This is a genomic window from Mesorhizobium sp. M1399 (assembly GCF_040317735.1).
GTDB lineage: Bacteria > Pseudomonadota > Alphaproteobacteria > Rhizobiales > Rhizobiaceae > Mesorhizobium.
In genome coordinates this window covers 1-56,200 of record NZ_JAMYKZ010000021.1, presented here as the reverse complement: position 1 = coordinate 56,200, position 56,200 = coordinate 1, and the positions used below count along the sequence as shown (strand labels likewise).

At 60.4% G+C, this 56,200-nt stretch carries 53 protein-coding genes and 5 pseudogenes (1 of these 58 cut by a window edge); 23 read left to right on the top strand and 35 right to left on the bottom strand.

Going from position 1 to position 56,200, the window contains the following annotated elements; all coding sequences use genetic code 11:
- The 8 genes in view from sctL to NKH05_RS28030 are tightly spaced (at most 29 nt apart) and all read left to right on the top strand, a layout consistent with a single transcriptional unit that may run on beyond the window.
- On the top strand, positions 1–488 hold the 3' portion of the coding sequence (gene sctL / locus NKH05_RS28065) for a type III secretion system stator protein SctL (protein ID WP_353026593.1). 136 nt of this gene lie to the left of the window's left edge; the window shows 488 of its 624 coding nt (coding positions 137–624); its start codon lies beyond the left edge, outside the window; its stop codon occupies positions 486–488.
- Positions 485–1,843: a type III secretion system ATPase SctN gene (sctN, locus tag NKH05_RS28060; RefSeq protein WP_353026591.1), complete on the top strand. Its 1,359-nt coding sequence runs from the start codon at positions 485–487 to the stop codon at positions 1,841–1,843. Before sctL ends, sctN begins: the two co-directional genes overlap by 4 nt.
- Positions 1,819–2,370, top strand: coding sequence for a hypothetical protein (locus NKH05_RS28055; protein WP_353026589.1), 552 nt, complete (start codon positions 1,819–1,821; stop codon positions 2,368–2,370). Before sctN ends, NKH05_RS28055 begins: the two co-directional genes overlap by 25 nt.
- 29 nt (positions 2,371–2,399) lie before the next feature.
- Positions 2,400–3,461, top strand: coding sequence for a type III secretion system cytoplasmic ring protein SctQ (gene sctQ / locus NKH05_RS28050; RefSeq protein ID WP_353026587.1), 1,062 nt, complete (start codon positions 2,400–2,402; stop codon positions 3,459–3,461).
- The gene (gene sctR, locus NKH05_RS28045) at positions 3,454–4,119 is read left to right on the top strand and encodes a type III secretion system export apparatus subunit SctR (protein WP_353026585.1); all 666 of its coding nucleotides are present in this window, start codon (positions 3,454–3,456) and stop codon (positions 4,117–4,119) included. Before sctQ ends, sctR begins: the two co-directional genes overlap by 8 nt.
- Before the next feature lie 29 nt (positions 4,120–4,148).
- Positions 4,149–4,397: an EscS/YscS/HrcS family type III secretion system export apparatus protein gene (locus tag NKH05_RS28040; RefSeq protein ID WP_353026616.1), complete on the top strand. Its 249-nt coding sequence runs from the start codon at positions 4,149–4,151 to the stop codon at positions 4,395–4,397.
- A gap of 7 nt (positions 4,398–4,404) precedes the next feature.
- On the top strand, positions 4,405–5,223 hold the full coding sequence (gene sctT / locus NKH05_RS28035; RefSeq protein ID WP_353026583.1) for a type III secretion system export apparatus subunit SctT: 819 nt from the start codon (positions 4,405–4,407) through the stop codon (positions 5,221–5,223).
- A complete protein-coding gene (locus tag NKH05_RS28030) occupies positions 5,220–6,257 on the top strand; it encodes an EscU/YscU/HrcU family type III secretion system export apparatus switch protein (protein WP_353026581.1) in 1,038 nt (345 codons plus the stop codon). Before sctT ends, NKH05_RS28030 begins: the two co-directional genes overlap by 4 nt.
- A 237-nt stretch (positions 6,258–6,494) precedes the next feature.
- Here the strand turns inward: NKH05_RS28030 and NKH05_RS33220 are convergent.
- Positions 6,495–7,084 (bottom strand): annotated as a pseudogene (locus tag NKH05_RS33220) (transposase); the annotation flags it as partial.
- A 274-nt stretch (positions 7,085–7,358) separates the two neighbouring features.
- Between NKH05_RS33220 and NKH05_RS28015 the strand changes: the two are divergent.
- Positions 7,359–8,216, top strand: coding sequence for an Effector protein NopP (locus tag NKH05_RS28015; RefSeq protein ID WP_353026579.1), 858 nt, complete (start codon positions 7,359–7,361; stop codon positions 8,214–8,216).
- A 1,082-nt stretch (positions 8,217–9,298) separates the two neighbouring features.
- Positions 9,299–9,446: pseudogene (locus tag NKH05_RS28010) on the top strand (IS256 family transposase); the annotation flags it as partial.
- A 179-nt stretch (positions 9,447–9,625) separates the two neighbouring features.
- On the opposite strand, the gene NKH05_RS28005 reads toward NKH05_RS28010, so the two are convergent.
- A complete protein-coding gene (locus NKH05_RS28005) occupies positions 9,626–9,787 on the bottom strand; it encodes a hypothetical protein (RefSeq protein ID WP_189556919.1) in 162 nt (53 codons plus the stop codon).
- Here NKH05_RS28005 and istA point away from each other — a divergent pair.
- A complete protein-coding gene (gene istA, locus NKH05_RS28000) occupies positions 9,786–11,297 on the top strand; it encodes an IS21 family transposase (RefSeq protein WP_502913279.1) in 1,512 nt (503 codons plus the stop codon). The genes NKH05_RS28005 and istA overlap by 2 nt on opposite strands.
- A gap of 12 nt (positions 11,298–11,309) precedes the next feature.
- Positions 11,310–12,065 carry an IS21-like element helper ATPase IstB gene (gene istB, locus NKH05_RS27995; RefSeq protein ID WP_125007203.1) on the top strand — a complete coding sequence of 252 codons (756 nt, stop codon included), beginning with the start codon at positions 11,310–11,312 and terminating at the stop codon, positions 12,063–12,065.
- Positions 12,066–12,610: 545 nt separating this feature from the next.
- On the opposite strand, the gene NKH05_RS27990 is transcribed toward istB, so the two are convergent.
- The 6 genes from NKH05_RS27990 to NKH05_RS27965 all read right to left on the bottom strand — a co-directional run bounded on the left by NKH05_RS27990 (position 12,611) and on the right by NKH05_RS27965 (position 21,513).
- Entirely contained in the window at positions 12,611–13,159 is a 549-nt protein-coding gene (locus NKH05_RS27990; RefSeq protein WP_353026575.1) for a tetratricopeptide repeat protein, read from the bottom strand.
- A 15-nt stretch (positions 13,160–13,174) separates the two neighbouring features.
- On the bottom strand, positions 13,175–15,289 hold the full coding sequence (sctV, locus tag NKH05_RS27985) for a type III secretion system export apparatus subunit SctV (protein ID WP_353026573.1): 2,115 nt from the start codon (positions 15,287–15,289) through the stop codon (positions 13,175–13,177).
- A 242-nt stretch (positions 15,290–15,531) separates the two neighbouring features.
- Complete coding sequence (locus NKH05_RS27980; protein ID WP_353026571.1) at positions 15,532–15,720, bottom strand: hypothetical protein; 189 nt, start codon at positions 15,718–15,720, stop codon at positions 15,532–15,534.
- A 38-nt stretch (positions 15,721–15,758) separates the two neighbouring features.
- A complete protein-coding gene (locus NKH05_RS27975; protein ID WP_353026569.1) occupies positions 15,759–16,649 on the bottom strand; it encodes a SctD/MshK family protein in 891 nt (296 codons plus the stop codon).
- Positions 16,650–18,143: 1,494 nt separating this feature from the next.
- Positions 18,144–18,839: a Ulp1 family isopeptidase gene (locus NKH05_RS27970; protein ID WP_502913278.1), complete on the bottom strand. Its 696-nt coding sequence runs from the start codon at positions 18,837–18,839 to the stop codon at positions 18,144–18,146.
- 238 nt (positions 18,840–19,077) lie between these two features.
- Entirely contained in the window at positions 19,078–21,513 is a 2,436-nt protein-coding gene (locus tag NKH05_RS27965) for a T3SS effector XopP-like protein (protein WP_502913277.1), read from the bottom strand.
- Positions 21,514–22,213: 700 nt separating this feature from the next.
- Between NKH05_RS27965 and NKH05_RS27960 the strand changes: the two are divergent.
- The 4 genes and pseudogenes from NKH05_RS27960 to NKH05_RS27945 all read left to right on the top strand — a co-directional run.
- Positions 22,214–22,414 (top strand): annotated as a pseudogene (locus NKH05_RS27960) (TrbI/VirB10 family protein); the annotation flags it as partial.
- A 408-nt stretch (positions 22,415–22,822) separates the two neighbouring features.
- Complete coding sequence (locus NKH05_RS27955; protein ID WP_353026568.1) at positions 22,823–23,101, top strand: hypothetical protein; 279 nt, start codon at positions 22,823–22,825, stop codon at positions 23,099–23,101.
- Positions 23,085–23,300 (top strand): hypothetical protein, encoded by a 216-nt coding sequence (locus NKH05_RS27950; RefSeq protein ID WP_353026567.1) that lies wholly within the window; start codon positions 23,085–23,087, stop codon positions 23,298–23,300. Before NKH05_RS27955 ends, NKH05_RS27950 begins: the two co-directional genes overlap by 17 nt.
- Positions 23,301–23,317: 17 nt before the next feature.
- Positions 23,318–24,001: a type IV secretory system conjugative DNA transfer family protein gene (locus tag NKH05_RS27945; RefSeq protein WP_502913276.1), complete on the top strand. Its 684-nt coding sequence runs from the start codon at positions 23,318–23,320 to the stop codon at positions 23,999–24,001.
- 67 nt (positions 24,002–24,068) lie between these two features.
- On the opposite strand, the pseudogene NKH05_RS27935 reads toward NKH05_RS27945, so the two are convergent.
- A pseudogene (locus NKH05_RS27935) lies at positions 24,069–24,990 on the bottom strand (acyltransferase family protein).
- 405 nt (positions 24,991–25,395) lie between these two features.
- On the opposite strand from NKH05_RS27935, the gene NKH05_RS27930 reads away from it, so the two are divergent.
- Positions 25,396–25,518: a hypothetical protein gene (locus NKH05_RS27930; protein WP_353026565.1), complete on the top strand. Its 123-nt coding sequence runs from the start codon at positions 25,396–25,398 to the stop codon at positions 25,516–25,518.
- A gap of 27 nt (positions 25,519–25,545) precedes the next feature.
- On the opposite strand, the gene NKH05_RS27925 is transcribed toward NKH05_RS27930, so the two are convergent.
- The 10 genes and pseudogenes from NKH05_RS27925 to NKH05_RS27880 all read right to left on the bottom strand — a co-directional run bounded on the left by NKH05_RS27925 (position 25,546) and on the right by NKH05_RS27880 (position 35,274).
- Positions 25,546–25,746, bottom strand: coding sequence for a hypothetical protein (locus tag NKH05_RS27925; RefSeq protein WP_353026564.1), 201 nt, complete (start codon positions 25,744–25,746; stop codon positions 25,546–25,548).
- A gap of 366 nt (positions 25,747–26,112) precedes the next feature.
- Positions 26,113–26,226, bottom strand: a pseudogene (locus NKH05_RS27920) (SMC-Scp complex subunit ScpB); the annotation flags it as partial.
- A gap of 989 nt (positions 26,227–27,215) precedes the next feature.
- Complete coding sequence (gene rlxS / locus NKH05_RS27915; protein ID WP_353026563.1) at positions 27,216–29,186, bottom strand: relaxase/mobilization nuclease RlxS; 1,971 nt, start codon at positions 29,184–29,186, stop codon at positions 27,216–27,218.
- A gap of 185 nt (positions 29,187–29,371) precedes the next feature.
- Entirely contained in the window at positions 29,372–30,058 is a 687-nt protein-coding gene (locus NKH05_RS27910; protein ID WP_353026561.1) for a lytic transglycosylase domain-containing protein, read from the bottom strand.
- The gene (lepB, locus tag NKH05_RS27905) at positions 30,046–30,594 is read right to left on the bottom strand and encodes a signal peptidase I (RefSeq protein WP_353026559.1); all 549 of its coding nucleotides are present in this window, start codon (positions 30,592–30,594) and stop codon (positions 30,046–30,048) included. Before lepB ends, NKH05_RS27910 begins: the two co-directional genes overlap by 13 nt.
- Positions 30,591–30,860: a helix-turn-helix transcriptional regulator gene (locus NKH05_RS27900; RefSeq protein WP_352474127.1), complete on the bottom strand. Its 270-nt coding sequence runs from the start codon at positions 30,858–30,860 to the stop codon at positions 30,591–30,593. The genes lepB and NKH05_RS27900 overlap by 4 nt, the downstream gene beginning before the upstream one ends.
- A 150-nt stretch (positions 30,861–31,010) precedes the next feature.
- Positions 31,011–31,334: a DUF736 domain-containing protein gene (locus tag NKH05_RS27895; RefSeq protein WP_023672372.1), complete on the bottom strand. Its 324-nt coding sequence runs from the start codon at positions 31,332–31,334 to the stop codon at positions 31,011–31,013.
- Between the two features lie 545 nt (positions 31,335–31,879).
- Positions 31,880–33,601, bottom strand: a complete 1,722-nt coding sequence (locus tag NKH05_RS27890; RefSeq protein ID WP_353026557.1) for a ParB/RepB/Spo0J family partition protein — start codon at positions 33,599–33,601, stop codon at positions 31,880–31,882.
- A 77-nt stretch (positions 33,602–33,678) separates the two neighbouring features.
- Positions 33,679–34,098: a DUF2958 domain-containing protein gene (locus NKH05_RS27885; protein WP_353026556.1), complete on the bottom strand. Its 420-nt coding sequence runs from the start codon at positions 34,096–34,098 to the stop codon at positions 33,679–33,681.
- A gap of 213 nt (positions 34,099–34,311) precedes the next feature.
- The gene (locus NKH05_RS27880) at positions 34,312–35,274 is read right to left on the bottom strand and encodes an ArdC family protein (protein ID WP_353026554.1); all 963 of its coding nucleotides are present in this window, start codon (positions 35,272–35,274) and stop codon (positions 34,312–34,314) included.
- A 345-nt stretch (positions 35,275–35,619) separates the two neighbouring features.
- On the opposite strand from NKH05_RS27880, the gene NKH05_RS27875 reads away from it, so the two are divergent.
- The gene (locus NKH05_RS27875) at positions 35,620–35,790 is read left to right on the top strand and encodes a hypothetical protein (protein ID WP_352974880.1); all 171 of its coding nucleotides are present in this window, start codon (positions 35,620–35,622) and stop codon (positions 35,788–35,790) included.
- Positions 35,791–35,988: 198 nt separating this feature from the next.
- Here the strand turns inward: NKH05_RS27875 and NKH05_RS27870 are convergent, their stop codons facing one another.
- Positions 35,989–36,216, bottom strand: coding sequence for a hypothetical protein (locus NKH05_RS27870; protein WP_023679647.1), 228 nt, complete (start codon positions 36,214–36,216; stop codon positions 35,989–35,991).
- Positions 36,217–36,351: 135 nt separating this feature from the next.
- Positions 36,352–36,603 carry a helix-turn-helix domain-containing protein gene (locus tag NKH05_RS27865; protein WP_023722035.1) on the bottom strand — a complete coding sequence of 84 codons (252 nt, stop codon included), beginning with the start codon at positions 36,601–36,603 and terminating at the stop codon, positions 36,352–36,354.
- Between the two features lie 105 nt (positions 36,604–36,708).
- Here NKH05_RS27865 and NKH05_RS27860 point away from each other — a divergent pair, with 105 nt between their 5' ends.
- Positions 36,709–36,990, top strand: coding sequence for a DNA -binding domain-containing protein (locus NKH05_RS27860; RefSeq protein WP_084643020.1), 282 nt, complete (start codon positions 36,709–36,711; stop codon positions 36,988–36,990).
- 95 nt (positions 36,991–37,085) lie between these two features.
- On the opposite strand, the gene NKH05_RS27855 is transcribed toward NKH05_RS27860, so the two are convergent.
- From NKH05_RS27855 to NKH05_RS27805, 11 genes are all read right to left on the bottom strand, one after another.
- Positions 37,086–38,993 carry a putative bifunctional diguanylate cyclase/phosphodiesterase gene (locus NKH05_RS27855; protein WP_353026551.1) on the bottom strand — a complete coding sequence of 636 codons (1,908 nt, stop codon included), beginning with the start codon at positions 38,991–38,993 and terminating at the stop codon, positions 37,086–37,088.
- A gap of 303 nt (positions 38,994–39,296) precedes the next feature.
- Positions 39,297–40,478 carry a 5-demethoxyubiquinol-8 5-hydroxylase UbiM gene (gene ubiM / locus NKH05_RS27850; protein ID WP_353026613.1) on the bottom strand — a complete coding sequence of 394 codons (1,182 nt, stop codon included), beginning with the start codon at positions 40,476–40,478 and terminating at the stop codon, positions 39,297–39,299.
- A gap of 423 nt (positions 40,479–40,901) precedes the next feature.
- A complete protein-coding gene (gene ccoS, locus NKH05_RS27845) occupies positions 40,902–41,054 on the bottom strand; it encodes a cbb3-type cytochrome oxidase assembly protein CcoS (RefSeq protein ID WP_023679633.1) in 153 nt (50 codons plus the stop codon).
- Positions 41,051–43,339 carry a cation-translocating P-type ATPase gene (locus tag NKH05_RS27840; RefSeq protein ID WP_353026549.1) on the bottom strand — a complete coding sequence of 763 codons (2,289 nt, stop codon included), beginning with the start codon at positions 43,337–43,339 and terminating at the stop codon, positions 41,051–41,053. The genes ccoS and NKH05_RS27840 overlap by 4 nt, the downstream gene beginning before the upstream one ends.
- Complete coding sequence (locus NKH05_RS27835; protein WP_353026548.1) at positions 43,336–43,833, bottom strand: FixH family protein; 498 nt, start codon at positions 43,831–43,833, stop codon at positions 43,336–43,338. The genes NKH05_RS27840 and NKH05_RS27835 overlap by 4 nt, the downstream gene beginning before the upstream one ends.
- Positions 43,830–45,389: a cytochrome c oxidase accessory protein CcoG gene (gene ccoG / locus NKH05_RS27830; RefSeq protein ID WP_353026546.1), complete on the bottom strand. Its 1,560-nt coding sequence runs from the start codon at positions 45,387–45,389 to the stop codon at positions 43,830–43,832. The genes NKH05_RS27835 and ccoG overlap by 4 nt, the downstream gene beginning before the upstream one ends.
- Positions 45,390–45,521: 132 nt before the next feature.
- Positions 45,522–46,385 carry a cytochrome-c oxidase, cbb3-type subunit III gene (ccoP, locus tag NKH05_RS27825; protein WP_353026545.1) on the bottom strand — a complete coding sequence of 288 codons (864 nt, stop codon included), beginning with the start codon at positions 46,383–46,385 and terminating at the stop codon, positions 45,522–45,524.
- Positions 46,386–46,387: 2 nt separating this feature from the next.
- On the bottom strand, positions 46,388–46,537 hold the full coding sequence (locus NKH05_RS27820; protein ID WP_023679629.1) for a cbb3-type cytochrome c oxidase subunit 3: 150 nt from the start codon (positions 46,535–46,537) through the stop codon (positions 46,388–46,390).
- Between the two features lie 11 nt (positions 46,538–46,548).
- Positions 46,549–47,280, bottom strand: coding sequence for a cytochrome-c oxidase, cbb3-type subunit II (gene ccoO / locus NKH05_RS27815; protein ID WP_352541541.1), 732 nt, complete (start codon positions 47,278–47,280; stop codon positions 46,549–46,551).
- Positions 47,271–48,902, bottom strand: a complete 1,632-nt coding sequence (ccoN, locus tag NKH05_RS27810) for a cytochrome-c oxidase, cbb3-type subunit I (RefSeq protein WP_353026543.1) — start codon at positions 48,900–48,902, stop codon at positions 47,271–47,273. The genes ccoO and ccoN overlap by 10 nt, the downstream gene beginning before the upstream one ends.
- A gap of 607 nt (positions 48,903–49,509) precedes the next feature.
- Positions 49,510–50,256: a Crp/Fnr family transcriptional regulator gene (locus tag NKH05_RS27805; protein ID WP_352906282.1), complete on the bottom strand. Its 747-nt coding sequence runs from the start codon at positions 50,254–50,256 to the stop codon at positions 49,510–49,512.
- Positions 50,257–50,410: 154 nt separating this feature from the next.
- Here NKH05_RS27805 and hemN point away from each other — a divergent pair, with 154 nt between their 5' ends.
- Positions 50,411–51,760, top strand: coding sequence for an oxygen-independent coproporphyrinogen III oxidase (gene hemN, locus NKH05_RS27800; protein ID WP_353026541.1), 1,350 nt, complete (start codon positions 50,411–50,413; stop codon positions 51,758–51,760).
- A gap of 558 nt (positions 51,761–52,318) precedes the next feature.
- Here the strand turns inward: hemN and queE are convergent.
- The 3 genes from queE to queC are packed head-to-tail and all read right to left on the bottom strand — an operon-like array spanning position 52,319 to position 54,104.
- Positions 52,319–53,053 (bottom strand): 7-carboxy-7-deazaguanine synthase QueE, encoded by a 735-nt coding sequence (queE, locus tag NKH05_RS27795; RefSeq protein ID WP_353026539.1) that lies wholly within the window; start codon positions 53,051–53,053, stop codon positions 52,319–52,321.
- A complete protein-coding gene (gene queD / locus NKH05_RS27790) occupies positions 53,050–53,406 on the bottom strand; it encodes a 6-carboxytetrahydropterin synthase QueD (RefSeq protein WP_352876171.1) in 357 nt (118 codons plus the stop codon). Before queD ends, queE begins: the two co-directional genes overlap by 4 nt.
- Positions 53,406–54,104: a 7-cyano-7-deazaguanine synthase QueC gene (gene queC, locus NKH05_RS27785; protein ID WP_023679622.1), complete on the bottom strand. Its 699-nt coding sequence runs from the start codon at positions 54,102–54,104 to the stop codon at positions 53,406–53,408. Before queC ends, queD begins: the two co-directional genes overlap by 1 nt.
- A 612-nt stretch (positions 54,105–54,716) precedes the next feature.
- Between queC and NKH05_RS27780 the strand changes: the two genes are divergently transcribed.
- The 3 genes from NKH05_RS27780 to NKH05_RS27770 all read left to right on the top strand — a co-directional run.
- Complete coding sequence (locus NKH05_RS27780; protein WP_352516156.1) at positions 54,717–55,106, top strand: hypothetical protein; 390 nt, start codon at positions 54,717–54,719, stop codon at positions 55,104–55,106.
- 33 nt (positions 55,107–55,139) lie between these two features.
- A complete protein-coding gene (locus NKH05_RS27775) occupies positions 55,140–55,268 on the top strand; it encodes a hypothetical protein (protein ID WP_352516155.1) in 129 nt (42 codons plus the stop codon).
- A gap of 513 nt (positions 55,269–55,781) precedes the next feature.
- A partial coding sequence (locus NKH05_RS27770; RefSeq protein WP_352741139.1) for a transposase occupies positions 55,782–56,200 on the top strand: 419 nt, incomplete at its 3' end.

Genomic DNA, 56,200 nt, shown 5'->3' with positions numbered 1-56,200 from the left:
TTCGCAGCTGGGTACGCGCCGCTTATCAGCGTGAACGGGCGCGCGGCCATACCGAGGGCTTGAATGCAGGCGCCGAGGAAATGGCACGGCTGATTGCACGCGCAGTCTCCGAAGTTGCGCGACGAAAGGCGGTTCTGGAGCAGGAATTGCCACAGCTCGTGATAGAGATCCTAAGCGATCTTTTGGGTGCCTTCGATCCGGGCGAGCTGTTGGTGAGGGCTGTTCGTCACGCGATTGAGCGCAAATATAGCGGCGCGGAAGTTTGCCTGCATGTGTGTCCGACGCAAGTCAATATGCTCGCACGCGAGTTTGCTGGCTGCGACGGACGGGAGGGTCGGCCAAGGGTTCGGATTGATCCGGATCCGACGTTGTCGCCGCAACAGTGCGTGCTGTGGAGCGAGTACGGCAATGTCGATCTTGGACTTGATGCACAGATGCGCGCGCTGCGCCTCGGCTTCGGGTCGCATTCTGAAGAAGGCGAACAGTGATCACCCCGGTACCACAGCATAATAATCTCGCTGGCAGCCGGGCTCCCGATCCGGCGATCTCGTCGTTGAGGTCCACAGCAAAGCGAGTCGACACGCGGGTCGTGCGCGGACGGATCACGCGGGCTGTCGGTACACTGGTCCATGCCATCTTGCCAGATGCTCGGATTGGGGAACTTTGTCTGCTGCAGGATACGCGAACCGGCCTGTCGCTCGAAGCCGAGGTGATCGGTTTGTTGGACAATGGCGTGTTGCTCACGCCGATCGGCGACTTGGTTGGCCTGTCCAGCCGCGCAGAAGTCGTGTCCACTGGACGAATGCGTGAAGTGCCAGTCGGCCCGGATTTGCTCGGCCGTGTGATTGACAGCCGTTGCCGCCCACTCGACGGCAAAGGCGAAGTCAAAACCGCCGAAACTCGTCCGCTGCACGGCCGGGCGCCCAACCCAATGACAAGGCGCATTGTTGAGCTGCCATTCCCGCTCGGGGTCCGTGCCCTGGATGGTCTCCTCACATGCGGTGAGGGCCAGCGGATCGGGATTTATGGCGAGCCTGGTTGTGGCAAGTCGACGTTATTGTCGCAGATCGTAAAAGGTGTCGCCGCCGACGTTATCATAGTCGCGCTCATAGGCGAGCGTGGACGTGAAGTTCGTGAATTCATCGAGCGGCATCTTGGGGAGGAGGGCCTGCGCCGTACGGTCGTTGTCGTTGAAACCTCCGACCGCTCGGCAGTGGAGCGGGCGCAATGTGCTCCTATGGCGACCGCGCTCGCGGAATACTTTCGCGAACAAGGGCTACGCGTCGCACTCATGTTGGACTCGCTGACGCGCTTCTGCCGCGCCATGCGCGAAATTGGTCTTGCTGCGGGCGAGCCGCCGACCCGGCGGGGCTTTCCTCCTTCCGTTTTTGCCATGCTGCCAGGCCTGCTGGAACGTGCCGGCATGGGTGAGCGCGGCTCAATCACGGCCTTCTATACTGTCCTTGTCGAAGGTGATGGGACAGGCGACCCAATCGCCGAGGAATCGCGCGGCATTCTCGACGGCCATGTAGTCCTCTCACGCGCTAACGCGGCGCGATCGCATTTCCCCGCTATCGATGTGCTGCAGAGTCGCAGCCGCGTAATGGATGCGGTCGTTTCTGGGACACATCGCAAGGCAGCATCCTTCTTCCGTGATCTCCTCTCGCGCTATGCCGAGTCCGAGTTTTTGATCAATGTCGGCGAATACAAGCAAGGCGGCGATCCCCTAACTGACCGGGCTGTCGCCTCGATTGGCGACCTGAGGGAATTTTTGTGCCAGAGCGAAGGCGAGGCATCGGATTTTGAGGAAACGGTCGCATGGATGTCGCGTCTGACCGCGTGAATCGTGTTCACGCTTCGAGGTTACGGCTTCTGAAGGAAATGCAAGAGCGTAGTGCCCTTAGGGAGCTGTCCGAGAAGGAAGCCCAGTGCCATATGGCCACCTTAACCGTACAGAATGCCTCGCAGGGGCTTGCAATCGCACAGCAACACTGCGCAGGGGCCGAAACGGCGCTCTACCAAGAGCTGATGTCGCTCGACACCTTGTCTAGCGCAGCACTCGACCATCACCACCTTCGCATTGAGCGGCTTGCGGCTGAGGTCACTTCCAGACGCCAGATGCTTGATGATGCACGCATCGCTCAAGAAAAGGCCGAGACAGCGGCGTCTGAGACGAGGGCCCTATGGGTCATACGTTCGGCGGCAAGACACAAATGGCAACAAATCGAGGACGACGTCCGGCGCGCCGTCGATATTTATGCGGAGGCCGCAGGCGAAATTGAGGCTGATGATGAGATATTGCTTCGGTATGGGAGGGTTTCGCTCGCCCTGATGTCGGACAGCCAGATCCGAAAACCGCAGGTTCTCTGAATGACGCGATCGTGCAGCTTAGAGCCGCCTTGGTAACCACTGTGGTCACACCCGCTTTATTCGAACCAGCGCTAACACTGTCCCACGTGGTTGTCTCGTGGCTCAATGATATAGCGACTTCCCGCAGGCCGTTTCAAAGCCGGATCAGCGGCAAGCCGCTATCGGTGCGGATGGAACGGCTTGTCTGGCATCAGGAACCTTCTGCCATTCCGATGCTTGACTGCGTTTGGCGCGTGGGAGCTGAAACGATCGTCTTGTCGCTGTCACGACGGTTTGTCGAGGCGCTCGTCTCGACAGTGCAGAGCGGCCTTGCTTTCCCTTCCGAGCCAACTGCTTCGCTCATTCTCGAACTTGCACTAGAGCCGGTTATCGCTCGACTGGAGGATAAGGCGCAGCTGAACGTGCAGCTTCTGCACGTGCGTGAAGCCATGACAGCAGCTCCTTATCTAGAACTTGATATCGTCTTCGGCCCAGTCAATGGCAAGGGCCGTCTGTTCCTGTTCTCGCCTCTTGATGGCTTGGTGCCGTCTGCCTTCCGCGCGTTAGGCGAACTGCTTAGCCAGTTGCCGCGACAGCCGCGCGAGCTATCCCCAGAGCTGCCGATCATGGTTGCAGGAGAGATCGGCACGCTTTGCGTTCCGGCAGCGCTTCTTCGCAAAGCATGTGTCGGCGATGCTCTGTTGCCAGATATATTGCCGTTCGGCCGCGGCCAGATCACCCTATCCGTGGGCCGGTTATGGGCCGGGGCAGATATTGAGCTTGACCACCTAATCCTGCGGGGGCCTTTCCGCCCGCGATCGTGCCCCTTGGAGATTTTGCATATGACGATACAAGCCGAATCGCAGCAAGAGCCGTCGGAAGCCGATCTCGACGATCTCGAGATCGTGCTTGTCTTTGAATGCGGCCGCTGGCCTATGCCTTTAGCGGAATTGAGGAGTGCCGGCGAAGGGCATGTTTTCGAACTTGGTCGGCCGATCGCCGGTCCGGTCGACATACTTGCCAATGGTCGGCGTATCGGGCGTGGCGACATCGTGCGGATCGGAGATGAGCTGGGCATCAGACTCCGCGGCAGCTTGGCATGCAATGACTGAGATTCAGCCGGCAATTCTGTCGCTTCTTGCGGTTACAGCCGGACTCGGCCTACTGGTTTTGGCAGTCGTCACATGCACGGCGTTTATAAAGGTCTCAATTGTTCTATTCCTCGTCCGCAATGCGCTCGGGACCCAGACGATACCGCCGAACATAGTGCTGTACGCTGCGGCATTGATCCTCACTATTTTCGTTAGCGCGCCTGTTATTGAACAAACCTATGATAGGATGACCGATCCGAAGCTCCGATATGAAACGTTGGATGATTGGGTAAGCGCCGCTAAAGAGGGGGGTGAGCCCCTGCACGGTTATCTCAAGAAGTTCACAAATGAAGAGCAGCGCCGTTTTTTCCTATCCTCGACCGAAAAACTCTGGCCAGAGGAAATGCGCGCCAGAACCACACCTGATGATTTTGCCATTCTCGTACCATCTTTTCTAATTTCAGAACTCAAGCGTGCATTCGAAATAGGCTTCCTTCTCTATCTTCCCTTTATCGTCATCGATCTTATTGTAACGACGATTTTGATGGCGATGGGCATGTCTATGGTATCACCTACAGTCATATCTGTCCCTTTCAAGCTATTTTTGTTTGTCGCTATTGATGGTTGGTCGAGATTGATGCACGGACTTGTGTTGAGTTACACCCAACCAGGAGGTTGACTATTACTCAGTCCAGTATTGTCACTCTTATGGGCCAGTCGTTGGTGGTTTTCATGATCTGGATTCTGCCACCGCTCATCGCATCGGTCATTGTTGGCCTAGTCATTGGTATCATCCAGGCGGCAACGCAGATCCAGGATGAAAGCTTGCCCCTCACCGTGAAGCTTCTGGTCATTGTGGCGGTGATTGGCCTGTTTGCCCCTGTCCTGAGCGCCCCGCTCATTGGGCTGGCCGACCAGATCTTTACGGAGTTTCCAGCAATGACACCTAGCTACTAGCCTCCAAATGGATGCGTCATCGACCGAGATTCAAATCCTGTTCCATTCGGCTATTGAACTCGTCGTTGCAGCCGGCCTCGGCGCGGCCCGCGCGATAGGCATTATGATGGTCCTTCCTGTGTTTACGCGGGCTCAGATTGGCGGGCTGATTCGCAGCTGCCTGGCTGTTGCCTTTGGACTACCATGCTTGGCACACGTCAGTGACGGGTTGCAGGCGCTGGATCCTGAAACACGTCTGATCCAGATAACTCTGCTCGGATTGAAGGAGGTTTTTGTCGGCCTGCTACTTGGCGCTTTTCTCGGCATCCCGTTATGGAGTCTTCAGGCGGCCGGCGAGTTTATCGACAACCAACGCGGCATCACCAGCCCGTCCGCTGCGTCCGACCCCGCGACGAACAGTCAGGCTTCCGCTATGGGGGTTTTTCTCGGGATCACTGCAATTACTATCTTCGTAGCATCAGGAGGCCTGGAGGCTGTGATCAGCGCCCTTTATGGCAGCTTCCAGATCTGGCCCGTGTATCGGTTCCACCCCACATTGACGGCGCAAGGAGCAATGGAGTTATTAAGGCTCCTCGACCACATCATGTACACGACATTGTTGGTCTCCGGGCCTGTAGTGTCCTTCCTGGTGCTGGTTGACATCTCAATGATGATACTGCGGCGCTTTGCGCCCCAATTCAAGTCGAGCCAACTGTCCCCGACGATCAAGAATATCGGGTTTCCGATTATCATGGTTACCTACACTGCCTATCTCATCGAGGGTATGAACCTGGAGATCACACAAGCGACTGGCGCGCTTGAGTGGCTCGACAAGCTGCTGAAATGAGCAACACGAGTGAAGAGAAGAACCACGCCGCCACCCCCAAGAAGCTAAATGACGCGCGCAAAAAAGGCCAGATTGCGCGCAGCTCCGACTTCGTCCGCGCGGCTGGCACTTGCGCTGGGCTCGGCTATCTTTGGCTAAGAGGGAGCGTGATATTAGACAGATGTCACGAAGCGCTACTATTAACCGACAAGCTGCAGAACCTGCCTTTCAATATCGCTGTCCAGCAGGCGCTGGTCCTGCTAATCGAACTCGCCCTGGCAACCGTTGGCCCGCTGGTTGGAATTGTCGTTGCCGCGGTCATTTTGGCCGGGTTAATAGCCAATGGTGGATTTATCTTCTCTCTTGAGCCGATGAAGCCCAACGTTGAGAAAATAGACCCCTTTCAAGGGCTGAAGCGCATGGCGTCTGCGCGCTCTTTAGTCGAGGTTGGGAAGACGCTGCTTAAAGTAATGGTCCTCAGCTCAACGTTTCTCCTTTTCCTTCTCGGTACGTGGAAGACGATGGTCCAGATGCCGGTCTGCGGCATGGGCTGTATCGGCCTCGTCTTTACGGAGATAAAACTGCTGAGCGCGATCGGCGCCGGAGCGCTTCTGGTCGGCGGACTGATCGATCTCCTGGTGCAGCGTGCGTTATTTCTGCGCGGAATGCGCATGACTAAGACCGAAGTGACGCGCGAGTTGAAGGAACAGCAAGGTACGCCGGAGTTGAAGAGCGAACGACGTCGCCTCCGCAACGAGTCTGCTGGTGAGCCTCCGCTTGGGGTGCACCGCGCCACGTTGGTCTTTAGAGGAAGGGCGCTACTGGTCGGTCTGCGTTTCGTTCGTGACGAGATCGGGGTACCGGTCTTGGTTTGCCGCGCCGAGGGCCCGGCTGCTTCAGCCATGTTAATTGAGGCGCAGGCGCTACGTGTCCACATTGTCGATGATCATGTGCTTGCGCATCAGCTCATCCGCACAACGAAGCTGGGCAACGCCGTTCCTGCGCAACATTTCGAGCCAGTCGCGAGAGCACTCTTCGCCGCAGGCTTAGCCTAATTGTGGAGCCTTCTGTGGTTGCCACCCGCTAGTGCACGCGGCTTCCGGCCCTTTTCGACGTGTGATCGAGACGGTCTTCTGTCAGGCCTTCACGTGCGGCATTTCCAGAAGCAGCTGGCCGGTATGGTGATCTGCAGATCAGGTCCAAATCTCAACACCAGCGCAGTGGCTCTTGGGCTCCAACTGGTTTTCCTGATCCAGATCTGTCCTATGGTTGCGCCCATTCGGTTCGTCGCCTCGCGCCATCTTGTTCGCCAGGGCGATCGCCACGAGCATTCGCGGCTTTCCCGCCAGCGTATGCGCCGCCAAGATCCCCTGGAGATCGATCTGCGACCTCCCAGTTCAAACGTGACATGGCCCCGATGATGAGCAATTGGGGAAGGTCGGCTTGTCCCTGCTTCGAACGCCGCCCTAGGCGTTCCCTACCTCCCGAGGAATGCTGCCGTGGGACAAGGCCTAGCCAAGCCGCGAAGTCCCGGCCGCGTTCAAGCTGGCCATGTCGGGTGCGAATGCTTCAACCGCCACCGCGGTCAGCGGGCCAACTCCCATGGTCTGCAGCCGCCGCACTGTTTCGCTCTCTGTCGCTAGCTTCGTGAGCTGCACCGTCTTGGCCTCGATCCGCTCCGTCTTCCATGCAATCTGGCCGATAAGGTCCTCGCATTCGTGGCTAGCTCGGGCAGATTGCTCTTGATTCTCGACGGTCCTCTTAATGCGAGTGAGGTGGTGGATGCCTTGCGCGACGACGTGGCCGTATCGTAGAGAATGGCACGCCATGCATTCACCAGATCGGTGTGCTGATTGACGAGGCGCTGGCGAGCTCGGAACAAGCACTGCCATGGCCTGCTTCTATGCAACTGTTCCCTTGGAGCCAAAAGTGCTGGCAAGACCCCGCAAGTTCAAACGGCCTGTCCCGCGGCTTTGCCGGCCGGTGTAGTCCGCAGCCCGAGTTCATCAATCGCTGACGCTCAAACCAGTTCGGGTTTTCTTTTGTGAGTCCGGGAGAACGTCTTCGTCAGCTAATCGTCAGCCAGGTGGTCCATCTAGGCCTGCTGCGCCTAACCAGCCTGAGCTCAAATGCGAAACCCAGGAGTGCGAATTATCATGTATGGTCGAATTGGTGGCTCGTCCGATATCCACTACACGCGCAGTGGCGAAGTTAACGAAACGAATCAGTCGGGAGCCGCTGGGCAAACGGATGCAGGAAGCGAAAGGTTCGCGAACCTGTTTGCCCGGATGCACTTAGCCGGCGGAGGTTCCACCGGCAGCTCATCTTCGGCGGCAACAGCGGCGTATTCCCTCCGCTCCAGACCTCCGGTGGTGGAGATCGACAGGTCTACTTTCAGGAGGGAGGTGAGGCAATTTCATGGCGATAAAATCATGCACATCGCCGACAATCCACAAGAGTACTCGGAATTCGTATCCTCACGAGCCAGACGCACTGCGGACGTTGCTAAGCAATACGGCATGCGTCGAGATACGGAGCACGCGCGTTATTTCAGCTACCAATTAGGAGACCAGAGTGCCGGAGTAATGAGAACGGAAGGCGGATTCAGCATGACTGAGTTCGAATCCGAAAGTTGGCGGCAACAATTTCCTGGTCGAACTGAGATCACCTCCATAGTGGATCTACAGGTCGCTCATCCGCTCGTCGAGAATGCAGGCGATATTCTGCTGGAGCATCAACTTCGGATGGACGGCGAAAGACCGTTGCTGAATTGGCGTGCGGCTAATCCAGAAGCACAAGCCCGCGCAGTAACGATGGGGTTTGTTGAAGTGGATCATTGCGACATGGTCCTTGACCCTACCCAGCATCCCGAAAAGTGGACGAACAGTGCCGGTGAATGGCAGCGTGCAGACAAACCGCCGCTTTATCTCTGCAAAACTGAGGATAGCGAGAGCAGTGATGCCGGGAGCGCACCAACTTCACCCAGATACTCGTACGAGGATGACTTTATGTGACCGGACTCTCGTGGGAGATTGTCGCGAAGATGCGGGCCGCGAAAGGGCTCGTCGGAAACGGTAGTGCACGCAACGAGCAGCATCCATTCGGCGCAGCCTCAGGCGGAGCAGCTACCGCCTGAGCAGCGCAAGGGTTTTCCCTACGAACTGCCTAGACTCGATCAGTTTTTGATGCCGGAGTCAGTGAACGCTTTGACGCTTTGACGCGTCGTCGCCAAAGACCCAGATCGAGCCGATCGAGACGTGCAAGCTGATGCCGAGTCGCTCGGCTACCTAGCCGACGTGTTCGCAAGGATGGTCAACCGCCACCCGAACAGCCAGATCGACACCCCCCCTGCTCTGGGCGGGTCTACATTACCAAGCAGGACCTCAAGGCTGTGGCCTGAGACGCTCTGATGTCAGCATTCAAGATTTGGGCCGCAGGTGGTCGCCCGATCGGCGGATCGGCGTGCTCATCTTGATGGTCGCACATGCGTGGAGGCGGAACTGAAAGACGTCGGTGATCGAGCTTCTCTGATCCGCAGGTTGGCTACCACGTTCCCGATTGTGCGTCTGGTTGCTCCTATGTTGCTGCGGGCGTCGGTTAACTGCCGAGCAGCCGGTGCTGGATCTCGGACGCGAGGCCGCCGACTGGTGGGAGGCGGTAACGCCCCGGGCAGGTGACGCGGACCGGAACGCTGATCGTGGCCGCGCCGCGCGATGCGAGCGAGCTCAACCGGTTCGCCAGCCGCACCTGTCGGGGTGTCGAGAAAGACGAAATCGCGCTGCTGGAGCCCGACCTCGCCGGCCTTCCGCCGCGGCTCGCTCTTGCGCAGCGAAGCCCATCTCGACCCGCGCCAGGCAATGGCTGCGCTTCATGACAGGCTTTCGGCCATGGGCGTGGAATTTCGCTTCGGCGTCGCCTTGGCCTCCCCTCACGCTGCTGGGCTTACGGGGCAGATGGCGGAAGCCCCGATCCGATCCCTCGAGCGGATTGGTCATACCGCAATGGTTCCCCGTCGCCGCAACCGGATCATCCGCTGGCAAAGCTGGGTCGCCCCCCGGGGATGTCCAGGTCAATCTGAAGGAGCGGCGTTGCCCGCCTCGAGCGGTGGCGCAATGGCAAGATGGCCCTCAGATGGGTCGCAGCCGGCATGGTCGAGACAGCCAAGGGGTTCCGCAAGCTCAAGGCTCACAAGCAGTTGCCGATCCTGCGGGGCTGCACTGATCGCCCATCAGGACAGCCCAGCCGCAAAGATCGTTGCCCCGGCATCGAGGGCTGCGCAATATGATATATCGCGCAACGTCGCTCCTTCAGATTTTGAACAAGCTTCGGGAGATCCCCTCGCCCACTATGTCCGGCCGATGTGCGAGACACAACTTATTGTCTATGACTGCGGATTCCGACGTGAAGCCGGCCGCCATTCCGATCAAAGACCGGCCACCATTCCGATTTGAAGCCGGCCACCATTCCAATCAAAAGTCGGCCAGTTTTCGGCACTGAACATTACCTCCTGGGTCAGCAACTTTGGCATCAAATGCCCCGCGATGAACGGGGAGATTTTGATGCCGGCAAAGAGAAGGCTGACCATGAGACAGTTACGACAAATGCTGCGGCTTGCCGGAAGCGGGACCAGCTCCCGCGAGATTGCCGTCGTCTTGGGAATAGCGCGCAGCACGGTGCAGGATAATCTGCAGCGCGCAGCGGCGGTTGGATTGAGCTGGCCCTTGCCGGGCGAACTGACCGACGATGCGCTCGAGAACAAACTCTTCACTCGCAACGGCGTCAAACAGGGCACGAGAAGACGCACAGAACCAAACTGGGCCGATCTTGCCGTCGAGCTCAAGAAGCCCGGTGTCACCTTGCTCATCCTCTGGGAGGAGTATCGTGGGTCGCATCCCGAAGGATACGGCTACAGTCGCTTCTGCGAACTCTTTCGCAGTTTCGAGCAGCGGCTTTCGCCGACGATGCGCCAGGAGCATGCGGCCGGCGACAAGGTCTTCGTCGACTATTCCGGCAAGAAGATCCCGATTGTTGATCGCAAGACCGGTGAGATCCGCGAGGCAGAGATCTTCGTGGCAGTGCTCGGCGCATCCAGCTTCACCTATGCTGAAGCAACATGGACACAAACACTTCCCGACTGGATCGGCTCGCATGTTCGGATGTTTCGTTTCTTCGGAGGCGTTCCCCGGTTGGTCGTTCCCGACAATTTGAAGTCTGGCGTCAGCCGCGCCAGTTTCTACGATCCCGAGATCAACCGCAGCTACGGCATGATGGCATCCCACTATGGTGTCGGTGTCCTGCCGGCACGGCCGCGACGGCCGAAGGACAAATCCAAAGTCGAGAACGGCGTCCGCTTCGCCCAATCATGCATTCTGGGGCGGATGCGCAATCAGACCTTCTTCTCGCTGGCCGAGGCCAATGCCGCCATTCGCCAGGCACTCGATCGCATCAATGATCACGTCATGCGCCGGCTGGGCGTCAGTCGCCGGCAGCTGTTCGAGAGTGTCGAGCGCCCGGCTTTGGCCAGTCTTCCACTGGAGGATTACGAGTTTGCCGAATGGCGTTTGGCCCGCGTCTCGACGGATTACCACGTCGAGTTCAAGACCTTCTTTTATTCCGTGCCGCACAGCCTCATTCGCCAGCAGGTCGATCTGAGAGCAACGGCACGCACCATCGAGATCTTCCACCGCGGCAAGCGCGTCGCGGTGCATCAGCGCCGCTATGGCGGTCCTCGCCATGGAACCGATCCGGATCACATGCCCAGCTCCCACCGGCGCTATGCCGAGTGGACGCCAGATCGCTTCCGTCGCTGGGCCGCATCCGTCGGCCCCGAGACGGAAGGCTTGATTGTCGCAATCCTCGCCAGCCGCCCACATCCTGAACAAGGCTTTCGAACATGCCTGGGTGTCCTGCGCCTGTTTCGCGATGTCACACGCGATCGCGCCGAAGCTGTGCCAGCCCGCGCTGTCGAGATCGGTGGCCTGAACTGCAAGAGCATTGCCTCGCTTATCGCCAATCACAAGGCCGCAAGGCATTCCACCGAACCGACCGCCATCGTCGATCACGCCAATCTGCGTGGCCCTGATTACTTTCATTGAGGAGACACACCAATGCTTATCCATCCCACCATCGACATGCTGCGCGAACTCGGCCTTCATGGCATGGCCACCGCCTTCCAGGAGCTCGACGCACAATCCGAAGCACGCGGCCTCGAGCATGGCGAATGGCTTGCCATGCTGCTTGAGCGCGAGGCTACCATGCGCCGCCAGAAGCGTTTCGAAGCCCGCGCCAGGGCTGCAAAGCTGCGCCATGACGCACAGATCGAGAATGCCGACTTCCGTGCCGCACGCGGTCTTGACCGCAATCTGTTCATGGCGCTCGCCGGCTGCGACTGGATCAGAAAGCATCACAGTCTTCTCATCACCGGGCCGGCGGGCGTGGGCAAGAGCTGGCTGGCCTGCGCTCTCGGCCACAAGGCCTGCCGCGAAGACTTCTCCGTCGCCTATCACCGCGTTCCCAGGCTGTTTGCAACTCTTGCCCTTGCCAGAGGCGACGGACGTTATGGCCGGATCCTCAAGCAACTTGCCAAAACCGACCTTCTCATTCTCGATGACTGGGGACCGGAAAAACTCAATGATGACCAGCGGCGTGATGTGCTTGAGATCATTGAAGACCGCTACGAACGCCGATCGACAATCGTCACCAGTCAGCTGCCTCTGGATCGCTGGTACGAGATCATTGCAAACCCAACTCTGGCCGATGCCATCCTGGACCGCCTCGTTCACAACGCCTATCGCATCGATCTCACCGGTGAAAGCATGCGAAAACAGCGCTCGCCAAGAGCGTCTGAAACAGCTCAAGCTTGACCTGAAACGAAACCCAATCCAAACATCAACGAGACCCAGGATCAGTCCGAAAAATGGCCGGCTTCAAATCGGAACACCGGCCGGATTGAAATCGGAATGACCGGCCGGCTTCAAATCGGAATCGATGGCCGGCTTCGTCGGAATACGCATCTATGACGCCTCGGGCCTCACACGGGGGCGCAATTTCAACGTATTCTCGCTCAAGACTTGGCGGGTCAGCGACCATGCCGGAGCTGACCGACGCTGCCGTTCTCTTGTTGTTTGTCGCATAAGCGTTTAGGAGTGTGCTGAATCTTGGCCGCACCGGTCCTGACGTACTGGACGAGGCGCGTGTCGACCGCGCCATGGTGGCACATCGCGGTCTCATCGTTGCTGCTGCATCGCTCCGTCTGTCGGCCTGTTTCGATTTCGCGGTCCATATGGACTTCGAATGGTACAGGGGATCAGATGCCACTCTCATCGTTATCAATGCAAACCTGCTGTGTTTGGTTCTTATAGGTCTAATGGCCGTCGTCGCAGCTCGCGCGCATCGTTCCCGCTATGCGTCATCGCGATTGTGCCAACTCATTCCGTTCGGACTTCCCGTCAAGCGCAAGCGACAGGTTGAGATTGTGGTGCCACATCTGATTCCCAGGCTCTGATTCGAGAGCTTGCCGGTATAGCGCTTGTGCCGCGTCATGCCGCCCCTCAATGTCCAAGACAACCCCCTTCGCATTCAATGCACGCAAATTGCCTGGGACCGCAACTAAGACGTTGTCGAGTACCTGAAGCGCCTCATGCGGGCGTTCCTGCGCCAGCAAGGCATTCGTAAGACGGATCGCCGCATCGACATTGTCCGGATGCTGCTTCAGATCATCCCGCAACGCCGGCTCTTGAGAATCCTGACCGACGGCGCGCAAGATGCGTTCGCGCATAGCCGGATCGATGTTATTGGCGCTGAGCAACTCTGGGGGCGACGTCTCCTTCACTGGAAGAACTGGCTTATCCCAGGTAGCGCAACCGCCTAGAGGCAGAATGGCGAGTACTGCGAAGAGAATTGAGGTCAGACGAAATGAAAGTATCGGCGCAGCGACTGTATTCTCATGTGAATTCATGCTTGGTTCTCACTATCATCGAGTGCTTTGGCTATCAGTTGGCGGGAACGCGGACATCGCCAGGTTCCGCTGACGTTCCACTATTGGTCCAGGCGGAAGCTTGACGGATCCGGCGGGCTGAATAGTGAAGTCGGAGGCGAGGTCCTGATAAGACAGCACAGCAAGATCAATCCCGTTTCGGGTGAGGAAACCGCGGACGAAGCGTCGAATATCCATTGAAGTTAATACGACAGGGCGGGTCTGACCCGGTGCTGTGCTGGAGAGGATCTGACGAATCTGTGACAGCAACGCTTCGCTTTGCCGATCCTCTAGTACGAGGTAGGGGCCCGCAGCCGAATCGCGAACCGCACCGCGCACCACATCCTCAGTCTCACGTTCGATGACCAAGACGGGCACGATACCGTGTCCGTTTCCATAGCGGTGACAGATCTGCCGCTTCATACCAGAACGAACGTATTCGGTGAGCAGGGCGACGTTTTGCTCACGTTCGCTCCATTCGGCCAATGCCTCCAAGACGAGGCGGGTATTGCGGATTGGGATACCTTCATCCAACAGACGGCGCAGCACATCGGCAATCCGAGGGATCGGCGTCGTGCGCAGCACCTCCTTCACCAGATCAGCATATTCCTGCTCCATTCGGCCCAGCAATTGGCGGGTCTCTTGGATACCGACCAAGCGCGGTGCATAGCGGGTCAACGTCGCATGGAGACGCAACGCGAGGAGCTCGCTGGGACGGTGATGCCCGATGCTGGCGGCCTTGAGAGCCGGTGCATGGCCTTGTTCGACCCAGATTCTGTCCGTGTTTGCATCATGCCGAAAGGGGATGCCGCTCGATTCAATGTCCGCCAGATCGTCTTTGAGGGTTAGCTGTGTCGGATTAATCAGATCCTGTTCGACTGGCACGCCCTCGACATCTATCCTGAATTGCGACTCGGGCAGCTGCTGGTCGACCCCCACAGGGATGCGGGGAACGATAATGCCGAGATCTGCTGAGACTAGTTGCGAAACGCGTGCAATGTGCTGTTGCAATTCGACCTGGTCGATCGCATGCATAAGGGTCGGCGCAAGGAAGAAGGCGATCGGACATGCCTCCGCAGGCACGGTTTGGTTTTGCAGCTCCACTGGAGCTGCAGTTGTAGCATCGACATTGCCGGCGCCCAGCACATTACCCTTGTCAAGGCTTGCCGTGGCGAAGACTGCCGCCAAGATCAGAAAGACGGGCAGAGGGAAGCCGGGAACGAACCCCATCGCAAGCAAGACGCAGGCCGCCAGCCGCAATGCTCGCTTACTGGCTGTGAGTTGATTGACTATGTCGGTACCAAGGTTAAGGCTCGCAACCCCAGTTACACGAGTCACGATGGTCGCTGCGGTAATTGAGAGCAGCAGGGCCGGAATCTGCGAGATTAGCGCATCACCTATGGTCAGCAAAGTATAGTGATGCAGCACCTCGCCGAAGGACATGCCCTTCGAGAGCAGGCCGATCGAAATCCCACCCAGCATGTTGATGCAGATAACCACCAGCCCGGCGATGGCGTCGCCCTTCACAAACTTCATGGCGCCATCCATCGCGCCATAAAGTTGGCTTTCCTTCTCCAATGCGGCGCGCCGGCTGCGAGATTCGTTGGCATCGATGTGGCCGTTCCGTAACTCTGCGTCGACCGCCATTTGCTTGCCCGGCAGAGCGTCGAGCGTGAAGCGCGCCGCCACTTCTGCTACGCGTTCGGCACCTTTCGCGAGGACCATGAATTGCACCATGGTCACGACCAGAAAGATGACAATACCTACGGCGATGTTGCCTGAGATTACGAAATCGCCGAACGTGTGGATGATACTGCCTGCCTCCCCCTCGGCCAGGATCAGTCGCGTCGTTGCGATGGTGAGCGCCAGACGGAATACCGTGGAAATCAAAATGACGCCGGGCAAAGAGGAAAAATCAAGTGGCGTGCTGATATACAGGGCAACCATCAGCAGCAGTAGGGCCAATCCCATATTGAATCCGATCAGCGCGTCGATCACCGTGATCGGCATTGGCATGACCATCATAGCTATGGCCAGAAGCAGCATCAACGCGACCATTAAGTCCGGGTTGGCCGGCGCGCGCTTCATGAAGTTACGTAGGACGTTGGCCATGGAGGCGCCTTTGGGATCGTGTGAGAATTGCTCTGCTGCTCTGCAGCTTTCGAAGACCCACCAGCGCATGGCTACGCTTGAGCCTGAGGGACAGACGGGACGACGGGTGACCATGGGGTGTATCCAGTCTGTCCCGGACCGTCAGGGCAAGTTTCGTGCGCTCTGCCCACACGCAAGGTGGACGGAGGAAAGGGCGCAGAGAGTTCGCGGATCTGCTCGGGGATCAGCACAACATAACCGGTTCAGAAACGTTCGGCGGTCACATTGAAACGTTGCGCTCGATCGGGTCTACCATTGGCTAGCCTTTGATCAAGTTGGTTCCGGTTCTGCCGGAGCAGGACCACCCGCCGTAACTCGTTCCGCAGGACGACAATGCCTCCACGCACCGCCGAATAATAGCGCGCGACAGGATAGGTGGGCAGATTGACCATGGAGTTCTCCTTACTATGGCCTGCGAACTTGGAAGCTTTTAATAAGGGAGAACAGCAAGGCGGCCATCTCGGCTCAGCAACACGCGGCCGTCCTCGATCCGATCGACCGTCCATCCATCATCCAAAAGGGCGCCGACGAAATACTTCTCGCCATCGATGACAACATACGGCGAGGATCCACGCCAAACCGCTTCAACCGCGATTGCGGATGGCGCCTTCTCCTCTTTGATGACCACTCTATTGACCAGTGTTACAGCGCCCTTCGTGCGATGATCGAACGACTGCTGAGCGTTCTGCCAACTGGTGGCCGATGCAGAGGTGACGGTGCCCTGAGCGGTCACAACACCCTTTGCGGAGCCGATCTTAACATTGAGCAGGCCCGCTTTATCGACTTCGTCTTGCAGGTCTTTGGCGGCTGCCACGGTAGTCTGATCGTCAGCGCGGTCATTGGTCAGCTTGGACTCACGTTCGGCATCAGGTGAATTGGCGCTCAATGCACCAGCGTTGCCGGAGTAGGAGAAAATGGCCGAGAGCGCGCCGATCCCGAGAGAGCCGAGTAGCAGGAAGGCTAGTACAGGGATCGAGAGGCGTGGTGTGCCGATCGAACCAGCTGGCGACACACCCTGTACCGACCAGAGAATGGACATCGCGCCTACATGAATGACGACAGGAAGAGGAACCACAACGCGCTCGCCTGCGGCTATATTCCCGTTGCCCTCCACGCCGAATCCGGCTGCAAGGGCCTCGACCTCGATCGAATTGCCAAGAGGAGTGATACGAAGATGATGCGGCGCTAGTCCTTGCTCCACGAAGATCATATCGGCATCGAGGCCACTGCCGATTAAACTCGTTTCTAGAGCTATCTTACCGGTCAGTCCGCAATAGAGCCCCGACAGAACTTCGAAATGAAGGGAAACAACGTCATTCACGGATGATCTTCTGACCTAGGAGAGAAGCCGCACGGCCACCACCGTGCGGCTCATTTCGGTTCCACATCGCGCCACCAAGGGCGCGATCGAGGCTACCTGAGCTCCGCTTCCGACATTACTGGACGCGTTCGTCGGCCGCCTTCTTGACTGTCTGGAGCTGCATCTGAACGTTGCGCAGCAGCATACTCCTAGCCGTAGTCTCCGCGCTGACCCTCGCTAGCTCCGCGATTTGCGCCTGGAACGCAGCAGCCCCAGCGCCGCTGGCAACTGCGCTTCCACCAAGCGAAGCCGCAGTACTAGCCGCGCTAGGAGCGCCACGAAGAATGTTACCTATGGCGGACATATTGTTTCCCTTTCTGTTCGACTTGTGCCGTCATCAACGGCACGCTACCTCCTGACGAGGACCATCCAGCGTCAGGTATCCTCTTCAGTTTCTGCCATAGCGTCCTCGGCATCAGCCATGACATCGCTCATAATAGTGACCGCAACGGAACTGAGGACCTGTAGGAAGGCTTCTTGTTCAGACACGACTTGCGAGCCATCGCCAGAATTGGTCGGTATGTCCGCCCGATCCCGCCTGCCAACCGGCGCGTTATGATCAGCCGGCCTGTTATGATCAGAAGGTCCGCCGGATGCGTGCGGCGGTTGTCCATTCGAATGTCCATGCCCCCCCGTACGGGTCAAGGAAAGGCTTATGCTGCCAGCTCCACTTCCAATTGCTGCGACCATCAGGGTACTCCGGCCTTTGTCCTCATTTTCGTCGACGGGCGGCGACGCCGTGTAGGCATCCACATGCTCAAGCTATAGCCGCCAGCTTTCGACAAGCTGACGAGTCTCGGAAAAAAGGGCGCTGTCGCAAAATCACGGTTGCGGCGATCCGACCAGCGACACGCGACTGCAGCTGCATGCACTTCGTGTACAGCGCCCGTCGGTTGGCTCACTCCAAGAATCTCGGCGAGCCGTATCGAGGACAAGCCCTTGTGAGACTGGTGCATCAGCCACATGGCCTTCAGCCGGGTTGACTCCAGCAGCTGTCTTGTTTCGGCGACCCAGGCAGCGCCATCACCGCCCGCGCCCAGGGATTGGGCTTCCTCGTTGAGCACGAGGTCGTCTCTAAGCCGGTTGAGCGTCGGCCGAAGCGCTGCAAGGCTCCGAAAACCTTGCTCACGCTCCCCTGAAATCCGCGCTCACGATCCCGCGAAACGCGCGCGTTAGATCGGAATTCGGTCGTATCGGCACGCCGCGTGCGGATCTGACGCGTATCGAAGGACGGCCTGAAGAGCCATTCCATTACTTCGGTCCTCCGATCGACTTGTTTCTAGCCAGCTTGCCAACAGATTTGTCGAGGGCGCATCTCGACCGGCGAGCCGGACGATCCGCAAAGCGAGGGAGGTCATCGTCGCCCTGATCCCCTCCTTCAGGTCACCCGCACACACGGTTGGCTTGGTGTCGGCCAGAAGCCGCTCCAGCCAGCTCTATCGACAGAAGCCGACATCAGCCCCTGAGTCGGGTTTGTAGTGCCTGCCGATTGACGACGAGGTTGTCGAGGTTCAGCAGGTCTGGCTGCCATCTTTGCAATCCCCTAACCAGCGCCCGCGTGCCGTCCACCACGAAGACTCCGCAATCCCAACCGTTCCACTGCTGGGCCATGCCGGGTGACTGCAGCCTGGCGCCCAGCCTTGCTGCGAGCTCTTCTGCAAGCTTGTCATTGTATCCCCCGAAGGAGTCATAATGATAGGCAACCGGCCGTTCCCGGTCGCTGCGATCAACGAACAGCAGCGACCAATGGCTGCCGCGGCGATTAGGATCCGTAGCACTGGCATCGTTCACAGGCACGAACAGGAAGTCGGCTGTGTCGTTACCGTTCTGATTGTGGACGATGCGCTGGAATGCGCTTAGCGTGACGCTCTCGGGGCCCAAGCGCAGATGATAATTGGCTACTAGGGGATCCACGAACCGCGTCCGGGCGGCGAGATCTGGATTGTTCCCCTGCAACTCCTGCTCCAGGAGCTCGTAATCCCTCTGGATATGTTCGTCGCCTAGCCATTGCCTTGCGCCGAGCACCCGCCCGCTGCGGTCGTGGGACGAGGCTGTAGGATACAAAGCCCCGATCTGAGCATCGGAGGATGTGCTCGAAAACACCGGCGCATAATGAGCATCATCACGCAGCTCGTGCGGGGTCGACGCCAAAACAACCAGAGTGCCAAGCCCTTGATAAAATCTGACGACGGAGCCCTTGCCGGTGCCGCTAACGCAGCTTCACTCATCGGCCCAAGTCGAGGGCGATGGATAAGCGGAACGTCATAGGGCCCTGCCGGCCCCACGGCCGTGTAGCGCTCACCGCGAATGTCGTAGCTCACTATCCGCTGTTCCGCGTTCGGAAGCAACCCGAAATGGCCACAAGCGGCACTCTACTGCGAGGCCCCGACTACATCCCATGCCGAGCAGTCTGCGTCGACCGGTGCTCCGCCTCAGCAAGCGGATGGCGTGGTTGGCCGCTAAGCCCTGCGGTCAACAAGGACTTACAGAACGCAGGGGTGAGCTTGCCGCGGTGGATTACGACGTTTATGTGACCGATCGCAGCCCGGGCGTCCTGCCACTGCCGATTGTAGCCGCGCTGTTCATTGGATTTGACGTGGCAAGCGGCGAAGGAGGCATCATCCAGCGTTGCCAACTGCGCCGCACCTACCGGCCGGTTCGTATGGATGTGCACCCACATCGGATTCGGCATTGCACCATTGCGCAGCGCCTTGGGTTGCAGCCTGATCTCGAACAGTTCCCCTGGCTCGCCCTTCAACGCGCGCGGTAGATCCGCAGGCGTCAACTCCTTGGCCTCCCGCAAGTTTTCCAGGTACTTCTGCGACGGAAATGCGTAGGTTTTCATGCAATCGATCGTAATAGTGGCCTTTCGCTTGTTCACATCGTTGGCCACTCCCCGCGCCTCGGACAACATCACCTTGAGCCGGACTGTTTTCTCGTGCACTTCGCGCACATGCGCAGACGTGAGCAGGCCGCGTCGACGAGGCTCTTCCAACGCGTCCAGACAGGCCTGCATCTCGGCGGCCTGCGTCTGCAGGCGCTCGACCACGATGCCCACTACGTGATCGGCGTCCTCGGGTTTCATCTGGCGCGCTTGCGAGACGGTCCTTTGCTGACCAGCCAGATCGAACTGCAAAAGTTCGTCCAACCGCTTGAGCAGTGGCGTCAACGACTGCATCGACGGCGGTGCCTGCCAGACTGCCAAGTGCGCCGCCGCCGCCGCCGCACTCGCATGCGCCTCATTCGCGCTCACGAGCTTCTTCGTACCCAGATCCGAGCGCACGAGAACCTTGGCTGCGGGCGCTGCGTCGTCGTCGTTCGCAGCAACTTGCGGCGCCGGCCGCCCGGCGGCCAAAGTCTCGGCGCCCGCGGCCGGCTTGCTCTTGCCTTTCCCTTTCCTGCGGCGTGCGGTGCCTTCGGCCATTTCAGCTTTGCCGGCAGTGTCGGCCGTTATCGTAGCGCCCGCGTCGGCCGGCGTTGCAATGATGGCGGGCGTCTTCGGCTGCAGTGCCAGGAGGCGCATGACATCGTGCGCAGTGATCCACGCGTCGTCCATGATATGGCACAACAGGTCCAGTGGGAGGCCGGCACCTGTTGGGTCATTGCCTAGCTTGGCAAGCATGTCTTGCAACGCCGATCCAAATTCCGAAAGTCGCTCCATGACTCCTTCCAGAACAGCGCAGTGCTCTGCGTCGAGTGGGCGCCCTTCGCGGCGAAGAACAGCCTCGGACGTGGAGATAAATGCCGGAAAAACGTCGGCGATAAAGGTTCCCAGCAGACGCACCCGCCCGTTCTCACCCATGAGGGTTTCTCTCACGTCTGCCCCAAACGTGCTCGCCAGCGGCTCAATCTCGACCTTTGCGAGAGCGACACGCGATTCCAGCTGCATGCACGTCGTGTACAGCGCCCAGCCGGTGTGCAGCCGCAGCGTCGCCTCGTCGTCCCGCCGCATCTCTGCCGCTGTACCTGGTATGTTGACAGTGGCGGCGCAGGCGGAGCGCGTCCATTCGCAGCGCCGTGCTTTTTTTTCCCACCACTCCATGCAAGCCACATGGTCCTTCGCCACACTGGAAGCCACTCGGCTCAGCTGGTCGGGGGTAGCGTTGGATTGGAGCGTCCGCTTGAGCAGGGCTGCCGTACGCTTCCTGCGCTCTTCCAAGGGGAAAATAGTCTCTAAGGCCAGTTGGTTGCATTGGTCCGCCGCATCGAGCACGGCGTAGCGGTATTCACGCGCCTCATCGTGGGACAGAATGCTCCGCGCCACAGCCGGCGGCAGGCTCGCGTAGTAGTCCAGAACTGTTGAGCCTGCCTTGACGAACCGATCGGCCAGCTCTTGCCCCTCCTCCGAGTTCCGGGCTTGCGCGGCCGCATTGCGGCAAGCGTCCAGTTCCTCAATCAGGCCGTGCATTCGTTGCTTGGCTGCGTTGATTTCTTCGCCTGTCAAGGAGATGGGGACCGCCACACCCGAAGTTGGCGACTGGCTGGCGACCGGCGCCGTGTCTCCACCCTCCGACACTGAGGGAGAACCGCGCCGCCGCGCAGTGACTGCACGTGGCGCAGCGGCTGCACGTGGCGCAGCGCCCAGGACTCGATCTGCGCCGACGGAGGCACCGGAAGACCTGTCGCCAAGGGCATCGTCGGCGCCGCGCGCAATGCGAGCGGAGGACGTCCCTCTATCTAGATCCACAGAGCGCATCCGCTCCACGACCGAATCGAACGATTGACTGCCTTCCCCAGGGGCTAGACTTGAGTGCGAGCGTGAACTGCTCGATCCGGCTCCAGCATCCCCAATGCGCGATCTGCCAGATCGGCCAATGCCCGTCATGTTCCATCTCCGATAAAGGCGAGAATCGCTGCTTATGATGTTGCGGGCTGATGTCGCTCAGCCGTGGTGTATCAGGGCTTTGCCCCATAAGTGCAATCGCCCAGATGGCGGATGACATGAGGTCTGAGGAACCCGCGGCATGTTTTCGTCAACCGTCATGGTCAGCCCGGCCCCACGACGGCGTGGCCTACATCCTGGCCAAAGTACACGCCAGCAGCAGCCCAAGATCGGCCGAGACTGGCACGCGATCGCATCACGCCGCACGCGCTGTCCTCAGTTTTGTAGAGACAGAGCGAAGGTTTGATTGCACGCTGCCATTCACCGGCACCGTTCTTGGTCCACTTACGCCGAAGATGAACTGCCGGTAGAACCACTCCGGCTAAATGCATCCGGGCAAACATGTTCGCGAATCTTTGGCTCGTTTGCCCGGTGGCTCCCGACTGATTCGCTTCGTCAGCTTCGCCACTGGATCGGACATCGAACGAGGCACCAATTCGACCATACATGATAATTCGCACTCCTGCGTTTGCATTGGGTTCAGGCTGGTGAAGCGCGGCAGGCCTAGATAGACCGCCTGGCTGACGATTAGCTGACGAAGGCGTTCTCCCAGACAGATAAAGAAAATCCGACCTGGCTCAAGCGTTAATGAAATCGGGCTGCGGCCTACACCGGCCGGCGAAGGCCGCACAAGTCGCCCGGGGCAGACGCGCTCGGCCGCGGTGGCATGGGCGGCCGTGTCGATGCGCACTGGGTTGAACGGTACGGCAACGCCATCATGCTTTCCGTCGTTGGCGGTGTCTCTGAATATCTGTCCTCGCTTGGAGATCGCAGCCAGGATGGACAACAGCGCCAGGTGTCGGCGATCGATCCCGTAACCGGCGAGACCACGACCGTAACTTAGGGTGGCAATGGCTCGCAGCGCGACGCCCGCAGCATCGCCTTCGATAAGTCATCGACCGCCCTGCAGCAACTCGCGCAAGAGGCGTTTCGCGACACGCAGAACATTGGCCCGACAGTTTACGCCGACCAGGGCACATCCGATCGTCGTGCTGGTGCGACGAGATCTCGATTTCTCGGATTTGTATGCTGATCCCATTCAGGAAGAAGTGGCGCGCCTTAAGGCAGGTGGGCGGCCGAAGTCGGCGATCGATCCGACGCCTCTTTACGCGACGCCAAAGGATCATTTCTATCCGGGCTATGGGAGCCCGGTGAAATGAATGCCGTGCATCCCCTCCCCGACCCATGGGCGAGAGCCCCGGTCCTGCACGCTCATCTGGAGCCGATATGGTCCTATTTGAACGAAGATGCGGTGTCCGAGATTGCGATCAACAGGCCGGGTGAATTGTTCATCGAACGCCTCGGCGCGAAGGAAATGGAGCACGTCGTCAAGCGCGAGGTCACGCCCGGCTGGATTCGTAACATCTCGACCGGCGTCGCCTCGGCGACAAACCAGGTCATCAACGAAGAAAAGCCGGTCCTGTCGGCTGCTCTGCCTTCGGGTGAGCATCCAATGCATCTTGCCGCCGGCGGCTTCCGAAGGCGGAGCGATTTCGATTCGCAAGCAGGTCATCATGGATATGAGCCTTGATGCCTACAAGGATCTCGGCGCATTCGAGAACACGGCGATGGGCAGCGGGCTGGCGCTGTCGGCCGAAGAAAAGCGACTTGTCGAGATGTTGCACGACACGTCGCCGATGGACTTCCTGCAATATGCGGTGCGCAGCCGCGATCGTCGGTTCCTGCGGTACGTCGACCGGCAGCCGCGCGGTGCGTTTCGCGCCGGCTGATCCGGCGGCAATACCGCATGCTACAATCCGATGGATTTCATCTCGCTGGATTCAGCACAGCGCGACATCGATCTTCGCAATATCGCTGCGGCGCTGTTCCCGCGTCCCCCTTTGAACGCCCATATTGGGTAAACGATGCCCGCCTCCTTTTTACCGGCATTGCATCCTTCGTCATGGAATCGCCTCCAATCCCGAACGAGAAAAAGACCTTCGCAACAATCCTCGAGATCATGAACGCTGCCGAGCAGCCGCTCCTCGAGTTCATCGGCTCGCTGCGCGAGGAGCGCCGCCGCGAATGCTTGCACTTCACCTTACAAACCCTGCTGCCCTATTTCGAGATGTCTGAGCGGCAGTTTTCCGGAATCTATGCTGGCGTCCGGACCGGCATGGCTCCTTTCTTCAACGAGCGCCTGATGCGAGCTACATCGCGCAGCACATTCGATATTCGCAAGCTAAAGCGCGATCGGATTTCTCTTTATCTCGACGTGCGGCGCGAGCAGATCACGTCGCTTGGACGGTTGTTCAACGTAGGACGCGACGATCGGTCAGACGCCCTTCCATTGGCTGCGGTCGGCGCCAGACGGTCGCGGAGCTTCAAATCTGATCGAGCTCCCGAGCGAATTGCCGTCCTACGAGCATTCGGGACCGATCCCGGCCTACAGGCACGCCTTACTTCGGGCGGCGGATCAAGTGATCCGTGAGGGGAATGCCACGCCGGCATGGCTCGCCAATGACTTCAATGCCAACTGTCGGCAGTCACATCATAAATTAAGCATAGCTCCGCGACACATATCCAAGGTGGCGCACAATCCTGCGAATTGTCATCGCTGTGACAACAATCGCCAAACCAAGCAAAGTGGCGAACTCGATTCTGCTCGCGAGATCCCAAAGCTCTCCGAACGGTATTAGATCCATGAAGCGAAACACGGCACCCTGAAGCAGGTAAAGCAGCAGTGTGCTCTGACCAAGCTCCAGCGCGACAAAGCGAGCTACGCGAGTTGAATAGCCAACTCTCCAGCATAGGAGTATAAGCTGCATCGCCACTGCAGAAGTTGCTACCGAGCCAGCGAACATCAGCAACACTTGTTTGGCCGACTGTGCATCGTAGATCAAAACGAGATTGTTGTAGACGTACGTCTCCTTTCCCCAAACAAGAAAGCAAATGAACGCAGCCATCGAAAGTAACACCACAAAAATAACCTTGTGGCGCCTGATGCTAGCTGCCTGCCATCCGATCGGCTGCGCAAACAAGAACCCAAAGCAAAAGAACGGGTATGTGTATCGTACTAGCGGGGCTATTGACCACGGCACGGGCGCGAATGCGATCGCAATTGCGGATGCGCTTATGATCCACACCGACGAGCCATTGAAAGTCGTGAGTAACTTAATCAGGACGAAGGACGCGAAAGCTGCCCAGATGAACCAGTATGTACCAATGAACTCCCTAAAAAAATCCAACATTCCACTGGTTAAACTGTTCGCCGAAGACATTACGGCGGCCTTCGATATCCAAATCAACGCACACCAAAAAAGCATGGGCAATACTAGTTGCATTGCTCGATCACTGACGCCTTGAGGGAACGATTTGCGCAGAATCGCCTTTGGCGAAATCGAAGCTTAGGTCTCGGGACTTTGTCCCTTCTGGGCGCGAGTCGCGCCCCTTCGAACCGACTGTTATGTGATTAAGCATCAGGCCTCCAGCCGATATCCTGCCGTTATTGCTTCCGCTTTGGTTCTAGAGTGGTTCACGCACGGCATCTTCGGATCCCATTCTGGATTGTCGCACCCCAATCCAGCCGGTAATGGAGAGATGAGGGCCGCAGCACGACAGAAGCCGAACAGGCCTGTTCTAGGCTAGAAGGCCGAAATATTTCCGTTGAACTTCGTCCTCATCGCCTCAATTGCGGCCGTGCCGCCGCCTGGAATGTAGATCAACCGGAACTCAGGGCTGGCATCGGCCAACTTCGATTGGTTTCGAATGGTCAAGCGGCGCCGGTCGGTCCATAAGCCTTCGTCAAGAAACGGGCGGTATCCGCTATTCTCTCTAGTCGGTAAAATCGATTGTGTTTATGGAACGCATGCGCATGATGGATACATGCGCATCTTGCAGTGCATGGATGAGGCGGCGATTCCCGCGGTGCAGCACCTTTCGAGCGCGTGCCACAAAATCGCTGGGTTGGACCTGCGCGGCGACTGGGTGGAGATCCGCCTGATCTAAAGCGTCACCCACCCGACGGACAACATCTCACGACGCGCCGAGCAGCTTGGCCAAGAATCCGCACTGGCCGATCTCGCGCTGCGTGCGATCGCCTCCTCGATAGCATTGGAGCAACACCTTCTTGAAATCGGCTTGTGCGGCAATTTTGTCGTAAAGCTCATGGTGGCGACTCCCGCACGCGCGCAGGACAGCCGGCAGATCGCGCATCTTGGCGATCCACCCTGCCATTCGGCCCGTCGTTCTTCTTTATTCCAATGGAGATCGTAATCAGGTCCGGACGGTCACGCAGTGAAGTGTTCTCCCTTCGAGCAGCCACGTCGGCGCCGCTCAGAATCTTCGACGAGCGCGCCAGGACAGCATCGATCTCCGCAAATTCTTGCCAGCAGATCGTCCTCACATCATCATGCCCTTGGCTTCAACCGGGCTGGTGCCCTCCCCTTCCCGGCTTTTTGTCCCGACGCTCGGGTCGCGCCGCCCGGCCCGGTCAAGGCCAAAAAAATCGTCGCGGGTGAGCTCCCACTCCGGCTTCTGCCAAATATTCGTCGGCGGGTTCGCAGCACCGCGGGCGCACGGGTGAGCTCGTGGGTAGGAGTGCGGATGGAAGTAGGCGATGCACATCGTCACCAGCACCTCAGATTGTGTGAGGTCCACGGCCCGCTCGTTTCCGCCGACGGCGGCGCGGCGGGCGTCGGTATACGCAGGGCGGGTCCGTCGCCTTGGCCTCAGTTTCGGGGCAATGGCAAGCCCCGGTCCGCGCGGCGCCGAGTTGGGCGGAAAGATCGACGGCGCGCAACGCGGGGCTCCTACGCGACGAGCAGTTTTTCCCCCGGTCTGACCCGGCCTCGACTCCAGATGCCGCAATGACCGTCGCGGCCCGGCGCGACTGATCGGGTCTCATGCCCAAAGCTGCCTCGGTGCCCAGTAGCCGGCACCGCATTGCCCCTCCCAGGCGCTGCGCCAGTAAAGCGTCGGCGAGCCAGCATCCGACGGTGCGTTCGAAGCGATCTCATTCGGCGGCCATGATCGCGCCGGTCACCATGCCGCAGCGGAAAGCTGCCGAGCTCGTCTGGTCAGGTCGCTGACCGCCTCGTCGTCGCGGGCGACGATCGAAATCTTCCCCACCGCAGCGAGGTTTCTCCCGTTAGAAGATCCTCAGCGGGATGGGCTGCCAGTTCACGCCCGGTCAACAGCATCCGGCCCGCGGGGTCGACCTTGTCTCCCGGTCGTGTGAGCAGAAGAACATCGCGAAGTGCGGCTTCATCCTCGACGCCGCGAGCCTGCTTCGCCGTACCACGGCCGCCGAAAGCCCTAGGCGCTGTCACCAGGCGCCAGCCCACCTCTCTAGCTGGCGGACCATCTCATCGAGCGCGCCGATGGCCGCACGGTCAGTGATTGCAATGTCCTCAATGCGCCGCAACTGTTTGGGTCGGGGGCAGCCCTGTGCAACCAGGCCGGCACCGCCGCGTCGGCGCGGCTTCCGTGGCACCGGGAAGAGTGCCGTGGTGGCGCAGGAGGGTTTTGGCTCAGAATCATGGAACACGATGAATCATCGCGGCGCATTTTGTAGAGCGAACGATAAGTCTTGCACGACCAGCCATTTATCCCTCGCGAGATCAATGCCGCGGGCAATTAGCAGGCGAACTCCGTCCGGACTGAGTACCTGTTTCAACGCGGGCAAAAGAAGTTGTGTAGCCATGTCACGAAATGCTTGGTCCGCTTCTCTGCCGGCCGATGGTCCATGAAATCCCCTCCCCACCCATGACACCAGACACCTCCTTGCCAATATGCCGATCAAGCACCGGCCGCCATGGCACCAGCGTGAACTCGCGCGATTTCTCGATGACAGCGTATTTTCCGCCGGCGAGCTCGACGGAGCGGCGGAGCGTGCCTTCTATTCGATCTCCACTCTGGGCTTCAGAATAGGGCAGACCGAGTTCGTTCGACAACTGGCCGGCCACGCGGTTCAACTCGCGTTGGCGCAGCATCGAAAGCATGTTGGCGCGATAGACGATCCGGTCCTGCTCTTCCCGAGCAAGACCTTGCGCAATCAGCCACTGCCGTCGGCGGCCTTGCGCCTCTCGGACATCGCGGCCGAAACCAGAGCTGTGCAAGGCCTCCGGTATGTCGGAAACCAGCTCTCGATCGAGCCAGGTGGCGCCGTCGAAGCTGACTTGTTGTTCCAGCGGCGTCGATGAGAGCTTGTCAACCGTGACAGGCTCGGCCCCGGCCCGCTGACGCTCGTAGTCAGACACACGGTCGAGATGATCCGGTGCGACGATCCAGGTGCCGTCCGGCTCGCGCTCGACACGACCGGTCGCCCGGCGGATCGCCTCCAGTCGCCGCACGTGCGTTTCAGCAAAGCGTTCGGTGGCCGACGGGTCATGCTTGAGATGGATATCGATGCTGTAGCGCCCGTCATGGGCCGTGGCGATCTCGGCAATTGTGCGGTCGACTTGCCTTGGCCCGGTGTCCCTCGGCGTGACCCGCACTATGCAGCCCTCTGGCGTCGGTTGGGTGGCCTCGCCTTTGCCGATATCAACATAGTGGCTTTTGCCGTCCACGCCGTCGACGACGAGGTAATGGCGGTCAGTGATTTCGTCGGCCAGGCCGCGCGCAATGATGCGGCCGACGACAGGCTGCATCTGCTCTGCAGAACGATCATGGACAACATAGTCGGCGACACTGCGGGCGAGCCCCTTGCCGGTCAGTTCGCGGTGCATGGTCTTGATGATGTCGCCCCGCTCGCCGATGCGGCGCAGCGTCGCTTCAAGCTCGCCATCAAGGCGCCAGCGGCCCGAGCCGACTTCCTCAGCCAGACCCATCCGCTCGAGCTTACGCAGGCGCCCCTGGTGCAGCGTCTGGCGAAACGTGTCTCGGCTGGCCGGTGAGACATGCCCGTCATCGTCGCGCAGGCGGAGCAGCTGCCGATCGATGCTGGTGAAGCGTTCCCGCTCCATTTCCTGGCGCAGGCGTTGCTCGATCTCGCGGTCCGTTCTCGGGCCAAGGTCGAGGCTGACCAGCTCGGCCGCCCGTTCACGGATTCCAGACGAGATGTAGTCTCGCGCGATGACAAGATTTTCGCCGCGGTCGTCCCTGCCGCGGACGATAATATGGGTATGCGGATGACCAGTGTTGAAATGATCGACGGCAACCCAGTCGAGCCTGGTGCCGAGGTCTTCTTCCATCTGCGCCATGAGGCGCCGCGTGAGCGGCTTCAGGTCATCATACTCGATGCCGTCTTCAGGTGCGACGATGAAGCGGAACTGATGCCGGTCGCCATCGGCACGATCGATAAACGCCTTGCCATCGACGCGGTCGCTGTCGGCGCTATAGAGCTCGCCAGGCTCCCCTTCGCGGGTGACGCCGTCGCGCTGGAGGTAGCGAAGGTGTGCACGTGCCCCGTCAACACCCTTGCCGGCCAGCTTGACGATACGGGCCTTGACGACGGCGCGCCGCTGCCGAAACGCCGCGTGGGGGTCGCGCGCTCTGAGAACGGCGGCAGCAGCCCCGCCGCGCCCCGCCCGGCTTCCGATGAAGCGGCCACGGCGACCGCTGCCGCCGCCGGCTCGGTTGATCGCGGCGCGGATCTGGCCGGCGAAACGCTTGCCTGCCTTCGAGCCGCGCGATCCGATTTTGCCCAGGCTCGGCTTGAACTCTTCATCCTGCATTGAGCCTCCTAGTAATCTTGCGCAAAATCAAAGCTTTGTCGGCAGAAGCTCTCCTGACGCTGAAGGCAGCCTCCATGAAAAACGATGTGCAGACAAAGACTTCGCCGCCTCCAGGAGGCGATGCCTTTATCTTGCCTTCCGCGGACCTGCCTCCCTACCCCGCCCGACCCACGGTACCCCTGCCCTCACCTGCGATCCGGCCGGCCTGACCTTGCTCGCTCCGATCCGAGCGGCACCACGATTTGGCCATTCGGATCGGTCGCGGAAACACCGTTTCGCAGGAAAAACAGCGACTGCCCGGACGGGATTTCCGGCGCTTTTCCGGAACGGGATTTGCCGGTGAACGCGTCCATGTCGGCGGCCGCGATCCCCGCCGCCTTGAGCTCTTCCAGATACGAAACCGTCTCGCTGGGCAGCGGTCGCCCACGCTGCAAATGCTGTTCGTAACGGTCCGGCCCAGCGTTATAGGCGGCAAACAGGCCGGGAAAGCCGAAGCGGTCATACATGGCGCGCAGATAGGCAGTGCCTGCCAGAATGTTATCGCGAGGGTCGTGCGGATCGGCTCCCAGGCCAAGCTCTGCGCGCATCTCCTCGTAGGTGCCGGGCATCACCTGCATGAGGCCAATAGCGCCGGCGTGTGAGGCGATCGGCCGTCCGTCCAGCATTGTCTGCCCCCGGCTTTCGGCATCCATGACGGCATAAATCCAGGGCTGTGGAATGCTGAAACGCCGGCTTGCTTCGGCTACGAACGGCTGCCATCTTGCCAGCTGCGGACCACGGGAGATGGCGGCCGGCTGAGCGTCGGTCGCGGCGGAACAGGCGCATGGCGCTATCGCGACCATGCCCAGCATCAGGAGGGTTACTCGGTCCATAGCGGCACCAGCCTCCCGACAATATTTTCGGCCGGCACCGGCCCGAAATAGCGGCTATCGAAGGAGTGATTTCTATCGTTGCCGAGCAGGAAAAACTCGTCGGCGGCGAGCTTGCGGCAGGCATTCCACCAAGGCAGCGGACGGTGCTGCGTGTCGGTTGCCAGCCGGCGCGCGACAATCTCGCCGCCGATGATGATGGCGTCGCCGAAGGCGCAGACATGCTCGCCAGGCAGCGCGGCAAGGCGCTTGACCAGCGGCACATTGCTGGGCAGATAGAAGCGTTCGGCGGCGAGATCGGCGACCGGTTTTGGCGGGCGGACGAGCACCAGATCGCCACGAGCCGGCGATCCGGACGCGACGCGATAGAGGCCGACCGGCGCACTGGCCGAGGCGTTCCACACCAGCCAGGGCGATGGGTTGTCGAAAGCGGCGAAGCCGATCAGGCCGAGGCCTATTGTGGCCACGGGGATCGTCTTGCGCGCCCGAATGCGCCGCAGATGGCTGCCGATCAGACGGATAGTGGGACGCCGGCTCATGAGCGGCCTCCCTCACCGGCCGAGCCGGAATTGTGCCCGCCATCCTCGGGCCTGGTCGCCTGCGCGCGTCCCTTCGACCAGTCGTCGAGCTCGTCGATGTGATAGCGGACATAGCGGCCGTGCTTGCGAAATTGCGGGCCGCCGCCTTTGAGCCGCATCTTCTCCAGCGTGCGCTGGGACAGCCCGATATAGAAGGCGGCCTGCGCGGTGTTGAGAAACGGACTGCCCTTCTTCGCGCGGGCCGCGCGTTCGTTTTCGTCGTCCATGATGATCCTCGTTTCGCTACGGACAAGCGAAGGCGAGGATCGGCGAGCGAGATCGTTTTGGGGACGGGCGAAGAGTGGGGGGCGAGTTTTCGCCGCCCCCTCCCGAAAGAGCCCCGCGCCGGTTGCGGCGCGGGGCTCGAGGCAGGCGGTTCAGTCGACCGGGTTCCAGATGATGGCGTATGTGTCGTCGTCATCCTGGCCGGCGGCGCGGCCGAGATTGGCGTAGAGCTTGCGCGGGCCGAACTCCGGGGCGGCAATCGACAGGCTCACATAGTCCTTGCCGGAGGTCTCGCCGGTACGGATCCAGCCGGCCCCTACTTCGACCCCTTGCGTCAGCACCCGGAAGTCGGGATGGGTGTCGGCGCTCTTTGCCTGATTGGGCACGATGTCGATGTCGGCGCGCACGCTGAGCGTCTTGAGCTGGCCCTTGTAGCCGCCGTTTTCCTGTTTGGTGACGTATCCGATCGCGGTCATTTTCAGTCTCCTTTGGTGCTCGCCGGGGACCATTCCCCTGCGATGGCGGACCGTGATGGGCGCGTCCGGACCGCCGGAACCGGGACGGCCGCAGCGATAGCGGAGGACCCGAGCGGGCAGCTTTTTTGAAGCGAAGCAGCGCGAGGAAGCCGCCGCAGGCGGCGGGGAAAAAAGCTCGTGGCGAGGGTTTCGGGCGGGCCGGATCCGCCCATAGGTCGTCAAGCCAGCCGCAGGGGAATGGTCCCTGAGACACCATGGAGACAGGTGGCGCGATCGGTGACACAAGGAGCCGGCGGCAATGCAGGGCGCCGGCTGCGCGGGCTCTGTCGGCAACCGGATCGGACAATTGGCCCCATGCGCCTCGCGCCTCGGCAAGCAACCCGGCGCGGTGCAGGGCTGCCCAAATGGGGGCGAGTTGGCGTCGGGATTTCTCGCGCGCGGCACTGGCTCGACAAGACGACCAATCGGCAGCCGGCGCGGCCCGGAGCGGCGCGCGCGACCTGAGCAGCGGTACTCGAGAGAACCGCCGCTCGGGCCCTGATCGACTATTCGCGCGCGAACAGCGGCTGCACTTGTGCCCACTGATCGGCGGTGCGGAAACCGCCGCGACTGGTGTAGCTTTCGGCGGGGAATTTCATCCAGCGCGGCAGCCAGGTCTCGAGCCTGAGGCGGCCATTCTCGCCCGCAAGGAAGTCACGGATGATCTTCTTTTGCGTCTTGACCTTCTCGGCGACATTGCCATCCGCGACCAGCTTGCCGCCGACCTCGGCCAGCATCGAATTGGCGATTTCCTTGTCGCGCAAGAGGTCGAAGAAGGCGTCGTCCGGTTGCCACCATGCGCCCATATCGACATTCAGATCGTTGCCGAGCGCCTCGATGACGGCGCTGCCGGCTGCAAGCGTCTCGGCCATGACAAGGGTGAGAACGCGCATGACATCGTCGTCGCAGAGCGCCAAGAGGCGCGCGAAGACGCCGGCGATAGCAAAGGCGTCGCCATTGCCGCCGGCGACCACGCCATCCTCATCCGGTGATCCGAGCAGGGCCAACAATTCGCGCCGCTTTTTGCCGAATGCAGCTTCGGCCTTGCAGCCGGCAAGGCTGGCAGTCACCGTTTCGTTGACTGCTCGCTGTGGCTCACGGCGCACCTGCCACAGGCCGGAACCGGTGATGGCGTGCGCCACCACGAGGCGCAGCGCCACGGCGGGATGGTCGAGCATGGCCGCACGCACGGCCGCATGGCGATGCAGATCGACATAGTTCTGCATCGGGCCGGTGAGTTCGGGGCGCGGCGGCTTGGCGGCTGTTTCTTCTTGCTCACCGCCCTCGCGGGCGCGGCGGGCTTGCTTGCGTGACAGCCAGCCCTCGTGACACTCGACCTCGCCGCGATACGTGACCGCGATGAAGACCTTGCCGCCCTTCTTCTTCGGGGTCTTCTCGTGGTCCCATGGGTAGAAATACTGGCCCGGCTCCAGCAGCACCACCTCGCTCCAGCCGTCGTTCAGATAGGTGTCGCGTCTGGCGGCAATCGCTTCGTTCTGCTTTTGCCAGAACAGGTCGGCATCGGCGAAATAGCTGTCATCGCCGAACAGGTCCGAGGTGATCAGGCCGGGATATTCGTCGATGGCAAACAGCGCCACCTTGGTGGAAATCGACTGGCCGCCGAACAGCCATTGCTTCAATTGAAAGCCACGCGGCGCGTATTGATCGGGATCGGCAGACAGAGCCAGCCAGTCCTTCTGCTGCGCCTTGGACGCCATGGTGAGATGGCGCACCGTCTCGGTATCGATCTCCTCGCGCCGGTAGGCTTCGCGGATTTTGGGCAAGAGGTCGCCAAGCGCCAGAATGCGTTTGACCTTCAGGTCAGTGATGCCGAAGGTCGCAGCGATATCGGGAACGGTGCGGCCTTGCCTGACGAGCCGCGAAAACGTCTCCCATTGCGAGACTTCGTCAGGATCGAGGCGGGCGAGGTTTTCGATCAGCGAGGCTTCCAGCGCATCGGCGTCGTCACTGTCCTCCATGATGGCGCAGGGCAAGGGATCGCCTTCGCCGCGCTCGTCGGCAAGCGATTTCGCGGCGAAATAGCGCCGCCTGCCGGCAACGATCTCGAAGGTTTCCGGCTGGCCGTTGGGCCGCACAAGGAGCGGCACCAGCACGCCGCGCGCACGCACGGATGGCAGGATGTCGGATATGTCGGGCGCGCGTTTTCCATGGCGCATGTTGAGCGCGGAAATATTGAGCCGATCCAAGGGGATGTGGGCAAGCTGCATGGTTACTCTCCTTCGCTTTGGTTGAGGTTGTCCCGCCGCAGAGGCCGAAGGCCGGCGCGGCGGGACGGTTTTTGCGCCTATCGGCGCTGCTGTTCCGCCGTGTCGGGCGGAAGCTCGGAATGGGGCTTTGACAGGGCGTCTGCTGCTTGCCGCAGAAGTCGCTCGGCCTCGGTGATGTGGCCGCAAATGCGGGCGGCTTCGGCATAGACGGAGAGCGTAAAGCGCGCCTGGAAATGCAGGTCGCGCTCGATGCCGAGGCCAAGCGGACCTTTTACGGATGCAAGCTCGGCCAGACTGACGCTGCCGAGTTCGGGGAAGCCGAAGCCGAGATCGCAAAGGCCGAACAGCGTGTCGCCATCGGCGTCGAGTTCGCTCAAAAGCCACGTCGCGGCACCTGTCGGATTAAACAGTTTCACAACGGGAAAATGGTCGATGTCGGCGTCGGCGGTACCATTGGCGAGCAGTCGTGCGCGCAATGGATCGGTGATCAGGATCATGGAAAGACTCCTTGTCAGAACAGGTCGAGTTGATTTCTGCTGGCTTCATCGAAGAGGCCGATATCGAGCGGCTTTTGCGCCGCGCGCGGAGACATCGGCGCGTCCACAGGAGGGTGAGCCGATCGCGCGTGGTGATCCGCCGGCCACCGGGAATGAGCATCTGCTCGCCTTGCGGCGTCGGCTCGGTCGCGGTCAGTTGAGGATCGCGCATCGTCATGCCGCAATCCCTTCCTGCGCCTCGCGTTTGGCATCGTCCTTAAAGCCAAACAGGAAATCGGCGGCCTTGGAGGCAAGACTGGCGGCACGGAAGATGGCGCGGTTGTCCTCGCGCAGCACCTTCAGCCATGAGCCGATGTAATCGGCATGACGCACGGTCGGCTCGATACCGAGATTGCTGCAGACGAAGGCGGCAGTGATTTCGGCGACCAATTCTTCACGCGCGTAAGCCTTGGAGCCGAACGAGCCGGAGAGGTCGCGAGCAAGCCGCGTTAGGTGGCCGGTCCAGTGGCCAAGCTCGTGAAAGCAGGTCCGGTAATAGTCGATCTGGTGATGGAACGCCGGCTGCGGCGGCACCTGAATGTGGTCGCTGCCCGGCATGTAGAAAGCGCGATCGCCGCCGACCCTGAAATCCGCACCGCTGGCGCGAATGAGCGTCTCGGCCTGCGGCACGATCTCGCACTGAGGCAGCGGCTCGGCGGCGGCGTGGAGGTGTTCCGGAAGATTATCGCACTGCGCGACATTGAAGACGGTGAAGCGCTTCAAAAAAGGCACGGCCTGTGGTTCATCGCCCTCGTGGCGTGCGCGCTCCTTCTCGTCCTTGGGGACAAAGCGGTCGGCATGCACGATGGTCGTGCCGCGCTCGCCCTTCCTGACATTGCCGCCAAGGACGAGCGCCTGCCGGAAGGTGAGCCAGTTCTGGCTGGGATAGCTGCGCTCGATCACCGCGCCCCACAGGATGAGGATATTGATGCCGGAATAGATGCGCCCAGAGGATGCATTCCTCGGCAGGCCAAGGCCTGCCTTTGCGCTGCCCCATGGCTTGACCCATGGCACGGTGCCGCGCTCCAGCTCGGCAATGATGCGGTCGGTGATCTCCTGATAAAGGCTGGCGCCCGGGCGCCCGCCCTTGCCTGCGCCAGCCTCTGTGCTGGCACAACGCTTGCTGTTTGCATGCATCGTTTCATCCTCCGCTCGCCAATCGCCGCGCCTTTCCCCGGAAGCGGGGTGGGCGGCGAGTCGCGACCGGAAAGGCCCGCCGTGGTAGGCGGACCGCATCCGAAGGACCGGAACGAAGAGCAGGGCCCTGAGCGGCACGCGAAGGGTTGCGGGCTGCCGCGGCGGGCCTAGAAGGGAGTGCCGCCCACCCCGCGCCACCGGGAAAGGCCAACAGACAAACCGCGCCGCCCGCAAGGGCGGCGGCCGTCTCAGCCCGAAGGGCTGCCCACGCCAAGGGGCGAAGCCGAAATGGCCGAGACCGCCTGAGCTTGCCGAAGAAAAGCGGGCTCGGTTCACGAGCACCTGGTGCGCGTCGTCAGGCGCGCGGGCGCCCGCCAGGACAGATTTTTCGCACGGATCATCGTCAAGCGCCGCAATTACGTCGAGAAACTCGACGACATCGCCGCCGTGCGCGCGGCTTCCTACGAACAAAGCCAGCGCTCGCCTTTCAACAGGTTGAGGCGCGTGTCCCAGTAATATTCCTGACCGGGATCATGATAGACGCGCTCGCCCGTTTGTGGCTTATATTGGCTTTGATGATGCAGCCGACAGCGGCAGGGTCGATTCGAAGGCAAGAATGCCAGCCAGGAGTTGTCCTGATAGCGATGGTTGCCCACGCCCCTTCCCTCCCAAGAGAGAATGCGACGTTTGCGGCCTAGAGTCTACAAGTCGGGTCTAATTCACCGGTCCTGTTCCGAACCATTGAATGAACGGCGCATCCTTCCCCGTGATATCCTTCACCGTCTTTAACAGCGCTTCATGGGTGCGCTGGAGAGCCAGGTAATGGTTGCTGGTAGGTGATAGAAGCGGCTGGACGATGCTTTTGTGCAGCCGTTCCGCCTCCGCCAGAAAGCGCTCGATTTCAGCCTGTGAAAGCTGCTTGGAAAGTTTGGTCCTAGCCATTGCGATCTCCGTTGAGGAATCGCCCCACCTAGGATTATCATCCTATATCGGCATGGGTTGGTAAAGACCCACCCGCAGCGGAATGGCAGCTTGCCGAAGAAAAGCACGCTCGGTTCACGGTACCGGCGCGAGCCGTTAGACGCGCAGGCGCCCGTTAGCCCGCAGGCTGGACAGAATCTCGCACGGATCAGCGTCAAGCGCCGCAGTTAAGTCGAGAAACTCGATGACGTCGAGACGCCGCTCTCCACCCTCGTACTTGGCCACGAAGGATTGGGGACGATCAAGCTTCTCGGCCACCTGCGCCTGAGTCAGGCCTTTGGCCTTGCGCAGGGAAACCAGCTGGGCCAGAAACCGCTGGTGGCGGGGCGAGCGAAGAGATTTGGGCATGTAGGCGAACCGGTCGGGTAAAGACCGGATCAGCGACTAATCCCGGTTTCGGATTATCCCATTTTGGGATATGCTGCGGGCGCTCAACAGGCGAGGTTCGCAGGCATGAATCGATCAATGGGAACAGATGAGACTCGAAACTCAACTCTGTGCGATGAAGTCCCCTGGTCGGAGAACCTCACGAGCTACGACAGGGAGCATTTCACGATCTACCTGCGGATCCTGGATGCCTGCGCCGACAATGCCAGCGAAGAGGAGATGGCTGATCTCATTCTCGGCATCGACCCGGCCCTTGAACCGGTCCGCGCCCGCAAGGCTCTTCGCAGCCATATCGACCGGGCGAACTGGATGGTGACGACTGGCTACAAAGAACTGTTCGCCGGCTGACGCACAGCACGGATTGTCATGCTCTTCAAACAAGGAAGTTCAGATACCCGCCATTCATGAGCGCACGGCCGCGAGAGACGGCGCGGCTGGAGCGGTCACAACTGGTTCGCGTGCTGTTTGACTGCCATTTCCAGTGCTTGGCTCAGAGGCACCGCCTTGGAGAACAGGAAGCCCTGAGCGGTCCTGCAGCCAAGCTTGTGCAGGGTTTGCCGATCCGCCTCTGTTTCGACGCCCTCGGCCATGACCTCGATCCCGAGCATGTTACCGAGATCGATGACCGATTTGACAAGCAGTCGGTCCTCTCGGGATTTGGCCAAGCCGCGAATGAAGCCCTGGTCTATTTTGACCTTGCGTATCCGACTGTCCTTGAGCGATGCCAACGTAGAAAAGCCGGTGCCGAAGTCATCGAGCGCGATGGAAATGCCCGCATGTGAAAGCCGTCCGAGCTTTTCATCCACTCTGTCCGGGTCCACCGGGGATTCTTCGGTAATCTCGATCTCGAACATTGTTTCAGGCAGACCTCTTGCCGCCAGACCATCCAGAACCATGTCGTCGATATCGCCGGCTTCCAGTTCGCGCGGTGAAACATTCATCGCCACACGGAGATCACGACAGTCAGCTTTCACCAAGCCGTCGATAAAAGCACAACAGTCGGCGAAGACGGTTTGCGTCAGCAGCTGAAGCATACCGGTTTCGCGTGCAGCTGTGATGATTTCGGGTGGAGAGATGGCACCATGAGTCGGATGGGACCACCTCAGCAAGGCTTCAAAGCCGACCACGGCCTCGGTGTCGAGTTTCACGATCGGCTGGAACCAAGGTTGCAAGCTTCTCGTCTTTATCGCCGAATGAAGGTCCCGTTCGACGGACTGGCGGCGTTGCAGTTCCCTGTCGAGTTCGGCATCGAACAGGCAAAATTCGTTCCTGCCACGACGCTTGGCCGTATAAAGGGCGATATCCGCCCGCAACAACATTTCGGTCAGGCCCGGGCTTTCCGCCAGGTATATTCCTATTGACGCCCCGACCCGGACGGACGCGACCTCGATATAGGGGCGGGCAATTTTTGCTATGATATTGGAGGCGAGATCATTGGCAGAAAGCGAAACCCTCGTTGAGGGAAAAAACAGCACGAATTCATCGCCGCCGATACGAGCGAGCGTTGAGCCTTCCGGTGCTTCCTCCTCTATGCGGCGGGCGATCCTGACAAGCAGTTCATCACCGGTCCTGTGACCGTAGGTATCGTTGACGGATTTGAACCCGTCCAGGTCAACCAGCATTGCCACGAAGGGGCCATCCGCGGTCTCGAACCGTCCGATAGCGTCTTCGAGGCCACGCCTGTTGAGAAGGGCCGTCAGGTGGTCCTGCCTGGAACTGGCCTTCATCTCCGCCGCAAGCCGCTCGGCCTCATGCCTCAGGCGGCTCGCTTCGCGGAACCGTGCTTGCCCAACAAACGAAGCTCGAACCAAGCCGCCCATGAAGAGCAGAACGGTAAAAGCCAGAATGTAGTCTTCAAAATTGCCTTTCGCCAAAAGGCAACCCACCGTGATGAGGAGCGGAGGTGTGATGAAGTTGATCGCCGCCGCGGCATACGAACTGCCGTATGTAACCGCACCAGCTGAAATGCCCGCCAGAATGACCAGATGCAGCGGTGCTTGAGGTGTCGTGTATCCAACAGTCAGGACGGCCAGGAAGGACCAGGCAAACCCTGCCAGAAGAGCAAGGATGCCAAACCAGCGAAGCCGCGGCAAAACCCCCACTAATCCGTCATGGCGCCCCGTTTCCTTTAGCTGATAACGCGCGAGTGCAAGGCGGGCGGCATTTATCGCATTGACGACCAGGAACCAGATTGCAGCTGCAAAGCCGCTGCCAGAAAGGGCGTGCACCGCCCAAATCAGGCCTGACAGGATAGCGCTTATCGGCATCGACACGAAGAGGCCGGCCCTCAGGTCAGCAAGCTGATCCTGACGGATTTTGGCCTCCAGCGTGTCTTCATTCTTCGGGGCCATGGACGGACCAGCTTGCTCCCATCGTTGTTCGCGAGGACAAGCCTACGCAGGCCCACTGAAGGACGGGTTAACTATCCAGCGGGGATAACCAGTGTGCTCACCATGTCTTCGGGGCGCACGTCTGCCTCTTGGCCTTGCCGTCTGATCATCGAGCTCTTGCCCGCACGCGTGCCTTGATCCGAATCATCCCAGGATCGGCAACGTCACCATGGAAGCAGCCCTGCCAACGGCATCAACGCGCCCGGCGAGACAAAAGGAAGCCGGGCCGAGATAGCGTTCCAGAGCGGCAGCGCTGCCTGCGATTCACCGCCTGAGCATGGCCGAAATGCCATGGCGGATAAAGGGAAGATATTGGGCAAAGCGAAGCCCTGCATGTCTTGCAAGCCGTGCCGCCGGGTGCTCGCCTGAGTAGAGAGCGACAAGTGCATTCGTAGCATGATAGAGCGGTGCCGCCGACAGACGCAGCCGGCTTTCGTATCTGCCGAGCATGTCGGGATCAGCAATGTCGCGGCGCTCGCGACATGCCGCCAGGATTCTATCGGCGAGTTGCTTCTGGCCACTGAGGCCGATGTTGCAGCCATGCGCGGTCACCGGGTGCATGCCGAGGGCAGCATCGCCGATCAGTGCCGCACTCGGAGCCCAGAACTTGTGCGCCCAGGTCGTGACCAGCGGATAGGCATGGCGGGTGCTTGCCAAGGTCATCTCTCCGAAGCGTCCTCGACACCGGCTCGTCGATTCCATGAGGAACAAATCGTCGTCGAGAGCAAGCAGTCTGTCGGCCTCGCTTGAGCGCAACGTGAGAAGCAGCGACGACACGCCTTCCATGAGCGGCAACATCGCTATCGTCTGATGGTGATCGAACCATTCGACCGCGATCTGGTGATGGGCGCGCTCGTGCCTCACTCGGCAAATCAGCATGGAGTTGCCAAGCCGATTGATGTCGGCGCCAATGCCGAGCAGGTCGCGCGTCGCGGACAAACGCGAATCCGCTGCAACGAGCAGCCGAGCGGCCAATTGCCTGCCATCAGAGAGCGTTATGACTGCTTCTTTGTGGCTGGTTGTTGCATTGACGACCGAGCGGCCGCACAGCAGCTGGGCATGATCCTGGAAGTGGACAAGCTTGAACAGGGCGTCGCGGATCCGACAATTTGGGACCAGAATTCCGAGTGGTTCCCCAGATCCGCTGGGAGAATCGAAGCTCAGGGCGAAAGGGCTCGATCCGTTGAGCACGCGCGCGCCTTGTAGCGGTGATTTGTCCGAAGCGGGGATGGCATCCCAGGCGCCGAGCTCGCGAAGGATTCCAACCGATGCGTGGGTCAGCGCGATCTCGCGACCGTCGAAAGCCGGATTCGCCAGGCTTTCGAGCGACTGCCGTTCAACCACTGCCACCTTGAGTCGGCTCTGGGCAAGCGACGCGGCGAAGGAAAGTCCGACCGGCCCGGCTCCGACCACAATAACGTCGAATCTATCGACAGAGCCGGCCATCAGCGTGCCGCCATTGCGTCGGCTATCTGCGACGAAGGGCACTGGAACGCATCGCAATCGATCCACGGTTTGCGGCTCATCTCCCCAAGCGTCTCCACGCGACCTAACCGTCCGTTAGACATCCGTTCTCCGTTCAAAAATGCTCAATGAAACCATGCCTATGAAGAGATAACCCTGATGTGGATCAACCAGGCTCGATAAACGCGGCAACGGCGGGTTCACGGTCGACTGGTCGACCGCCACACCATGGTCTGGTCAGGTCATCATGGAATGGCCGGCTTCCCGTTCGGTGCGGCCCTTTCCTGGCCGAAAGTTCGGCAACGTATTCTGGCTGATCCGTTCGCACCCGTCGCGCGCCGAAATCGGCATGACGCGAAGCAACCGCGGAAAATATTCGAGCGAGTCGTCGCAGGGCAGGCTGGGTCAACTGCGTGGCTCGTCGCGGTCGATCAGGATCCGCTCGGCGGCGCCATCGAGATCTTCATATTGGCCGCTCCTCAAGGCCCACAGGAACCCCGCCAGCCCAAGCGCTCCGAGGAACAGGGCCACAGGTATGAGGTAGGCGAGCGTCGTCATGAGGATTGTTCCAGTGCGCCAATGTCCGAGCGCCTGTCATGTCGGGCATCTTGCACCGATGCATTTGACACGAAACCTTGCAGACGTAGCGCATTGCCGATGACCAGGAGGGACGAGGCGGACATCGCGACCGCCGCGATCAGTGGCGTAACGTGCCCCAGAATGGCGACCGGCACGGCGATGCCATTGTAAACGATCGCGATGGCGATGTTCTGCCGGATCAGCCGTCCGGCCTTCCGCGAAATGTCTAAAGCAAGTGGGACCGCCAGAAGACTTTTACGCAGGAACACGAAATCCGCGGCGTTGCGACCGATATCCGCCGCCGTGGCCGGAGCGATCGAAACGTGTGCGGCGCCCAATGCAGGCGTGTCGTTGAGCCCATCGCCGACCATCATCACCTTGTGGCCAGTTCGCGTCAATGCTTCGATGTGTTCGACCTTCCCGGAGGGAAGCAACGAGGGAACGAAGCGCTCGACGCCCAGTGCTTCCGCGACTTCGCCGCAGGCAGCTTCTGTGTCGCCCGACAGCATCTCCACCGACACGCCGGCGCCGTTCAGTTGCTCGATGGCCGCCTTGGCATCGGCACGCAGCTCATCCTCGAAATCGAAAGTCGCGACAATGACCCCGTCCTTCGTCAGAACGGTTCCGCCATAGCCTTGTTTGCCTTCGCCGCCGATCCGAGCTTTCCACTCACGCCATCCGCGGCGACCCAGCCGCCAGGTACTGCCCTCGGCGATGGCTTCGATGCCGAAGCCCGGATGCTCGCTGACGGACGCGAGTTTCGGCTGGCCGGCAAAGGCTGCATTGCCAGCGATTGCCTTCGAAAAGGGATGGCGGGAATGCGCTGCCATCTCGGCCGCCATGGCGAGCATCGTCGGATCGATGGACGGCGCATTGATCAGCCTGGGCAGTCCGAGCGTAAGCGTGCCGGTTTTGTCGAACAATGCCGTGTCGATCCCCGCCAGGCGCTCCATGGCGGAGCCGTCCCTGACCATGACGCCGCTTTCAAACAGCCGCCGCGCAGCGACCACCTGCACGATCGGCACGGCGAGACCGAGCGCACACGGGCATGTAATGATCAAAACGGCGATCGCGATTGTTATTGCCCGGTGCCAGTCGCCGGTCGCCGCCATCCAGCCGAGGAACGTCACAAAGGCGGTGAGGTGGACCACGGGGGCGTAGAGCGCGGAGACGCGATCGGCGATCCTGCGATGGCGGGCGCGGCCGCCCTCTGCCGCTTCCATCAGCCGAACCATTTCGGCCAGGAAGGAATCCTTCGCGGCGGCCGTCGCCTCGATGGTCAGCGGACCGGTGAGATTGAGTGTACCGGCCTGGACCTGCGCCCCCGGGCCCACCGTTCTGGGCGTGCTTTCCCCGGAAACCAGGGAACAGTCGAGATCCGATGCCCCGCCAATGATCCTGCCGTCGATGGGCACCCTCTCGCCAGCCGCAATCAAGAGCTCCATTCCTGATTCGATCTCGCCAACCGGCAAGTAGTCGCGCGAACCATCCTCGCGCAGCACCATGGCGCCGCGCGCCGCCAGCCGAGCCAGTCCGTTCACGGCCGTCCGCGCCCGTTCCCGCATCACGTGATCCAGCGTGCGGCCGATCAGCAGAAAGAACAGCAGCGACACCGACGCGTCGAAATAAGCATGGTCGCCATGGTTGATCGTCTCGTAGAGGCTCATGGCGTAAGCGAGCGATACCCCGACCGCGATCGGCACGTCCATGTTCATGCGGCTGTGGCGCAGCGCATTCCAGGCCGAGCGAAAATAGATGCCGCCGGCGAAAGCGAGCGCAGGAATGGCAATCAAGGCCGAGACCCAATGGAACAGGTCGCGGGTCGCGCCTTGCGCGCCGGACCAGACGGAGACTGATAGCAGCATGATGTTGGCCGCCGCAAAGCCGGCGACCGCGACGGCGCGGATCAGTTCCGAGAGCGTCCTGTCCTTCCCGTCAGCCTCGGGATCGAACAGGTGCGCGCCATAGCCCAGCCGTCCAAGTGTGGCGACGAATGGCGGAACCTCGTCGCCGCGCCACCGGACCGAAACACGTTTCGTTGAAAGATTGACACGAGCGCCTTCGACGCGATCCAGCTTGCCGATCGCCGTCTCGATCGTCTGGATGCAGGCGGCACAATGCACAGCCGGCACCGAGAGGTCGGTCTGGCGAAGATTTTCGCCGATCGAGCGGCTCGCCAGTCTGATTTCCTGGCCAGAAGGCAGGACCAGTGTGACCTTTTCCAGGTCCAATGCCATTTCGGCGCCTGGCGCGCAGCAGCTCATTGCAGCGCCCCGTGAGAAATCATGATCCGGCGAACGTCGCGATAGGGTTCCGCAAGGCTCGCATCGGCGTCGATTTCGACGATCCAGACGCCATCCGTGGGCATGTGGTGCGCGGCGAATATCTGACCGGAGGCAGCGGCAAGAGTGACGGATTTGTCCTCGGCCTCGTAGGCGGGATGACGAAACAGCACCTTGACGCCATGCAAGGCAACCGGCTTGCCGACAGCATCGGTGAGGCTGTAGCGGACCTCACCGCCTGCGATGGTCAGTTTGCCAGTCCAGCCGAGGGCTGCCTGAGCTCGCCCCTCCTCGGCCTTCTTGTTGAACTGCTGGCTCGCCACATAGGTGTTTTCGACGACAAGGCCGGTCCAGCTCGTGTTGGCGAGCGTCGCCATCGTCAGATTGACCGCTATGACCACGCCGAAGAAGCCAAGGATGGTGAACAGCATATGCCTGCCGGTGAATTCGCAGGATTGTCGCGAGGTGTCGCTCATCTGGCGATCTCCGGTGCGTTGAAAGTGGCCGTGTATTCGTCCGACTCGAACGTTGCCTTGTTTTCGACCCGGAACTTGAAGCTTTGCGCTGCACCCCGAACCTGATCTGCCGGCTGACGCACGAAAACCTTGAGCATCTTCAGCCGGTCGGGTTCGACCGGGATGGCGAAGGAGCCATCCGCCGCCAGGTCGATACCGACAACGCTCATTTCGGCTCCATGCAGGCCCTGCATCGTGACAATGATCGTTCTTGGTTCGGGGATCATGTTGAGCAGCTTGACGGTGTAGCCGTTGCGGATCGAACCGTCGGACAGCGTCACGAACTGCGGGTTGCGATCGTGCAGGACATTCAATTCGAGCCGTTCGCGGGTCAGCAGCGAATAGAGCAGCGCGAGACCGACCGCCGACCAGGCGCCCATGTAGATGAAGGTGCGCGGGCGAAAGATCTTGCGGATATGGAAACGGGCCACCTTGTCGGAGAACAGGCCGTCAGCGCTCCTGACCAGTGACGGGTTGACTGAACCGGAGCCGCCCGGGGTCGCCAGCCTCATATTGGCGTTGTAGTCGGCCAGCGTCGCATAGGAAATCAGTCCGCGCTCCCTGCCGAGCTTGTCCATGATACCATCACAGGTATCGATGCAGAGCGCGCAGGTGATGCATTCAAGCTGCTGGCCATCACGAATGTCGATCCCCATCGGGCACACCGCGACACAGGCATTGCAGTCGACGCAGTCACCGACGGGCTGCCCGGCGGCAAGGACCCTCTTGGCGTGGCGCGAGCGCGGTTCGCCGCGCCAGTCATTATAGGTGACGGTGAGCGACCTTTCGTCGAGCATGGCCGCCTGGATGCGCGGCCACGGGCACATATAGGTGCAGACCTGCTCGCGCATCAGCCCGCCGAACGTATAGGTCGTCGCTGTGAGCACAGCGACGGTGATGTAGGCGACAGGCGCTGCCGTGCCGGTGAAGAGTTCGACGAGCAAGGTCGGCGCATAGGCGAAATAGAAGATCCAGGCGCCGCCGCTCGCCGCGCCTATGACTAGCCAGATGGCGTGTTTCGATGTTCGCAGCACGAGTTTGCGCGCCGTCCAGGGCCCGGCATCGAGCTTCATGCGCGCGTTGCGGTCGCCCTCGATGGCTCGCTCGACGACCAGAAACAGATCGACCCACACGGTCTGCGGGCACGTATAGCCGCACCAGGCCCGGCCGACAGTCGACGTGATCAGGAACAGACCGACGCCGGCCATCACGAGAAGGCCGGCCACATAGTAGAATTCCTGCGGCCAGATCTCGATGAAGAAGAAATAGAAGCGGCGGTTGGCAAGATCGACCAGCACGGCCTGGTCCGGGGCAAATGGCCCGCGATCCCACCGCAGCCAGGGCGTCAGGTAGTAGATCCCCAGCGTGATTGCCATCACCGACCACTTGAAGCGGCGGAAACTGCCAGAGGCCCGGTTCGGGAAGATCTTCTTGCGTGCGGCATAGAGCGGCTCGCGGGTCTTGGCGGAGTTGACCGCATCGGCTTCGAGCCGTTCTATTTGCGTGTTATCGAGCACGAGAAGCTCCAGTCACCAGCGACGATTTCGCCGGAAGCCCGACCCATCGGTTTCTGGATGATGCCGAGGCCCGGCTCGCGCCGGGCCTCGTCGCTTGGCGGTTGGGGGGAGGACGAGAATAGGCTTGCGTTCCTATTCTCCGCCGCCAAGCGAATGGACATAGACCGCGAGTTCCTTGACCTTGATCTCGCCGAGACGCCCGATCCAGGCCGGCATGACGCCATGCCTCGGGGCGCGGACCTGCGCGGCGATGGCTGTTTCGCCAGACCCGTAAAGCCAGATCGCGTCGGTCAGGTCGGGTGCGCCGAGCTCCCTGTTGCCCTTTGCATTCTCACCATGACAGGCCGCACAATTCTCGGCGAAAACATTGGCGCCGAGTTCGATCAGGCTTGTGTCCTGAACAGGATCGGAGAGGCTTGCGACATAGGCGCCGACCTGCTTGATCTGATCCGTCGTGATGATGTCGCCAAAAGCAGGCATTTCCGACAGGCGCGTATCCGGGTCTGATGCGAAGCGGATGCCGTGCGCAATCGTCTGCTGGATCTGTTCGGCGTTGCCACCCCACAGCCAATCGTCGTCGTTTAGGTTGGGAAAACCCTTGGACCCTTGAGCGCCCGAGCCATGGCACTGCACGCAATTGACCTTGAACGCGGCGCTACCTGCTGCGACGGCGAATTCGCGTAGCGTATCGTCGGCAGTAATCTCGGAGACGGTCTTCGCCTGAATGGCATTCACAAATTTACCCTTGGCCACTTCGGCCGCGGCCAGTTCATTCTTGACGTCTCTGCGGCTCGAATACCCCAGCACACCCCTGGTCGCGGAAGTCAGCATCGGCCATGCCGGATTGACGACGGTGTAGCCGATCGCCCAGGCAATGGTGATGTAGAAGGTGATGACCCACCAGCGCGGAAGCGGGTTGTTGAGTTCCTTGATGCCGTCCCACTCATGGCCGGTCGTCGAGATACCCGAAACCTCGTCGATATGCTCGCTGCCCATGATCAGTCGTCCTTGAGAGGAATGTGAGCGGCTCTCTCGGCTTGCCTTCGGCTGCCGGGACGAAGTGCAAAGGCAACGCATCCGAGGAAGAAAAGCGCCATGGCAAGCAGGCCCCAGCTGTCGGCAAATTCCCGCATGAAATTGTAGGTCATCGCCATTCTCCTCAGCGGTAACCGGCGGCTTCGTCATAGGTCCTGAAATCGACCAGCGTGCCGAGCATCTGGAGATAGGCGACCAGCGCATCCATTTCGGTGACCTGCTGCGGATCGCCGTCGAAGTCCCCAACCTTGGCTTTCGGATAGCGTCTCTCCAGGCCGGATGTGTCGGCATTCGCATCGGCCTGCGCCATGAGATCGGCATTGGCATGAGCGATCATGTCGTCTGAATAGGGCACACCGACACGGCTGTTGGCGATCAGATGCGTCGAGAAATCCTTCACCTCGATGGGCATGTCCTTCAGGAACGCGTAGCTCGGCATGATCGATTCCGGCACCACCGAACGCGGCTCGGTGAGATGCTGGACGTGCCATCCGTTCGAGTAGCGGTCGCCGACCCGGGCGAGATCCGGCCCGGTGCGCTTCGAGCCCCACTGGAACGGGTGGTCGTACATCGACTCGGCCGCCAGGCTGTAATGCCCATAGCGCTCGACCTCGTCACGGAACGGCCGGATCATCTGGCTATGGCAGAGGTAGCAGCCCTCGCGCACATAGATGTTGCGCCCCACCAGTTCGAGTGGCGAGTAAGGGCGCATGCCTTCAACCTTCTCGATCGTGTTGTCGAGATAGAAGAGCGGTGCGATCTCGACGATGCCGCCGATTGTCACGACCAGCAGGGACCCGAGGAGAAGAAGTGTGGCGTTCTTCTCGATGACCGCGTGTCTGTCCATCAGGCCCATTTTCTGGCTCCTGATCGTACAGGCTGGAGGGCGGGGATGGAGCGCGGCATCGGATCCTCCTCGCGCCGGTAGCCGAGGATGGTCATGGCGATGTTCCAGGCCATGATGAGGGCGCCCGACAGATACATCGCGCCGCCGATGGCACGCATGATGTAGTAGGGATGCATGGCGGCGACGGTTTCGGCGAAGGAGTAGACCAGGAAGCCCTGCTCGTTGTATTCGCGCCACATCAGGCCCTGCATGACGCCGGAGACCCACATCACCGCGGCGTAAACGACGATCCCAAGCGTCGCCAGCCAGAAGTGCCAGTTGACGAGCCGCAGCGAATAAAGCCGGTCGCGATTCCATAACTTCGGGACCATGAAATAAATCGCGCCGAACGAGATCATGCCAACCCATCCGAGCGCGCCCGAATGGACGTGACCTATGGTCCAGTCGGTGTAGTGCGAGAGCGAGTTGACGGCCTTGATTGACATCATCGGGCCTTCGAAGGTCGACATCCCGTAGAAGGCGATGGCCATCACCATCATACGGATGATCGGGTCGGTGCGCAGCTTGTCCCAGGCGCCCGAGAGCGTCATCAGGCCGTTTATCATGCCGCCCCACGAGGGCATCCAGAGCATGATCGAGAACACCATGCCGAGCGTCTGGGCCCAGTCCGGCAGGGCGGTGTAGTGGAGGTGGTGCGGACCGGCCCAGATGTAGAGAAAGATCAAAGCCCAGAAGTGGATGATCGACAGCCGGTAGGAATAGACCGGTCGGTTGGCTTGCTTGGGCACGAAATAATACATCATCCCGAGGAAGCCGGCGGTGAGGAAGAAGCCGACGGCATTGTGGCCGTACCACCATTGCGTCAGGGCGTCCTGTACGCCGGAGAAGACTGAATAGCTCTTGGAGCCCAGGAAGGAGACCGGCATCGACAGGTTGTTGATCACATGCAGCATTGCGATGGTGACGATGAAGGCAAGGTAGAACCAGTTGGCGACATAGATGTGCGGTTCCTTGCGCTTTAGGATCGTGCCGAGGAACAGGATGAGATAGGCGACCCAGACAATGGTCAGCCACAGGTCCACATACCATTCGGGCTCGGCGTATTCGCGGCTCTCGGTGATGCCGAGCAGGTAGCCGGTTGCCGCCATGACGATGAACAGCTGATAGCCCCAGAACACGAACCAGCCGAGATCGCCGCCGAACAGCCGAGCGCGGCAGGTGCGCTGGACGACATACAGGGACGTGCAGAGCAGCGCATTGCCGCCGAAGGCGAAGACGACGCCCGACGTATGCAATGGCCGCAAACGGCCGAAATTGAACCAGGGCTGGATGTTGAGATCGGGGTAGGCGAGCTGCAGGGCGATGACCACGCCGACCAGCATGCCGACGACGCCCCAGAATACGGTGGCGACGGCACCGAAGCGGATCGGCCCATCCATGTAAGCGGCGGGGTCGATCGGAACTGCCGGCTTGAACTCCGTGTTGCGCAACAGAATCGCAGTGAAGCCAGCCACGGCGAAGAACAAAACCCACATATGCCGGCGAAAAGGTTCATCTACGCCGAAGCCGGCAGCCACCAGGGCCGCAAACGCAAACAGGCTTAGAAGGACGATCTCTGTGCCGAATTTCATCGCAAGCCCCGATTTCCAATTCCGGCGGGCGCCAAACCGCAGTGCCTTATTGCGCAGCCGTGGCCTGCTCGCCCTGATCCATGTCAGAGCCGCACGATTTTGCTTCGAGCAGCATCGAGTTCGGTGCGATCAGACTGTGGCGATCGAATTTGGAAGCGCACCACCGGCCGCCACGCCTAATCGACAGGCCCGGCGTCCCCGGTCGGGCCGGGTATGGAGGCGATCGCGGGCGTGTGGGGAAGCGCGCCTTCTGTGACGCTGGAAAGTAGGCCGATGCCTTGCCGAACGTCGATCGTTTCAATGCCTTGGGACAGCCAGCGCCAGCGTTGCGCTGCCTTCGTGACATTCATGGTTCGGGGAGACGGCGATTTTCCCCTGCGTATGAGGCGTCTTGACTTCGGCCGAGTGCAATCCTGCCTGGAACAGCCGGTTGCACGTCGAGCACGTCGAGGATGGATGCTTCTCCGACGAGTTGGCCGAAACGCACCTGGCTCATGCGATCGGATGGAGAGCGGGCTGTCGCTATGCGACTTCTTCTAACGCCCAACGCGAGCATGCCCTGCCCCGAACGAAGTAAGTGACGTAGGCCATGCAGCTTCGGTGTCATTCAAACGGCGGTTGCGCCTCGGCCGCCGCAGCGCCGTTCCAGCCGGCTCATGCTGTCCACGGTGACACGGCGGTTGTTCTCGATCCGAATCACGCCGTCCATTCTCAGGCTGGTCAGCTGACGGCTCACGGTCTCGTTTGTAATTCCAAGGAAATCAGAGATGTCGGCACGCGTCATCGGCAGCTCGAAGCACGCCGACCTAGCCGCCGGGTCAACACTGGAACCGATGTTCCGGGCGATCATGAGGAGAAAGCTCGCCACCTTCTCCGGTGCGGTCTTGCGCCCCAGAGTCACCATCCATTCGCGTGCCTCGTCGAGTTCGTTCAGCGCCTGCTTGAGCAGGCGATGCACAAATTCCGGTGATTCCTTCATCATCCGTTCGATGGCCGCTCTCGGAAACGAGCATAGCGAGACAGCTGTTGCCGCTTCCGCATTGATCGTGCTTTTCATCTTGAAGGGCCGTCCCAGAAAATCCGGCGCGAACTGGAGACCGACGATCTGCTGGCGGCCGTCCGAAAGGCTCTTCGTGAGCTTCACCACGCCTGAAAGCACGTTTGAATAACAGTCGACCGCCTCGGCGTCGCCGATCAGTTCGACCCCCGGCTCGATATTGTGCCGCGACGACGTCTTGGCGAGCTGAGCCAAATGGTCTGGTTCGAGCGCACCACAGACACCGTGGTGCCGTGCCTCGCAAGACAGGCAAAGAACGGGAATGCCGGAACTGTGAATGTCCTGCCGTAATGTCATTCGATTGCTCTACCGGTCCAGTGCGGGCAGGATAGCAATCGACGGTAGAAAAATCCTTGCGGCAGTTTGTCCGTGCTGAAGGTTGATCGAAATCAGGGCTTAGGCTCATCCAAGCATCCACAGTGCCGGCGACGCAAACACGGTGGACCACGACATGCGACTGGAGCTAGCTGCCAGACTTGGCGAGAACGTCCCGCGCTATACCAGTTATCCGACAGCGCCGCATTTTCATACAGGCATTGATGCTGCAATTTGTCGTGGCTGGCTGCAGGCGCTCAACGATGGCGATGAGATCTCGCTCTATCTGCACATCCCGTATTGCGACAAGCTTTGCTGGTTCTGCGCTTGCCACACCAAGCAGACACGTCACTACGAACCAGTGACCACATATCTGCGCTCACTGCATGCCGAGATCGCAACCGTCTCCAGTCTTGTCGCAGGCAAGGGCCGCGTGCGTGCCGTCCATTTCGGCGGCGGTTCGCCAACGATGCTCAAACCGGAGGATCTGGTGGCGCTGGGAACCGTCCTGCGCAACAGCTTCACCTTTCTCCCCGGTGCAAAGATCAGCGTTGAGATCGAACCCAACGATATGGACGATGCCCGCCTCGATGCACTTGCCGAAATCGGCATGACAAGGGCGAGCCTCGGCGTCCAGGATTTCGACCCGAAGGTGCAGAAAGCGATCAACCGCGAGCAGAGCTTTTTGCAGACCAAGACGGTTGTTGATGGCGTTCGTTCGCGCGGCGTCGAATCGGTCAATCTGGACCTGCTCTACGGCTTGCCGCACCAGACCAGGGAGAGTGTCTCCTCCACCGTCGCGCAGGCACTGACCCTGGAACCGGATCGGATCGCGCTTTTTGGCTACGCCCATGTGCCGTGGTTCAAGAAACATCAGACGATGATCGACGAGGCGTGGCTGCCAGGGCCAGAGGAGCGGTTTGCCCAATCGCAACTGGCGGCGCGGGCGATCATGGACCAGGGATACGAAGCAATCGGGCTCGATCATTTCGCCAAGCCGGGCGATGCCCTCGCGCTTGCCGCCCGCGCCGGAACACTGCACCGGAACTTCCAAGGCTACACCGAGGACCGCTACGAGACATTGATCGGCCTCGGCCCATCGTCCATCAGCCAGTTTCGCCAGGGCTATGCACAGAACATGCCTTCGACCGCCGAGTATGGGCGCATGGTCGAGAACGGCGGGCTGGCTGCGGTCCGTGGCATTGCGCTTTCCGAAGACGACCGTGTTCGCGGCTGGATCATCGAGCGGCTGATGTGTGACTTCGGCTTCTCGGCGATCGTACTGGTGGAGCGCTTTGGCAAAGCCGGCCAAAGACTTCTCGTCCGAGCGAGTTCCACGGCCCTCCAAGATCCTGCGCGGTTGCTTGAACTTGATGGTGACCGCTTCGTCGTGCCTGCGGAAAGCCGGCCCTTTGTCAGGAGCATCGCGGCAAAGTTCGACAAATATTTCGAAAGTGGAACGGCCAGGCACTCAGCGGCAGTCTGAGCACCGCAGAGGAACGGTCATGGTTCTCAGTCGATCGTGAACCGATTGCGCTATGTTTTTCACTGTTGATCGGCGACCGTCGTGTCGAAACAGGATTCGGAGCGGACCAGACGCGTCTTGGCATAGTGACGATATCGTCCGGTCGTGCCTTCCGGCGCCGTATTCCATTTCGCAGTCCCTGAAGCGGCACGTCGAGTCCGGCCTCTTTTCTGTAGCGGAAGCAGTCGACAATCGTCCTGGCCAGATCATGGTTGTCGGCCGACAGCTCTCTTCGGCCTTGCAACAAGAATCCGCAAGGACCGTGCCAGCTGCAGCAGGCGCCGCCGCATCGCACCACCCCACTATCCACCCGTGGCTCGCGCTAACCTATGATTGGTTCGCGCCAGGCCGACGCCCGTCGAAACGGAGCCTCGGCAACATTCCGAGTCGTAAGCGGCTGGCCACGCTCTTGGTGCCGGTGGCAGAAGTCCGCAAGCACCCCGGCAGCGCCGTCAAGCGTGGGACAACCCGTCCACCCGAATATCCGCCGGCGCAGTTTCAGTGAAAAGCGGGCCTAGGCTACACAGCTCTCTTGTTACCCCAGAGCATAACGTGCAGCTGCGGCAGCACACGGGCTTCGAACCACCTGTCGCGGGTCACGCTATCAACCAGCCACTCCATCCGCTTCAATATTCCGTCAAGGTCGACAGGCGCGTCTTCATTTGCGAGGCGTGGCGGCGTGTGATTGCCGGGTTGCAGATAGATCGGAAGTCGAGGAAATCTCGCAGCGGCGTCTTTCGCGTAGGCGTAGTCCCTTTCGTCGAAAACAATGAGCTTGAGCACGACTTGCGGCCTGCCTTGTGCCGCCTGGAGGCAGGCGTCGAAAGCGGCCCAATCGGTCGTCATTTGGCTTGACGGCGGCTTTGGGCTGAGGACTAGCACGTCAAGGTCGGCAAACCAGTCTCTGGCCACCGAACCTTGGGTTTCCAGCGCAAAACGGTAACCTTCACCATGGCCTCGCTCGATGAGCGCGCCGAGCGGCTGGATGGCCGGATTGCCGCCTGACAGCGATACCATGAGCGGGCGGCCACCGGAAAGCGCAAGCACGTTTTGCCACACCGCGGCAATGGACATCATCTCCCATTCATGGCGGAATTGATTGTCCACCGCATGCAGGCTGTCGCACCAGGAACAGCGATAGTCACACCCGCCGGTTCTGACGAAGACCGTCGGCAAACCGATGAGCACGCCCTCGCCCTGGATCGTCGGCCCGAAAATCTCACTCACGCGGATTGCGGGATGCGTATCGGTCATGACCGGTATTCCGCCCAGGTTTTCGGCGTTTCGCTCACCCGCACGGCCGAGGTTTCGGGCAGGCGTGCCTTGCACCATTCATAAAAATGTCTGGCCAGATATTCCGCCGTGACTTGCTCATGTCCCAGCACGTCGTTGAGATGTCGGTGGTCGAAGCTCTCGTCGATGTAGCGTTTGAATGGCGCCAAATCGTGATAGTCGCGCACGAAGCCGTTCTCGTTCAGTCCATTCGCTGAAAGCTCTACTTCAACGATGTAGTTATGCCCGTGCAGGCGCGCGCATTGGTGATCGGGTGGCAACGAGGTGAGCTGATGCGAGGCTGAGAAGTGGAATTCCTTGGTGATGCGGAACATTACGCGGTCCTCCTTCGCAGCGCATCGAGCCAGAAGTCGGAGTCCTCGTAGTCGGTGGGGTCCGGCTGCCCAGAGAGATGAAACGCCTCGCGCCGCTCGACACAGGTCCCGCACCTCCCGCAGTGACGCTCGGCGCCCTTGTAGCAGGACCAGGTCTGCGCAAATGGCGTGCCGTATGCTGCTCCATTCCTAACAATGTCCGCCTTCGTGAGATTCACATAGGGTGCATAAATGCGAATCTTCGCGTAGCCGTCGAGCGCATGGTCCTGCATCATCTGGAAAGCGTCGATGAAGGCCGGACGGCAGTCGGGATAAATGAAATGATCCCCACCATGCACGGCCGTCGCCACCGCGTCAGCGTCGTGCGCTGCGGCGAAGCCGAAGGCAATGGCCAACATGATGGCGTTCCGGTTCGGCACCACCGTGACCTTCATCGTGTCTTCGGCGTAGTGCCCGTCGGGCACGTCCACATTATCGGTCAGCGCGGAGCCGGAAAGGCCGCCGCCGATCTCGTGGATGTCGATGATGCGGTGCGGGACGCTCAGTCGCTCCGCACAAAGGGCGGCGAAGCCCAATTCCTTCCTATGCCGTTGGCCGTAATCGAAAGATAAGAGGCCGGCGAGTTCGTGCTCCGCTGCCACCTTGTGAGCAAGGGTGACGGAGTCCAATCCGCCGGAGCAGACGACGAGAGTCTTCATTGTTGGGTCCTTGTTTTAACCGGGTAGGCTGCGACCGGAGATTTCTCTGCGCTCCCAGTACTTCAGGAAATCCATTTTGTGAAGTGAACGGGGGACGAGTTTCATGCGCTGACGTGCCGCTGTGTGCAAGGCGCCCTCGCGGTGAGCCTGCAAGGAACACGGACTAGCGAAACGTCACGCTTCAGCGGAATGCTCAAAGGCGAGCGCACCGGAATATGCTCTGCAGCAGGTCCGGACCTTCGTAAACAAAGTTCTCGACGATCAAGCGCCCGGCGGTCCCGAGCTTCGAGGGACGCCACCGCGAGGGTTTCAGGTACAAGACGGCCCGAGGATGGGCTTGCCGCAAGAGAACGGACTTACCAGTGGGATGTTCAGCGACGCCGATGCAGATGTCTGGAATGATCACGACATCGAATGTCGCGGCAACTTTGGCTGGCCTGCTCCTCGGGTTCCGTAGATCCAGCGCATTCCGCTTCAGGATCGGTTCGAACCGGAGCACGCCCTCGGTCAATGGACTGACCGGCAAACCCTGAATGATCGGTCGTGAGCCGACATCTGTGAACAAGCGGTGTGGTCGATTGCTATCACCCATGTGTTACGCGCAGGTACCTTATGGCAGTGGATGAACTGGATTTGATGGTTTTACGGCTGGCCGTCGAAAGCGTCCGCTCGCTCTCCTTAAGCTTCGCTGAAAAGGCCGCCGAGGTAGCCACCAGGAGCCGCGGCATCCTGCTTTTCGACGTGCGGGTCGACGGTGATGCGGGGGTCCAGCGGGTCGCAGCCATCCGATATCAGGGCGACCAGATCGGCGTGCTGGCGTTGGACAGACAGGGCCTTGTTACCCACCATTGCATCGTCAACGGTACGTTCTCACATTTCACTGCGCCCTTGGAGAACTGGCACAGCATGCCCCTGTCGATGCAGGCCAAGATCGATGCCAACGGCCATGCCAGTCTCTTCCTAGGGGCCTTGCGAAATGCCGGACATTTGCTGGGCAGCTAGCATTTTGGCTAGAATGCACCTGTGAATTTTTGCATGCGCATCGCTGCCGACACCGCTGGCATGGTTGTCGTGCTCGAAAACGGCTGCGGCGATCCCGGCAAAGCGATCGCCGCGATGATGGCGATCTACGCGTGGGCGTTGCATCGATGCGCGATCTTTTAGACAGAGGTCTCCGCCTGGCATCGAGCAACATGCACGGAGGTACGCAAAGCGCAAATGCATCAAGTAGTTGAAGGGACGAGCCCCTCGCGCAAATGGAGCTTGCGCTGCCGTTGTCGTTCCATCGTGCCGCCGAACTCGGGGGCGTGACGATCGACCACGACGGCCTATTTTTTTGCAAAGCCGAATGTCCCGATTCCGAAGCCACAAAAAAACTCCGATCACAGCGAAGAATAGTAACAACACGGGCGACGCAAGCCGCCTTGCCCTCTAGCAGGGGAGGTGCTTGCGGTGCTCTCACCGACACAAGATCGCAAATGGCACGTGGGTGAGCACCAGAACTGGCGACACGCATGGTGATCGGCTTGACTCGCTGGAGGAAGCACAAGGCCTCAGTGGGCGGAGGCGCCAGCGACGGTCGAATACTGGCTGGCTGCTCGGGATCTGATCGTTGAAATGACGTAGGATTTGGTTGCTTAAGCCGATCCGAACCATTTCCCGGAGACCACACCCACCATGAACGATCTTGCGCTGCCGCTGAGCGGTTTGTCATCAGTCGGCGGCAAGTCCGTCGTCGCCCGTTTCGACGGCGGCATGCTGTCGTCCAACAGCGGCGTTCTGGCCTTGGCCGAGGTGGAAAAGCGGTTGCGGGTGGCCGAGCGTCTGGCGCGTTGCATCGACGATCCGCGCTGCCCGGACCAGGTCGTCCACAGCCTGGCGGACATGATCGGCTTTCGCATGAAGATGATCGCCGCCGGCTACGAGGACGGCAACGACGCCAACCGGCTGCGCCGCGATCCGGTCTTCAAGATGGCCCAGGATGCGCTGCCGTCGGGTCGGGATCTGGCGTCGCAATCGACGCTGTGCCGGCTGGAGAACCTACCCGGCGTGCGGGAGCTGGTCGCGATGGGACGGGCGATGGTCGATCTCTATTG

What these genes read in the sequence shown, in the direction of transcription:
- NKH05_RS27885 (WP_353026556.1), bottom strand. Translation starts at nt 34,098, where the DNA reads ATGATCCTGATCACCGATCCATTGCGCGCACGACTGCTCGCCAATGGT.
- istA (WP_502913279.1), top strand. Translation starts at nt 9,786, where the DNA reads ATGAGACAGTTACGACAAATGCTGCGGCTTGCCGGAAGCGGGACCAGC.
- hemN (WP_353026541.1), top strand. Translation starts at nt 50,411, where the DNA reads ATGCGACTGGAGCTAGCTGCCAGACTTGGCGAGAACGTCCCGCGCTAT.
- NKH05_RS28030 (WP_353026581.1), top strand. Translation starts at nt 5,220, where the DNA reads ATGAGCAACACGAGTGAAGAGAAGAACCACGCCGCCACCCCCAAGAAG.
- ccoP (WP_353026545.1), bottom strand. Translation starts at nt 46,385, where the DNA reads ATGGGCAGCGAGCATATCGACGAGGTTTCGGGTATCTCGACGACCGGC.
- NKH05_RS27930 (WP_353026565.1), top strand. Translation starts at nt 25,396, where the DNA reads ATGCGCATCTTGCAGTGCATGGATGAGGCGGCGATTCCCGCGGTGCAG.
- NKH05_RS27925 (WP_353026564.1), bottom strand. Translation starts at nt 25,746, where the DNA reads ATGGCAGGGTGGATCGCCAAGATGCGCGATCTGCCGGCTGTCCTGCGC.
- NKH05_RS27880 (WP_353026554.1), bottom strand. Translation starts at nt 35,274, where the DNA reads ATGCATGCAAACAGCAAGCGTTGTGCCAGCACAGAGGCTGGCGCAGGC.
- NKH05_RS27910 (WP_353026561.1), bottom strand. Translation starts at nt 30,058, where the DNA reads ATGGACCGAGTAACCCTCCTGATGCTGGGCATGGTCGCGATAGCGCCA.
- istB (WP_125007203.1), top strand. Translation starts at nt 11,310, where the DNA reads ATGCTTATCCATCCCACCATCGACATGCTGCGCGAACTCGGCCTTCAT.
- NKH05_RS27890 (WP_353026557.1), bottom strand. Translation starts at nt 33,601, where the DNA reads ATGCAGCTTGCCCACATCCCCTTGGATCGGCTCAATATTTCCGCGCTC.
- NKH05_RS27945 (WP_502913276.1), top strand. Translation starts at nt 23,318, where the DNA reads ATGCTACAATCCGATGGATTTCATCTCGCTGGATTCAGCACAGCGCGA.
- NKH05_RS27900 (WP_352474127.1), bottom strand. Translation starts at nt 30,860, where the DNA reads ATGGACGACGAAAACGAACGCGCGGCCCGCGCGAAGAAGGGCAGTCCG.
- NKH05_RS28040 (WP_353026616.1), top strand. Translation starts at nt 4,149, where the DNA reads ATGGGCCAGTCGTTGGTGGTTTTCATGATCTGGATTCTGCCACCGCTC.
- NKH05_RS27840 (WP_353026549.1), bottom strand. Translation starts at nt 43,339, where the DNA reads ATGAGCTGCTGCGCGCCAGGCGCCGAAATGGCATTGGACCTGGAAAAG.
- queD (WP_352876171.1), bottom strand. Translation starts at nt 53,406, where the DNA reads ATGTTCCGCATCACCAAGGAATTCCACTTCTCAGCCTCGCATCAGCTC.
- ccoS (WP_023679633.1), bottom strand. Translation starts at nt 41,054, where the DNA reads ATGACGACGCTCGCCTACCTCATACCTGTGGCCCTGTTCCTCGGAGCG.
- queE (WP_353026539.1), bottom strand. Translation starts at nt 53,053, where the DNA reads ATGACCGATACGCATCCCGCAATCCGCGTGAGTGAGATTTTCGGGCCG.
- NKH05_RS27865 (WP_023722035.1), bottom strand. Translation starts at nt 36,603, where the DNA reads ATGCCCAAATCTCTTCGCTCGCCCCGCCACCAGCGGTTTCTGGCCCAG.
- NKH05_RS27805 (WP_352906282.1), bottom strand. Translation starts at nt 50,256, where the DNA reads ATGACATTACGGCAGGACATTCACAGTTCCGGCATTCCCGTTCTTTGC.
- NKH05_RS27980 (WP_353026571.1), bottom strand. Translation starts at nt 15,720, where the DNA reads ATGGTCAATCTGCCCACCTATCCTGTCGCGCGCTATTATTCGGCGGTG.
- lepB (WP_353026559.1), bottom strand. Translation starts at nt 30,594, where the DNA reads ATGAGCCGGCGTCCCACTATCCGTCTGATCGGCAGCCATCTGCGGCGC.
- NKH05_RS27855 (WP_353026551.1), bottom strand. Translation starts at nt 38,993, where the DNA reads ATGGCCCCGAAGAATGAAGACACGCTGGAGGCCAAAATCCGTCAGGAT.
- sctV (WP_353026573.1), bottom strand. Translation starts at nt 15,289, where the DNA reads ATGGCCAACGTCCTACGTAACTTCATGAAGCGCGCGCCGGCCAACCCG.
- ccoO (WP_352541541.1), bottom strand. Translation starts at nt 47,280, where the DNA reads ATGGGCCTGATGGACAGACACGCGGTCATCGAGAAGAACGCCACACTT.
- NKH05_RS27860 (WP_084643020.1), top strand. Translation starts at nt 36,709, where the DNA reads ATGAATCGATCAATGGGAACAGATGAGACTCGAAACTCAACTCTGTGC.
- NKH05_RS28015 (WP_353026579.1), top strand. Translation starts at nt 7,359, where the DNA reads ATGTATGGTCGAATTGGTGGCTCGTCCGATATCCACTACACGCGCAGT.
- NKH05_RS27990 (WP_353026575.1), bottom strand. Translation starts at nt 13,159, where the DNA reads ATGAATTCACATGAGAATACAGTCGCTGCGCCGATACTTTCATTTCGT.
- NKH05_RS27950 (WP_353026567.1), top strand. Translation starts at nt 23,085, where the DNA reads ATGGATATGAGCCTTGATGCCTACAAGGATCTCGGCGCATTCGAGAAC.
- sctT (WP_353026583.1), top strand. Translation starts at nt 4,405, where the DNA reads ATGGATGCGTCATCGACCGAGATTCAAATCCTGTTCCATTCGGCTATT.
- NKH05_RS27780 (WP_352516156.1), top strand. Translation starts at nt 54,717, where the DNA reads ATGGCAGTGGATGAACTGGATTTGATGGTTTTACGGCTGGCCGTCGAA.
- NKH05_RS28005 (WP_189556919.1), bottom strand. Translation starts at nt 9,787, where the DNA reads ATGGTCAGCCTTCTCTTTGCCGGCATCAAAATCTCCCCGTTCATCGCG.
- NKH05_RS27870 (WP_023679647.1), bottom strand. Translation starts at nt 36,216, where the DNA reads ATGGCTAGGACCAAACTTTCCAAGCAGCTTTCACAGGCTGAAATCGAG.
- rlxS (WP_353026563.1), bottom strand. Translation starts at nt 29,186, where the DNA reads ATGCAGGATGAAGAGTTCAAGCCGAGCCTGGGCAAAATCGGATCGCGC.
- NKH05_RS27965 (WP_502913277.1), bottom strand. Translation starts at nt 21,513, where the DNA reads ATGACGGGCATTGGCCGATCTGGCAGATCGCGCATTGGGGATGCTGGA.
- NKH05_RS27895 (WP_023672372.1), bottom strand. Translation starts at nt 31,334, where the DNA reads ATGACCGCGATCGGATACGTCACCAAACAGGAAAACGGCGGCTACAAG.
- NKH05_RS27835 (WP_353026548.1), bottom strand. Translation starts at nt 43,833, where the DNA reads ATGAGCGACACCTCGCGACAATCCTGCGAATTCACCGGCAGGCATATG.
- ccoN (WP_353026543.1), bottom strand. Translation starts at nt 48,902, where the DNA reads ATGAAATTCGGCACAGAGATCGTCCTTCTAAGCCTGTTTGCGTTTGCG.
- NKH05_RS27775 (WP_352516155.1), top strand. Translation starts at nt 55,140, where the DNA reads ATGCGCATCGCTGCCGACACCGCTGGCATGGTTGTCGTGCTCGAAAAC.
- sctR (WP_353026585.1), top strand. Translation starts at nt 3,454, where the DNA reads ATGACTGAGATTCAGCCGGCAATTCTGTCGCTTCTTGCGGTTACAGCC.
- NKH05_RS28055 (WP_353026589.1), top strand. Translation starts at nt 1,819, where the DNA reads ATGGATGTCGCGTCTGACCGCGTGAATCGTGTTCACGCTTCGAGGTTA.
- ubiM (WP_353026613.1), bottom strand. Translation starts at nt 40,478, where the DNA reads ATGGCCGGCTCTGTCGATAGATTCGACGTTATTGTGGTCGGAGCCGGG.
- queC (WP_023679622.1), bottom strand. Translation starts at nt 54,104, where the DNA reads ATGAAGACTCTCGTCGTCTGCTCCGGCGGATTGGACTCCGTCACCCTT.
- NKH05_RS27820 (WP_023679629.1), bottom strand. Translation starts at nt 46,537, where the DNA reads ATGACCTACAATTTCATGCGGGAATTTGCCGACAGCTGGGGCCTGCTT.